Here is a 55281-nt window from a genome sequence, read left to right as displayed (position 1 = left end):
TGGCTTTGTCATATGGTCGGCCCTGGTTGATCAGAAGGAGCCGCCCGCGCCGCAATATCTGGACAGGCCCGATGTCGCCCTCTTGTGGCGTCAGGGCGAACAGTGCCGTATCAGGACTATCGACGATGCCGAATTGCAGGCGCTGCTCAAACTGCGTTGCGGCATGACATTCGGCGCATTGTGCCGCGACGTCGCTCTGTTGCTCGGAGAAGAGGCAGGCATGACGCTTGTTGGACGGTGGCTGGGCTCATGGCTTTCCGACCATATGGTCGTCGCCATAGACGATCGCGTGCAAGCTGCAGCACGGTGCTCATCGCATCTTCAGCTTTGAAGACCGCTTTTTGAAAGATGCCGTCGTTGCGGCTTCCTTTGAGGAACTGCAAAAATTGGTCGACACCTGAAGGAATAGCGGACCGTCTGCACCTGGGAAGCAAGAATGGGAGGCTGGGCGTCTCATAAGGGTCGAAATAGGTAGGCGGCACTTGGGACATTAGACGCATTCGTATTTCAGGGACCGCCAGAGCCGCTCGATGAAGACATTGTCCATCCAGCGTCCCCGGCCATCCATGCTGATCTTGATCTCGGCCGCCCGCAGAACGCCGGTGAAGGCGTTGCTGGTGAACTGACTGCCCTGATCCGAAGATCTCTGGCTTGCCAAAGCGGGCGAGCGCCTCCTCCAGTGCCTCGACGCAAAATCCCGCATCCATCGTGTTCGACAGCCGCCAGGCCAGCACCTTGCGGCTCGCCCAGTCCATGATGGCGACCAGATAGAGGAAGCCCTGGCGCATCGGAATGTAGGTCACGTCCGCGCACCACACATGATTGGGGCGCTCGATTGCCAGCTTGCGCAGCAGATAGGGATAGACCCGGTGCTGTGGGTGCGGATCGCTCGTTCGGGGCCGTTGGTAGATCGGCGTCAGACCCATCTTCGCCATCAACCGCCGAGTCCGACGGCGACCCACCGCACGGCCGAGGCGCTGCAGATGCCGCGCCATCTGGGGGCTGCCATACCAGGGGCAGTCCATGAACACGGTGTCGATCACCGCCATCAGCGCCAGCGTCTCGTCCGTTTCCGGAACCGGGGCGTAATAATAGGACGAACAACTGATCTGCAGCAGGCGGCATTGCGTCGAGATCGACAGGCAGTGGTGAGCAGGTTCGACCATCGCCCGCCTCCGATCCACGCTCATCGACCAAAGGCGTTCGCTAAAAAATCCCGCTCCACCATCAGTTGCCCGATCTTGGCGTGCAGCTTTTCCACCTCGCCCTCGCTGACTGCCTTGGCCGCATCGCTCGCCCCGGAGAACGTGCCCGCCATCCCGTCGATGGCCTGCCGCTTCCAGGCCGCGATCATCGTGTGATGGACCCCATGCTTGGCAGCCAGTTCTGTCAGCGTCAGGTCCCCACGGATCGCTTCCAGCGTCACCTTGGCTTTGAAATCGGCGCTGCAGCGCTTTCGTCTTCATTCCCGTACCAATCCATCAGGTCGGGATTAGGACGGATCGACATTCAGATGATGACGAGCCGAAAATGGTGATTGTTCGTGACCCGGCGCGCAGCGTACTTTCAGTATGTGAGCACCGGAAGCACGGAAAACCGCGATTTGCAGGCCGTCGGGGCTGGATGTCGATCCGTCCTAGCCGGCATGACCCAAGGCCTGGGTCAAATCTGCAAGGATGTCGTCGATATGCTCCAGCCCGATCGAGAGGCGCACATAGCCTTCCGATACACCGGCGGTGGCGCGCTCTTTCTCTGAAAGCTGGGAATGGGTGGTTGACGCGGGATGTATCGCCAGACTGCGCGCATCCCCGATATTGGCGACATGGTAAAACAACTGGAGCGCGTCGATGAACCGGCGACCCGCTTCGCGACCGCCGGCAAGCTCAAAGCCGAGCAATCCACCATAACCTCCGGTCAGAATCCGGGCGGCTCTCTCGGCCTGCTGTCCGGTCTGCAGCGAGGGATGAATGACGTTCAGTACATCCGCCCGCGCGTTCAGGAAGGCTGCAACCTTGACGGCATTCTCACAATGCCGGGGCATGCGCAGGGGGAGGGTTTCCAGGCCCTGCAGTATCTGGAATGCGTTGAAAGGGGACAATGCCGACCCAAGGTCACGCAGCAATACCGTCCTTACGCGCAAGGCATAGGCGATCGGGCCCAGGGGCCTGGCCGCTTCGCTCCACACCGCTCCATGATAGCTTGGATCAGGTGTGTTGAGCAGGGGCTGTCGATCGGGAAATGCGCTCCAGTCGAAGTTGCCGCTATCCACGATCATGCCACCCACGGAAGTGCCATGCCCGCCGATATATTTGGTGGTCGAATAGACGATGATTGCCGCACCATGGTCGAACGGACGGGCAATCAGCGGGGCGGCCGTGTTATCCATGATGAGCGGAATGCCCATCGGCCTACCGAGTGCGGCGATCTCCGCAATCGGACATACAACGAGCTTGGGATTAGGCAGAGTTTCGGCGTACCAGGCCCGCGTGCGATCGTCGCTGGCGCGAACGAAGGCGTCTGGATCGGCGGGATCCACAAAGCGAACCTCGATGCCCATGTTCTTCAGCGTATTTGCAAACAGGTTCCAGGTGCCGCCATACAGGTCCGTCCCGCTGACAATATTGTCGCCTGACTTCGCAAGATTCTGGATCGCAAAGGCCGAAGCGGATTGTCCCGACGCCACCGCGACCGCAGCGGCACCCCCTTCGAGCGCGGCAATGCGCTGTTCGAGGATGTCGGTCGTGGGATTGCCGAGGCGTGTGTAGATGTTGCCCAGTTCCTTCAGGGCGAACAAGTCAGCGGCATGATCGGCATCGCGAAACTGATAGGAGGTGGTTTGATAGATTGGCGGCGCGACCGATCCGGTCGCGGGATCTGCCCGCCACCCAACGTGAAGGACCATTGTTTCAGGGTGCAGGCTGTGGTCCGTCATCATGATCCTCTCTTCGTTGATGCCTTTGATAGGAAGATTGCTGAAATCATTCCCCGAAATTGGCACATCGCGATGCTAATTCTTAACGTTGCGCATTATGCATGTGAAGGAGGAATGGCTTTGCTGCCGCTCGTCCACCTAGCGCTGTCAAAGCAAATGCACGTGATGTCAGGAGGGGGGTTCCGCCTGCCCTTCCCACCCGAAATGCATCCGGTGGAGACGAGTTCGCATTGGACTGACAGCACCGTTCCCAGTCTATTTTCAGCCACATCAGCCGCCGGGTTCACTCGCTCCCTATGCGTGCCAGATAATAGGGGATCATTGCCCGCACCGCCCGTTCCGCATCGTGCCGGCGATAGCCGAGGCGCCGGACGCTCTCAGGTTCGGGTTCATAGGCGACAATTGTGTTACGCCCGGAATAAAGGGTGGCGTCGGGCATCGAAGGATGTTCGGCGTCGCGCACCGGCAGGGGCTGCGGTCGGCCCAAGGCGTCGAGGATCAGTTCATAATAATGAGCGAACAGCCAATTCTCGTCGCCTACGAGATAGGCTTTCCCGTTCTCGCCCCGTTCGAGCGCGCCGGAGACAGCTTCGGCAAAGGACTGGATCGACATGAAATTGCCGCCACCTGGAATCATCCAGAGCGGTTGGCTGTCCATCTGGCCGAGCAGGTAACGGATCGACCATTCCAGTGAAATCGCACCCACGCCCTCCACATGACCCATGATAAAAGGGGCTTCCAGGCTACAGACGTGGAAGCTGTCGCTAGCCATGGCGCGCACAGCGTCGTCCGCCGCTTTGCGTGAAGCGACATAGCCGCTCGCTTCGATGCGGTAGCGCGGAAGAACGGCAGTATAATAGCTGCCTACATAGACAGCCCGGCCGATTCCGGCAGCGCGCGCCCGGGCGAAGAAGGCAGGCACGGCAATGCTGTTCGCCTGGTGGAAATAGGCTGCTTCGTTGGCGTTCGGCGGCAATTGCCGCACATCATTGGCTGCGGCGAAAACCAGGGCGTCGAAGCGCGACAGGAAGGCGACATCGAAATCGTCGGTCTGGTAGCTGCCCTGCGCGAAGGCGAGGCGATCGAGCGCACCGGGTGCAGGCGGATTGCGCCCTGCGATCGTCACGTCGTGACCCTGCTCGGCAAGGTGCAGCGCTGCGCCCGCGCCTATCAACCCGGTGCCGCCCACCACCAATATCCTGGCCATAGCCTCTCCTGCTGTAGCGCATGGCTCCGACCTCTGGGATCGGTTCAACGCGCGAGAAGAGTATCGAACCGGTAGCCGAGGCCAATTTTATTCTGCTGAATGGCGCATCCAGCACGGACGTGATCAGCTCCGCTACAGATTGTGGTCCAAATTGGCCGATGATAGCCTTCCGTACCGATAAAATTGGGAATGGAGAGCCGCTGTGGCAACGGTCCTGAAGGACGTCGAAGCACCTGCGCACGTGCCCGTCGATCTGATCTTTGATGTCGATATCTACAATTTGCCAGGGCTGGAACATGGGCAGACGCTCGACGTCCATGCGCTGTGGAAAGATGTTCAGGACCGGCATCCGCGTGTGTTCTGGACGCCGCGTTATGGCGGTCACTGGATAGTCAGTCGCTACGCTGACATAGAGAAGATACTGCTGGACCACGGCACATTTTCGAATGCGGAGCCCTTCATTCCCAAGGGCGTCATTCCGTTTCAGACGCCCGTGCAACTCGATCCACCCGAACATGGCCCATATCGCAAGCTGTTGATGCCAGCGTTCATGCCAGCGTCGCTAGCGCGCGCGACTGACCGCGCCCGCGCCGCAGCGGCATCGATCATCGAGGAGTTGCAGCCCCGCGGACGGTGCGAATTCGTCAAGGATTTCGCCGGCGTCATGCCGATTATGGCATTCCTGACCCTGATTGACCTTCCGGTCGAGGATTTCGCTTATCTGCGCAGCGTGGCGGTTGAAATGAGTGACCCAACCAATCCCAATGCGGCGCAAGCCTGGACGGACATGTCCAATTACGTGCTGCGCCAGATACAACTGCGCCGGGATGAACCGCGCGACGATTTCATCACGTCGATCCTGTCGGGACAGGTGGCAGGGAGGCCGCTGACCGATGATGAGATTTTCAGTATGTGCCTGCTGATTGTCGGGGGCGGACTGGACACGGTCGTGTCGATGACAAGCCTGGCCGCAAGTTACCTGGCGCAGCATCCTGAGCTCCGGCGCATGATCGCAGCACGGCCTGAGCTGTTGGATAATGCTGTGGAAGAGATTGCGCGGCGTTTCGGCACCAGCAACCTCGGTCGATTGGTGCGCCAGGACACCGAAATCGCGGGCGCGAAAATGAAGGCGGGCGACATCGTGCTATGCCTGTTCCCCCTTGCAGGATTGGACGAGACGGTAAACGACGATCCGATGACGCTGAATTTTGAGCGCAAGCGTCCGAAACACCTGGCGTTTGGCACCGGCCCCCATACCTGCATCGGCAATCGTCTGGCCAAGCGGGAAATTCGCATATTTCTCGAAGAATGGTTCAAGCGGATTCCCGATTTTCGCTTGGTCGAAGGGTGTATGCCCCGAGTGCGCACGGGCATAGTCAATTCGGTCGAACGGCTCGATCTGGAATGGGACGTATAACGCGGCAGGATAAATTTGCCGACCAATTCGCGTGCCGTCTGCTTTGCTGAGATCGCACATGGCGGTACTGTCAAAGCAAACGGCCCCGCAGTAACGGTTGGCATGAACAAGCCTGTTGCCAGTCCATTCCGGTGCTTCAACTCCTCCCCGAAAGTAATCCGCCTCGTGGTGCTGATGTATGTCCGCTATCCGCTGTCACTGCGGAACGTGGAGGACCTGCTCTTCGAGCGTGGCATCGACATCTGTCATGAGACGGTGCGCCTCTGGTGGAACAGGTTCAGTCCACCGTTTGCGGACGACATCCGCCGGCAGCGGATCAGCCGCATGAAGGACTTCCGCCACTGGCGATGGCACCTTGACGAGATGTACGTCAAGATCAACGGAGTTTCGCATTTTTGTACATGGACCACATGAAGGCCATCATTATGACTGCCATTGTGCCACCCATGACCATAGCCATCCATGTCCGGGTCTGGCTGAATTCCACATGGCCGAGCGCGTAGCTATTAACGTACATTAGACCAAACATGATGACAGTCGATGTCGCGATCATGGCTGCGAAGCGACCGTAACTCATCGACATATCCATCTTTTTATTCCGGTCATGTTGCTCATATTCCATTGCCAATCTCCTTTTGCGGTCCCCTCCTTTTCATTCCGAATAGCGTGTGGTTGATCGCAACGTTCCCGCGATCGCTACACTCTCTAGGATGATTTTCGCGGCAGTCGACATCTACGCTGGACTCAGAACCGGAAGCGCAGCCCAGTAACCGGCGGACTTACAAAGAGAGACGCTCGGCCGCCTTGCCCAGTAGCGGCTTCTCTTCAACGGAATCCTCGCGCTTTTTGACCGAAAACATCATGTGGAGAGTGGTTTGCCTTTGTCTGACAGCACCGGTCTTAGCAATCTGTTTACTATGACGGCATAGAAGCGACAGATGTGGGAGAGGCTGTCGCTTGCTCAAGGCATTACAGATCGGATACAAGCCTCGTGAGGCACGTCACCCGGTGTTGATACCGGCGCGGATGCACATAGGCGCATCCTGGATCGAAGTTGTCATTCACAATCTGTCCTCCGGTGGTGCGCTTGTCGCATCTGACGAAGCCCCAGATCGCGGCACATATGTGGAAATTCGGCGAGGGCGACAGACCATCATTGGGCGGGTCGTCTGGCGAAAGGATCGCTTTTTCGGAATCCAGGCGCAGGGCAGGCTCGACGTCGCTGCCATAATCGACGAACCGCGCCTGGCTTCCCGCCCCCGGTCGGCGAATGACCCCGGATCTACCTTTGAGCGCCGAGCACAGCCGAGAATGGATGCTGATGCCAGGATCGCACGCCAATTGGAGAACAGCCGGCGTTGGTCAGCGGTATTCCAATTTGGTGTGTTTATCGCCCTGGCTCTCATTGCTGCTGGCTTCGCCGCCAGTCAAATATACGATGTCCTCTCGCCATCGTTTTCCGAAATAGAAAGTCACCTTTAACTTTACGTCCTTTGGGCCCGCAAATTTCGCACTCGGGCCATCGCCGTTCAGCAAAAATATTTCATGGACAAACGTGCGATATTGGATGCCATCGTGGCAGGCGGTGCATTGCCAGATCGACCGGGCTATTTCATTGCTCCGACCACCGTGCGGGGCATAGAGGATGGAAAACGGGGCGGCTTGGGTCAACAAACATCTGGATATGGGACCAAGCATTCCCTTCACCGGCACCCAGGCTTCGGGCGTGGGCGTCGAGAATGGCGGCGACAGCCTGCACGAATTCGCACAATTGCATGTCATCAATATTGCGAAGTAGCAAGAGCACAGCGCGCACCTGCGCAAGAGAGGATCGTTCATGAAAGCGGCGGTACTGCGGGAAATCGGCAAACCATTGACCATTGAGGACGTTACGATCGGCGACGTGGGTCCGCGAGAGGTGAGAGTGGCTGTGAAGGCGGTCGGAGTGTGTCATTCGGACCTGCACTTCGCCGAAGGGCACGTGCCTTTTCCGCTGCCCACCATATTGGGCCATGAAGCGGCGGGAATCGTGATCGAGGTCGGCAGCGATGTACGCTCGGTCAAGCGTGGAGACCATGTCGTAGGCTGCCTCTCCGCCTTTTGCGGCCACTGCGCGTCGTGCGTTTCCGGCAGGCTGGTCCTGTGCAGCACGGGCGAGACGCGGCGGGACGCGGCAATGCCACCGCGGCTTTCCATCGGCGGCGAGGCCGTTCACCAGTTCGTCAACCTGTCGGCGTTTGCCGAGGAGGTGCTTGTCCATGAAAATGCCCTTGTGGCGATTTCGCGCGACATGCCCTCCGACAAGGCAGCCGTGCTGGGATGTGCGGTGCTGACGGGGGTTGGCGCCTCCATCCACACGGCAGGGATCCGGCCCGGCCAGACTGTTGCGGTCATCGGTTGTGGGGGCGTAGGATTGTCGGCGATCAATGGTGCTCTTCTGGCGGGTGCTGGCAGGATCATCGCGGTTGACCGCGCCCCCGCCAAGCTCGAACTGGCGCGGCGCTTCGGCGCTACCGATGTCATTGAGGCAGGCGAAGACTTGGTCCATCAAATATTGGAGATGACCAGAGGCGGCGTCGATCATGCCATAGAAGCGATCGGTCTCAAATCCACCGTCGAAGCGGCTTTCGCCATGCTCCGCCCTGGCGGAATCGCGACGGTCGCCGGCATGATGCCCGTGGGAGTCAAGATCGAACTTGAGGGCTTCGCCCTGCTCGGTGAACGCCGGCTTCAGGGTTCGAACATGGGCTCGAACCATTTTCCGGTCGACATACCGCGCCTGGTAGATTTCTACATGCAAGGTCGCCTGAATCTTGATGACCTCGTGGCCGCGCATATCCGCTTGGATGAGATCGGCTCGGCCTTCGACGCCCTGCGAAACGGCGAGACAGCAAGGTCTGTCATCATGTTCTGACCATAAGAAGGCGGTCTGCGTCGTTCGCTACGTGATTCCTGCTGATCTTAAAGCGGTTCCGAGATGCTGCAGGAGCTGCAAATGCATGATCGAGCGGATCGCACGCAGATGGCGCGAACAGCCCGATGTCAGCTATTCCGACTCATGCGCAATCGGGTTGCAAGTGCGCAAACTGCCGGAAAATAGGCTTACCGTACTGTTGATGACGTGCAACAGTTCGACGACGACCGAGAACGCCAGCGTCTTCCAGCTTTGACAGCATATCGTCCAGCCGAAGGCCGCGCCGGATTTGGCCGGGGTCTCCAAGTCCGCCATCAGGCCGTCGGCCTCCGGTGCTCGTCGGGCTCAACGCGAGCGCGAGAACAAATCTCCATGTCGCCAGTTACACTCATGACGGCATGGAGGTTGCAATGGATCTGAGCCACGAGATGCGTATGGGATGGGGTCGGTTCGCGGCGATGATCGCGGTATCCACCATCATCATGTTTTTTCTGATGTACCAACTGGTTTACAGTTGGGACCACGTCCTGTTCAGCCTGACGCGACTTGTCTCATCGTTCGTCATGGGCTGTGTAATGATAGCGGTAATGCTCGCCTTCATGTGGAAGATGTATCAGCCGCAAGCCGCAAAACTCCTGGTGCTCGCGGCGTCGGTCTTATGCGTCATCGCGCTTTTGGCGATCAACCGAAATCAGACGCTGGTTGGCGATACCGGCTTCATGAAAGCAATGATCCCGCATCATTCCATTGCAATCAACAACGCCCGGAAGGCGGACATTCGCGATCCACGCGTGCGCTACCTTGCGGATCGGATCACGCGCGATCAGGTCAAGGAGATCGCAGAGATGAAAATGCTGATACAGGATATCGAGCGACATGGCAGGCGGGCCGATCATCCGCTGCCCGCTGGTCCGACCAGGTTGGAACCCGATGGTCTGGCCGAGGCCCGCGACGTGCTGAGCGGCAAATTGCTGTCGGACAAGCCGCTTTAAGCTTGCATGTGCCCAAGTGACAGAAGGGAGATGGTAGACCTGACCGCCACGGCGCACCGGTCGCGGGTGCATGGGGTAGGATGATTGTAGGTGCCGGTCGGGGCCTTAAGCCTTTTCCAGCGTGCACTGGAGCGGGTGCTGGTTCTGGCGGGCGAAGTCCATGACCTGGTTCACCTTGGTCTCCGCCACTTCATAGCTGAAGATGCCGCAGATGCCGACGCCGCGCTGGTGGACGTGCAGCATCACCCGCGTCGCCTCCTCCATGTCCATGCGGAAGAATTGCTGGAGGACGTGCACGACGAATTCCATCGGCGTGTAATCGTCATTCAGCATCAGCACCTTGTATAGGGAGGGCTTTTTCGTCCGGGCGCGGGTGCGCGTCGCGATGCCGACATTGGGACCGCCCGAGCCTTCGCCCTGGTCGTCCTGATCTCTGTCCGTCATCATCACGGAATATGCCATGGTCGAGAAGCTGTTCATGATGGGCAAGGATATGGCGATTTGCGCTTGCATGGCAAGGGGGACGAGAGCGCGTAAACCATCCTTCCCGTCCGGAAGGGCCCTGGGGGAACGTGTGAGGGGCGGTTTACCGTCGGCGTGCGCCGCGGCCTGAAGGGACGGGCGCGCTCATCCTCCATGGGTCGATAGTCGATCGGCGCCCTGGCGGAAAAGGAAAACGGCCCCGATGTCGGGGCCGTTCCTTGTTCCAGAACCCGAAGGCAAGATCAGGCGGCGAGCGCCTTCACCTTGTCGGTCACCACGGTCACGCGGGCGGTGAGCGGCGAGGTCACCTCGCTGGCCAGCTTGATCAGCGCTTCGCTGCTCTTGGCCGCTTCCTTGGTGAATTCATCGAAGCTGCTGGAGAGCAGCTGGCTCTGCAGCTGGAAGAATTCGGTCGGCGTCTTCACGGTCGAGAAGCTCTTGAACGACGCGGTCGCCTTTTCGAAGCTCTTGCGGCTGTAATCCACGGCTTCCTGGCCGATGGTCTCAAAGCCCTTGGCCGCGATCTTGCCGGATTCGACCAGCGCTTCGACATTGCCCTTGGCGATGTCGCTGAACTCCTCAATCGCCTTGGTCGACTTCTCGACGCTCACCTTGGCCTTCTCGTTGAGGTCGGCGTAAACCGTCTCCAGCTTGGCCTTGGTTTCTTCAGCGAATTTCTTTCCGGTTTCGATCACATCGTTCATCATCTTCGTTCCTTCTGTGGCGGGCAGCAACATGGGCTCTAGCGGCCCGGCCTTGGACGACAGGCTCTTCGATAGGTCCGGTTGAGCCGGCTTGGGCTCCACGACCAGCTTTGACTGCGGCTTTTCCACCTCTGGCGCCGCAGCGATGGGGGCCGGTTGCGCCGCCGCTTCCTTCACCAGTTCCGGTTCGGGCGCGGCATCGACTGCCGTGGTCGCCGCGATCACCGCCACCGGATCAGCCTTCGCCACGGGTGCCGGCTTGGCGGCCGGTGCGGCAGGCTTGGCCAGTGCGGCAGGCTTGGGCGGTGCCGGCTTGCTGGCCGCAGGCTTTGCCGCCACCTTGGCCGGAACCTTGGCCGGAACCTTGGCCGGAACCTTGGCCGGAACCTTGGCCGGAACCTTGAGTGCCGCTTCGGCAGCCTTGAGCGCCTCGCTGGCGGACAGGGTCGACGACGCTTTTTTGGCGACGGGCTTTTTACGAACTGGCTTTGGGGTAACGGCCATGGACCAACCTCCATTTGTTGCACTGCACAATATAGGCATCGCATCGCCATTGCAAGCGTTTTTGTGCAGTGCAACAAATTTGCCATATACGGCCCGTCGCCCCGGCAAGGCGGGCTGCCGCAAAAACCGTTCAACAGGAAGGAACTAGCGGCTTTTCACATAGCGGCCGGGCGCGTCCTCGATCGCCTTGAGTCGGCCCTTGCCGGGGCGGCGGGCACCCTTCACCGGCACCGTGGCGGGGGTCTGTCCGCGAATCCATTCGATCCAGTCGGGCCACCAACTGCCCCTGGTCTCCCTCGCCTGCGCGAGAAACGCCTCCAGGGTCGGCTGCGATTCGTCGCAGCTCCAATATTGATATTTGCCGGCCGCGGGCGGGTTCACCACGCCCGCAATATGGCCCGAACCCGCGAGGAGGAAGCGGATCGGTCCGGAGAAATGCTCGGTCAGCTTCCACACGCTTTCCAGCGGGGCGATATGGTCTTCACGTCCGGCCTGGACATAAGCGGGCGTCCTGACCTGGCGCAGGTCGATGGGCGTGCCCGCGACGCTGATCGCGCCGGGCTGCACCAGCAGATTGTCGCGGTAGAGCTGCGTCAGATAATCCTTGTGCCAGCGCGCGGGCAGGTTGGTGGTGTCGCCATTCCAGTAGAGCAGGTCGAAGGGCGGATAATCCTGCCCCAGCAGGTAGTTGTTGACCACATAGTTCCAGATGAGGTCGCGCCCACGCAGCAGGTTGAAGGTCGCGGCCATGTAGCGTCCGTCGAGGAAGCCGCCGGAGGAAAGCTGCTCCACCATTTTCATCTGCTCGTCATCGACGAACAGGGCGAGGTCGCCGGCCTTGCTGAAATCGACCTGGGCGGTGAAGAAGGTGGCGCTCGCGACCTTGTCCGCCTCCCCCCGCGCCGCCAGCAGCGCCAGCGTGGCGGCGAGCGTGGTGCCCGCGACGCAATAGCCGATGGTGTGGACGCTGGGCACGTCCAGCAGGTCGCGCACCGTGTCGATCGCATCGAGCTGGCCGTTCAGGATATAATCGTCCCAGACCAGGTCCTTCATCGAGCCGTCAGCCGATTTCCACGACACCAGGAAGACGCTGAGCCCCTGATCCACGGCCCATTTGACGAAACTCTTTTCCGGCGACAGGTCGAGAATGTAGAAGCGGTTGATCCAGGGCGGGAAGATCAGCAGCGGCGTTTCCATCACCGTTCCCGTCGTCGGCGCATAATGGATAAGCTGGTAGAGCGGGGTTTCCTTGATCACCTTGCCCGGCGTGGAGGCGATGTTGCGTCCCACCTCGAACGCCGTGCCGTCGGTATGGCTGAGTTGGCCCTTTTCCAGATCGGCCAGCATGTGCTTGAGGCCCTTGACCAGATTTTCGCCGCCGCTCTGGATCGTCCTCTGCACGACCATGGGGTTGGTCAGCGGGAAATTGCTGGGCGCGATCGCGTCCAGCAGGCCGGTGGTCGCGAAGCGCAGCTTGGCCTTTTGCCGGGGATCGACGCCGTCCACCGCATCGGCCATGCGCATCAGATAGTCGGAAAGCAGCAGATAGCTCTGCCGGATGAGGTCGTAAAAGGGATGCTCCGTCCAGGCCGGGTCGGCAAAGCGCCGGTCGCGGGCCGCCGCGGGACTGCCCGAAGGCGGCGGCTCCGGCTGGTCACGCAGCAGCCCGCCCGACGTCAGGAAACGCTGCCACAGGGCAAGCCCCTCATCGGCGAAGCTGGTCTGGATGCGCGCCACCGCTTCCGGATCGAAGGGCAGCGTACGCCCGGTCGCGCCGGCCGCCTGCTCCAGTAGCAATTGCTGAGCGCGGCCCAGCACCTGGGTCCATTGCTGCATGTCCTGAAGCGTTGGGAGATGGGGTTCCATGACATCCTGTTCCTTCATGGCCACCTTCCTCCTCCTGGCATGGTCCGGTCTGCCGCTTTCTCTGGCGTGTCACGGGCTGGCGGGTTATAGCCGGATGGTGACGCGACGAATGCGCGTCACGCACTATTCCTCACAGCGAGCTTTCAGGAAAGCCCCAAATGTCCGAAGAATTCTACCGCATGAAGCGCCTGCCGCCCTATGTCATCGCTGAAGTGAACGCGATGCGGGCCGCCGCGCGCGCCGCGGGGGAGGACATTATCGACCTGGGCATGGGCAATCCCGACCTGCCGCCGCCCGACCATGTCATCGCCAAGCTGTGCGAGGTCGCGCAGAAACCGAGCGCACACGGCTATTCCCAGTCGATGGGGATTCCGGGGCTGCGGAAAGCGCAGGCCAATTATTACGGCCGCCGCTTCGGCGTCGATCTGGACCCGGAGACGGAAGTCGTCGTGACCATGGGGTCGAAGGAGGGGCTGGCCAGCCTGGCCACAGCGATCACCGCGCCGGGGGACGTCGTGCTGGCGCCCAATCCCAGCTACCCGATCCACATGTTCGGCTTCATCATCGCGGGGGCGACGATCCGGTCCGTGCCGACAACGCCGGACGAGCATTATTGGCAGTCGCTGGAGCGGGCCATGGCCTTCACCGTGCCGCGCCCGTCCATCCTGGTCGTCGGCTATCCCAGCAACCCGACGGCAGAGACGGTCGACCTTGCCTTTTACGAGCGGCTGGTCGCCTGGGCGAAGGAGAACAAGGTCTGGGTGCTGTCCGACCTTGCCTATTCCGAACTTTATTATGACGGCAATCCGACGCCCTCCATCCTGCAGGTGCCGGGCGCGAAGGACGTCGCGGTCGAGTTCACCTCGCTCAGCAAGACCTATTCCATGGCGGGCTGGCGCATCGGCTTTGCCGTGGGCAACCGGCAATTGATCGCGGCGCTGAAGCGGGTGAAATCCTATCTGGATTATGGCGCGTTCACGCCGATCCAGGCGGCCGCCTGCGCGGCATTGAACGGGCCGCAGGACATCGTGCAGAAGAATCGCGAGCTCTATCACAAGCGCCGTGACGTGATGGTGGAGGCCTTTGGCCGGGCAGGATGGGACATTCCCGCCCCCCGCGCATCGATGTTCGCCTGGGCGCCACTGCCGCCTGCATTGAAGGATATGGGCAGTCTGGAATTTTCCAAGCAGCTGCTGACCCATGCCAAGGTCGCGGTCGCGCCGGGCGTCGGCTATGGCGAGGATGGCGAGGGATATGTGCGCATCGCCATGGTCGAGAATGAGCAGCGGTTGCGCCAGGCGGCGCGCAATATCCGGCAATATCTGAAGTCGATGGGGGTCAACACCCCCGCCAAGGGCGCAGCCTGAGGGAGTATGGATGAGGCCGCACTCCTGCGAAGGCAGGAGTCCGGCTCCCTCCGTCCGGCTGCGCCTCCAGCGTTCGAACTGGATTCCTGCCGTCGCAGGCGCATGATTTCCTCATGCCTTGATGGCGTGCGCCCCATGCCATCATTTCGCCTCTTGCCATTTTCCTTGCTCTGCGCTGCTTTGACACGATGATCGCACTCCCCCAGGTTTCCCAGGTCGCCCAGACCATCCAGCTTGCCCTGGCCCCGGTCTTTCTGCTGACAGGCATCGGCGCGTTCCTGAACGTCTGCGTCGGGCGGCTTGCGCGCATCATCGACCGGGCGCGGGTGGTGGAGGAAAAGATCCTCGGCTCCCGCGGCAAGGAACATGACCGGATGGTCAGCGAAATCCGCGTGCTGGACCGGCGGATGAGCGTGGTGAACGGCGCGATCTTCCTGTCGGTGGCGTCGGCCTGCGCCGTCTGTCTGGTCGTCATCCTGCTGTTCGCCGCCAATCTGCTGGGTTCGCATCTGGGCACGCCGATCGCGATCCTGTTCAGCCTGGCAATGGTGTTGCAGGCGGCCGCGTTCGGCACCTTCATCCAGGAAATCCGGCTTGCCTCGCGGACCATCCACATCCGCAACGAAGTCCTCTATCACCAGGTCGAGGAAGAGGGCATGGAATGACGAAGTTCACCGTCAACGACCGGCCCGTCCAATATCGCATGGACCCGGCCACGCCGCTGCTCTGGGCGCTGCGCGACGCGTCCAACCTGACCGGCACGAAATATGGTTGCGGCACCGGCGATTGCGGCGCCTGCACGGTCGACATAGATGGCGAAGCCGTCCGGTCCTGCCAGGTGACGATCGCCGCGACCGAGGGGAAGTTCGTCACCACCATAGAGGGACTGTCACCTGATCGCGGCCATCCACTCCAACAGGTGTTCGCGGCGGACAATGTCTCGCAATGCGGATACTGCATTCCCGGGGTCATCATGGCAGCTTCGGTGCTGCTGCGGCGGTCGGGCGATCCGAGCGATGAGGAAATCGACGCGGCGATCACCAATATCTGCCGGTGCGGCATCTATCCCCGGTTGCGCGGCGCGATCCAGCGTGCCGGCAGGGTGATGCGCGGCGAGGAAGTGGTGGACGCCGTGCCGCCATCGGGCATCACGCCGGAGGAGGCGGCGAAAGCGGTTCCGGCGCTACAGAATCAGCCGAAGCGATAGCCTGAAACGGCCCAGCCCAGCACGGTGCTGGCATGGTCGCGCACGGCCGCATCCCTGCCCCCCGCGCCCAGGGCGACCATCAGCGGCAGGAGATGTTCCTCACGCGGATGGGCGAAGTGGGCATGGGGCAGGTCGGTCCAGGCGGCGATGCGTCGCGCCCGGCTGGCGGGATCGGGGTTCAGGACGGCGTCGGTCAGGGCGTCGTCCCAAAGCTTCGCCGCCCCGGTCGCCTGCGCGCCGCGCACCCGCAGATTGTGGAAGCTGAGGCCCGAACCGACGATCAGGACGCCCTCGTCGCGCAGGGGTTCCAGCGCCCGGCCGGCGGCGATATGCGCTTCGGGGTCAAGGCCGTGGTGAAGCGAAAGCTGGGCGACGGGAATGTCGGCCTGCGGCAACGCCACCTTCATCGGGATGAAGACGCCATGGTCCCAGCCGCGCGCTTCCTCCGTGCCGGTCTGGAAACCCGCCTGTTCCAGCAGATCGGCTGCGCGGCGGGCCAATGCGGGCGCGCCCGGCGCATCCCAGTGGAGCGTATAGGTGTGCGGCGGGAAGCCGTAATAGTCGAACAGCAGGCCGGGCCTTTCCCCGTCATGGACCGTGAAGCGGCTTTCCTCCCAATGGCCGGAGACCAGCAGGATCGCGCGAGGACGTTCCGGCAGGTTGGCGATGATGCCCGCCAGATAATCCTGCATCGGCTGCCACATCGGGTCGCAATGCGGCGTTTCAGGGTCGGCGGGATCCATGAAGAAGCAGGGGCCGCCGCCATGGGGAATGAAAAATGTCGGTTGTCTCATTCCCGATAGATCGGATGGACGCAGCCGCGACGCAAGCGGAACCGGGGAAACGCATTGTTTCGGGCGGATGCCAGGGCAGCCTCTGTACGAAACGGTTAAAGGACGGGGGCGATGGCCTGGGCCAGGGTCGCGCCGGAATAGGGCTTTTTGAGCAGCGTCACGTCGTCGAAGCGATCGGGCAGCTCCAGCCCATCGCCATAGCCGGTGGCGAAGAGGAAGGAGATGCCCTTTTCCGCCAGCAGTTCCGCCACGGGAAGGCTGGTTTCATTGCCCAGGTTGAAGTCCAGCACGGCCAGGTCGACCTCATGGTTCGCGATCGCCTCCCGCGCGCGGCTCACGCTGGCGGCGGTGATCACCTCGGCCCCCAGGTCGCGCAACGCATCCTCGCCGTCCATGGCGATGATCATATTGTCTTCGACGAGCAGCACATTGCGGCCCTTGAGCAGGGTCGGCGCGGGCGCGTGAACAATGCCGGCGCGTTCGGCGCCGATGACGTCGGGCAGGACCGAGGCGACATGGGCGGAGGGGATGCAGAAGTGCGCCTCCAGCCCGGAAAGGCGGTAATGCACCTCCACCCGGCCATCGAGATCATAGGGGATGGACCGTTCGATCACGGTCGATCCGAAACCCCGGCGCGTGGGCGCGAGCACGGCGGGCCCGCCGCTTTCCCGCCAATCGAGCAGCAGGCTGCCATCGGCATCGACGGTCCAGTCGATGGTGACGCTGCCATTGTCGGACAGCGCGCCATATTTGGCGGCGTTGGTCAGCAATTCGTGAATCACCAGCGCCAGCACCGTGAAGGCGGCAGGCGTCAGCAGGACGTTAGGGCCGGTCAGCGTCACCCGGTCGCGCCGCGCACCCAGATAGGCTGCCGATTCCACCTCGATAAGATCGTAGAGCCGGGCGGGCGCCCAGCGGTCCGCAGTGATCTGGTCGTGCGCCCGGGCCAGGGCATGGACGCGGCTTTCCAACGTGTCGATGAACTGGTCGATCGACTGGGCGCTGTCGCGGGTCTGGGACAAGAGGCCCCGAATCAGCGAGAGGATGTTGCGCACGCGATGGTTGAGTTCCGCGATCAGCAATTCCTGCTTTTCATGCGCCTTCCGCCGATCCTCATGCGCGGAATCGGACAGGCGCAATATGACCTCCAGCAGCGCGGTACGCAGAGCCTCCGCGACGCGCAGTTCGGCGGCGGTGAAGGGCGTCGCCGTGCCGCGCACCAGTTCCGACCACTCCTCGAAGCTCTTGCGCGGCGTCAGGCGCGGGCCGTTGGGGCCATATTCGACATGCTTTTCAGGACTGCCCGCCCAGCGTACCGAGCGAAGCTGTTCCGCCCGGAAAAGCACCACATAGTCGCGCGGGCGGCGCGAAAGCGGGATGGCGAGCAGGCCGGCCGCACGATCGGCATGGGCAGCCGCTTCAGGCAACAGGCGCGACAGATTTTCGGTGGCGAAGACCTGACCAGCCGCCGCCCGGTTCAGCATGGCGACGATGGCGGCGAAGCTCCGCTGGTCGGGGGCAAGGCCGGAAAAGGCCATCTGGCCGTCGATATATACGCCCACGCCGTCCGCCGGGATGGTGTCGAAGATCACGTCGCCCAACCAGCGGGCGTTGGAGAGCAGGTCATGGTCCTGCGCCACCGCCGACATCAGCCTGTCAGCGACCTGCCGCGCCTTGCCCTCATAGGCGGCGGTTTCGCTCCGTTCCCGATTTTCGAGCATCATCGAGAAAATCTGGCCGAACAATTCGGCCGCGCTGCGCTGCGCGAAACTAGGCAGGCGGGGACCATAATGGTGGCAGGCGAAAAGGCCCCAGAGCCGCCCTTCGACGACGATCGAGATGGAGAGCGAGGCCCCCACCCCCATATTGCCGAGATATTCGATATGAATCGGCGAAACCGCCCGCGTCAGGCAGAGCGACATGTCCAGCGCCGCGCCCGACGGATCGAGCTGCGGCACGATGGGAACCGGCTTTGCCCGGACGTCCGCGATCACCCGGAAGATGTTGCGCAGGTAGAGCGCCCGCGCCTGCGCCGGTATGTCGGACGCGGGATAATGCAGGCCGAAAAAGCTCTCGACGCCCGGACGCAGAGCTTCGGCGACCACTTCCCCATCGCCACCGTCCGCGAAGCGATAGACCATGACCCGGTCGAAGCCGGTTAGCGCCCGCACCTGGCGCGCGCCGTCCCGCAGGAAGGCCGCCATGCCCTGCGTCTGGCCAAGCCGCGACACCATGGAGCGGACCGTGCTGCTCGCCTCCATCTCGTCGCGGGACGCTGGTTCCGCCTCGATCACGACCAGCGAGCCGGAGAAATGGACGGCCACGTCGAAGGGCGCGATGCCGTCTATCAGCGTGAGCGAGAAGATGCGCTCGACCGCGTCGGGACCGCGCAACAGGGTGATTCGGTTGCGCAGGGAGTGGACCGCCTCCCCGCTGAAGATCGCGCTGATCGGCTGGCCCAGCATCTGCTCTGGCGAAAGGCCGATATGGTCGGCGCTGTTGGCGGATACGCGCGACACCAGCCAGTCGGCGGTCAGCGCGATCAGGAAACCGAAGGGCTGGACCTTACCGAGCACATGGATCGGTTCCCGGTCGCAATTGTCGAGGTCGACGGCGAAATCCTGAGCCAGAATATCGCCATCAGCCATGAAGCGGCGCCATTTCGAGGGCCGCCGCCGCGAACAGATCGAATGCCGCACTGGCACCGCGAATCGCCTCGTCGATCCATGTCCTGCCGCCCTTGGCAGCGGCGGCGTCCAGCCGGCGCTGGAAGGCCGCCCAGCCGCCCTTTTCATGCGCCGCGCTCAGATAGGCGCGGGGCAGGCCGGAACCGACGCGGCGGGCGAGCATGGCCCCGCCCAGCCGTGATCCTTCCAGCGTATAGCGGACGCCCCAGCGATAGGCATCGGTAGGGGGTGTCGGCGCAGCAAGCGGCGCGGGCAGCGTTTCGTTCAGAGTCGCAAGATCCTGCGCCAGTTGCGGCAGGCGCGGCGCGTCCGGCCGGATCATGGCCTCCAGCGGGGCCAGCGCGCGGGCATGCGCCCTCAAAAAAGCGGCATAGCCGGGCCGGTCGTCCAGCGAAAAGCGCGAGAACAGATCATCGACTCGCTGATGGCTTTCCATCGTCGCTTGACGCAGGGCCTGTCGAGCGCTGCCGGCAGTGGGCGTTATCGTCACCCCGCATCCCTAAGGGGGTTTATCGAGCACCGCACTGATCTGGATCAGCTTTCCTTATAACATTGGTTATATTTCCCGGCAGTTCGGCGCAGAGTGCGTCCCGCCGCAGGCTGCGGATTCTTTCAGATCGCTGACAGTCAAGTTCAGCATCACGACATCGCCCCCCGTTTAAAAGCGGATTATGAGGGGCGAATGGCCCCGCAAGATGAAGGCGAACGGCATGTTGAGGAAAATGATGCTGGCGGGCTTGATGACCGCGACGGTTCTGGGCGGGATCGCCCCGGCCTATGCCCAACGGGGCGATGATGGCGGCTGGCGCGGCCGCGGCGGCGAACGGGCGGGACGCCCGGAAGGCGGCCGTGGCGGATCCGGCAATGGACAGGCGCAGCGCCAGTGGCAAGGTGGCGGCGAGATGCGGCAGCAGCGCTGGCAGCAACAGCAGGCGCCGGCCGCCCCGTCGCCGGCACCGGCCGCGCAGCCGCAATGGCGTGGCAACAATGCGCGGCCGAACGCGCAAGGGCCGGCCACGGTCACCCGCTGGAACCGCGACCAGCAGCGGTTCGAGACATCCCCGCGCGGCGACGACAGGAACGGCCGCGACTGGAACGACCGCGATCGGCGCAACGGGCAGGACGGTCGGCGGGATTGGGACCGGAATGATCGGGACCGGAATGATCGGGACCGGCGCGACGACCGGCGCTGGAACAATGGCGACCGGCGTTGGAACGGCGGCAACCCGGGCTGGAACAGCGGGGCGCGCTTTGACGACCGTACACGGTGGCAGGGGCAGAGGCGCTGGGACAATGGCTGGCGCAACAACCGCCGCTATGACTGGTACAGCTATCGCTCCCGCTATGGCGACCGTTACCGGATCGGCCGCTATTATGCGCCAAGCGGCTGGGGCTATGGCTATTCGCGCTTTTCGATCGGGATCTACCTGAACAGCCTGCTCTATTCGAACAGCTACTGGATCGACGATCCCTATTATTACCGCCTGCCGCCTGCCTACGGCTCGCTGCGCTGGGTCCGCTATTATGACGATGCGCTGCTGGTCGACATACGCGACGGCTATGTGGTCGACGTGATCCACGATTTCTTCTGGTAACGCCGGAAGACAGGCGCTCCTGAACTGGCCTTCAGGAAACACTGGGTCCGGAGCCGGGAGGTTCCGGGCCCTTTTCATTTGCGCCGAACGCCCGCACGGTGGCAGGAGAGCGGCATGAGCGAGATTGTTGACGATGGCGGGGTCGCCTCCGCAGCACGGGCGCGGATCGGAGAGATGGTGCGGGCGCGGCTGGACCGTAATCCGATGGTCAGCCGGATCGATACGCCAAGACTCGAAATCTATGGACGGCAGGAATTTCTGAGCGCGGAGGAATGCGACGGCCTGCGGGAACTGATCGATGCGGGCGCGCAGCCCTCCACCCTGTTTTCAGGCAGCGCCAATGCCGATTACCGCACCAGCGCAAGCTGCCATCTCAGCCCCTGGAGCCCGCTGGTCAGCGGGATCAGCGACCGGATCTGCGCGCTGATGGGCCTGGCCGGAGAGCATGGCGAAACCCTGCAGGGGCAGCGCTATCAGCCCGGACAGGAATATAAGGCGCATTGCGACTATTTCCCGGTGACCGCCAGTTACTGGCCGGCCATGATGAAATCCGGCGGGCAGCGCAGCTGGACGGCGATGATCTACCTGTCGCCGGTGGAGGCGGGCGGGGAAACGCATTTCCCCCATTGCGAATTCATGGTCCCGCCTGTCGAGGGCATGCTGCTGATGTGGAACAATATGGAGCGGGATGGATCGCCCAACCTCCTCAGCCTGCACGCCGCGCGTCCGGTGGAGCGGGGCGTCAAATATGTCGCCACCAAATGGTTTCGCGAGCGTCCCTGGAAGCCCTGAGTGCCACGGATGCTGATACAAAGTGCGACATAAATGACTGATTCCTGACCGTTTCATTCCCGACATGTTCAGGTGACCGGGTGCATATCTGTCTTCGTGGTCGGCGGAACCGGCGGGGCGCGGGAAAGTTACCCTCTCCCCACCGGACTTCAGCCACCAGGCAATGGGAGAAGACCTATGCGTAAATTCATTATCTTGGGCCTGATGGCCGTAACAGTGATGCCGGGCGCCGCCATGGCCCAGTCTCGCGCCGAGGTGCGCGACAGCGCCCGTGATCTGCGCCACGAACAGCGCGACCTGCGCGATGCCGAGCGCTATGGCAGCCGGCACGACGTGCGGGAAGAGCGGCGCGACGTGCGCGAGGCGCGGCAGGAATTGCGGGAGGATTGGCGCGATTACCGCCGTTCGCACCGTGACGTCTATCGCGGCGGCAACTGGCGCGCCCCGTTCCGCTACAACCGCTGGGAGGTCGGCGCGCGGCTTCGGCCGACCTATTACAGCTCGCGCTACTATATCGCCGATCCCTATCGCTATCGCCTGCCGCGCCCCGGCGTGAACCTGCGGTGGGTGAGGCATTATAACGACGTGCTGCTGGTCAATGTGCGGACCGGCCGGGTGATGGAAGTGCATCGCGGCTTCTTCTGGTAAGCAGCAGAGCGGTTTCCAGGCACGCGCAACTGGTCGCTGATCAGAAACCGCGGAAAGCAGGGAAGCTGGAGCGGCGATCTGGATCGATCAGATCGCCGCTCCAAAGCTCAATCCGAGCCTGCCCAATCCAAGCCTCAATGACGAAACGGCCCCCGACGAATGTCGAGAGGCCGTTTCCTTTGGCGCCAAGGCGCCGATGGTCCAGCCTGCACCCCTTGGCCGCGCCGCTCGTTTCCGGGCGGGCGCGGCCGATGGCACGCGCCAGGCGCGCCATCAGTCCGAAAGGGGGTGGACCATATGCCGAAACGCCCGGCGCCCCGTTATGTTCCGCCGTCCCCCGTTCAGGCGGCCAGTGCTTCCCCGATCAGCCGGCGGCTGTTTTCCACGCCGTAAAGCGCGATGAAGCTGCCCATGCGCGGCCCCTGGTCGGCACCCAGCAGTGTCTGGTATAGCGCCTTGAACCAGTCGCGCAGCTCGGCAAAGCCATAGGCTTCGTCCTTGCCGATAGCATAGACGATATTCTGGATATCCTCCGCCGTGGCGCCTTCGGGCAGGGCGGCGAGTTCCGCGTCCAGCTTGCGCAGGGCGGCGGCTTCGCTCTGGGTGGGCGCGCGGCGCTTGAGCGTCGGGGCGACGAAATCCCGGTGATAGGCCAGCGCGTGGCCGATCAGCGCGTCCAGCTCCGGATAGCTTTCGGCATTGGCATCCGCGACATAATTCTGGAGATAGCCCCAGACCTGTTCGCGGCTGGCGTCGCCCATCACGCCGACCAGGTTCAGCAGCAGGCCGAAGGTCACCGGCAGGCGTCCCTGCGGCAGCTTGCCATCATGGATATGGTGGACCGGATTGCCGAGCTGCTGCTCCACCGGCTGGCCCGGATAATTGCCGCGGAACTGCCAATATTCGTCGACCGCGCGGGGAATGACGCCCATGTGGAGCTGCTTCGCCTTCTTCGGCTCGCGATAGGCGTAGAAGGCCAGGCTCTCCTGCGGGCCATAGGTCAGCCATTGCTCGAGGCTGAGGCCGTTGCCCTTGGACTTGGAGATTTTCTCGCCCTTTTCGTCGAGGAACATCTCGTAATTGAAGCCTTCGGGCGGGCGGGCACCCAGGGCGCGGCAGATCTTCGAGCTTTGCGTGACGGAATCGATCAGATCCTTGCCCGCCATCTCATAATCGACGCCCAGTGCGACCCAGCGCATCGCCCAGTCGACCTTCCATTGCAGCTTGGCGGCGCCGGACAGGATCGACTGCTCGATCACCTCGCCCCCCGGAACAGAGTTGTCCTCGAAGCGGACCAAGCCCTTGTCGGCATCGATCACCTCGACCGGCACCTGAAGCACGATGCCGCTGCTGGGCGAGATCGGCAGGACCGGCGAATAGGTCGCCTGCCGTTCCTTGCGCAGCGTCGGCAGCATGATGTCCATGATATCCTGATAATGGCGCAGGACATTCTTCAGTGCGTCGTCAAAAACCCCGGACCTGTAGCGCTCCGTCGCGGAGACGAATTCATAGTCGAAGCCGAAGCGGTCGAGAAATTCCCGCAACATCGCATTGTTGTGATGCGCGAAGCTTTCATATTTCCCGAACGGATCGGGCACCTGCGTCAGCGGCTTGCCCAGATGCTGCGCCAGCATCGCCTGGTTGGGCACATTGTCCGGAACCTTGCGCAGGCCGTCCATATCGTCGCTGAACGCAATCAGGCGGGTCGGCACGTCCGACAGCGCATGAAAGGCGTTGCGCACCATGGTGGTGCGCAGCACTTCGTTGAACGTGCCGATATGCGGCAGGCCCGAGGGGCCATACCCCGTTTCGAACAGCACATGGCCTTTTTCAGGCGCGCCGTTCTGATAGCGCTTCAGGAGCTTGCGGGCTTCCTCATAGGGCCAGGCCTTGGACGCCTGCGCGGCGGTGCGGATGTTTTCGGACACGGTCATGATGCGTCCCCCTAAGCATTTTCGCGGCCGTTGGAAACATCTGACGAATCGGAAAACAACATGATGGAAAGCGGATCGGCAAAGCCGGCGTTAACGTCGATCAATGTCCAGACCGGATGCAAGGCAGCGGTTCCAGGTGCCGAAATGGAGATGAACGGCGCTTTTCGAGACCCGATGTTTAACTTTGATTAACCCTGATGACCTATATTTATCGGGAGCTTAGAGCTGGTGTGACCATGACGCGGTTGCGGAACGGCAAGGCTTGTCGGGTACTGGCCAGGTCGCGACAGACCGCCCGACCGATCCGCCTCATGGTCAGGCCAGCCCTTCACACAGCTCAGGAGGGACCATGCAGCCGCGCAGCCGTCAAAGAATAGCCGTCGATATACCCGTCGTCGTGACGACCGTGCTCGACAGCCTTGAAGGAACCATCGTCGACCTGAGCGAAGGCGGCGCCCAGATTGCGGGCTGCGGCTTGCCGGTGCGCAGCCAGTGCCAGATCGACTATGACGGCCATATCGTTTTCGCCACGGTGCAGTGGTCCGAAGAGGATCGCATGGGCATCCGCTTTCCCTATGAGCTGACGGACGGACCGCTATTCGACCGGCTGGAGATTGCACGGGCGGCGCAGCTTGCCCCGACGGCCTTTGCGCCGCGGTCGCCGGCACCGCGACCGGCGGGCGGTTTTGGCCGTCGCTTCAGCTGAATTCCGCGCTTTTCAGGTTTCCCTTTTGTTCCCGTTGTCCTAAGCGGGACGGGTGATCGATCCCGCCGCCCTGCCCGCCCTGCATGCCAGCCATGGCGGCATCTGGATCAGGGAGGGGGATCGGACCGCGGCCGTTCCCAAGGGCACGGCCATTGCGCGGACGGCCGAGACGCCGACGCTGCTGCTGAACGCGCCGCTGACCGGACAACGGCTGGGTTATCCCGATCTCAATGGCCTGGACCTGCTGGAACTATGGGCCTTCATCCATCCCGCGCGCTTTCTTGTGCCGACGCCCAAGGGGCTGGCGGAAGCGTTGAACCTGCCTCGTCCGGCCAGTGAATCGGATATTCCCGCATTGTTGCAGGCGGCGACCGGCGCGCTGCTGGCGATGCTGGAATCCCCTGCATGGATCGAGCGCGAGGGCGGCTGGACGGCGGCGCAATCGCTGCACCGGCTGCGCTGGCCCTGGGCGCCGCTGGTGGCGCCGCGCATTGCCCGGCCGAAGGAAGCGGAGCGCTGGCTCTTTTCCAAGCTGCCCGAATGGGAGGAAAACCCGCCCCGCCCCGCCCCGCGCACCATATCGCTGCAATCCGATGCAGTGGTGGCGCGGTTGCAGCAATTGACCGGCACTGGCGCCGAAGCGCGGCCGGGGCAACAGGCCTATGCCGCCGCAGCGGCGGAGGTGTTCCACCCCAGGGCGCATCGCGACCAGCCCAACATGCTGCTGGCGGAAGCCGGAACGGGGATCGGCAAGACGCTGGGCTATCTCGCCCCTGCATCGCTCTGGGCCGGGGAAGCACAGGGCACGGTGTGGATTTCGACCTATACCAAGGCTTTGCAGCGGCAACTGGACCGGGAAAGCCTGCGCCTGTTCCCCGATCCCGCCGTGGCGGCGAAGCGGGTGGTGGTGCGCAAGGGGCGGGAAAATTATCTTTGCCTGCTGAACCTGGAGGATGCGCTGCAGGGCGGCTTTGCGGGGCGAGCGGCGATATTGGCGCATCTGGTCGCGCGCTGGGCGGCGTTCACCAAGGATGGCGACATGATCGGCGGCGACCTGCCGGGATGGTTGCCGACGCTGTTCCGGCGCAACGGATCGACGGCGCTGACCGACCGGCGCGGCGAGTGCATCTATGCGGGCTGCCCCCATTATCGGAAATGCTTCATCGAGCGATCGACGCGGGCATCGGCGGATGCCGACATCGTGATCGCCAATCATGCGCTGGTGATGATCAATGCGGCGCGAGGGCGCGAGACCGGACAGGCGCCGCAGCGCATCGTGTTCGACGAGGGCCATCATCTGTTCGATGCGGCTGATTCGACCTTCTCCGTCGCGCTTTCCGGGCAGGAGGCGATCGAACTGCGCCGCTGGGTCATGGGGCCGGAGGGTAATTCGCGCGGGCGGCGGCGCGGACTGGCGGCGCGCCTGTCCGACCTTGCCAGCTATGACGAACAGGGCGGCGAGGCGATCAGGGCGGCGGCGGACGCGGCACGGGCGCTCCCGGCCGATGAATGGCTGAAGCGGGTCGTCGCCGGGGAACCCTTCGGGCCGGTCGAGGCGCTGCTCGCTGCGGTGCGCGGCACTGTCTATGCGCGGGCGGCCGACGGCGGCGAGGCGGATGCCGGCTATGGGCTGGAGACGGAACTGGCCGAACCGGACGGGACGCTGGTCGAGGCAGCACAGGAGGCGGCTCAGGCGCTCGACAGTCTGCTGCGCCCCCTGACCCATCTGGGCAAGCGGATGGAGGCGGTGATCGAGGAAGCGCCCGACTGGCTGGACGGCGCGGCGCGGGCGCGGGTCGAGGGGGCGATCGCCTCGCTTGGCTGGCGGCGCGATCTGGTGACGGCCTGGCTGGCGCTGCTGGCGCGGATCGGTGGACCGGCGGACGCGGATTATGTCGACTGGCTGGCCGTGGAGCGGATCGAGGGGCGAGAATATGACATCGGCATCCATCGCCACTGGCTGGACCCGACCCGCCCGCTGGCGCAGGCGGTGCTGAAGCCGGCGCAAGGCGTGCTGATCACCTCCGCCACGCTGAAGGGCGGCGGCGACTGGGACAATGCGATGAGCCGGAGCGGCGCCAACCACCTGCCGCGGGGGGCCGGGCGGTTCGAGGCGAACAGCCCCTTCGATTATCCGGGCCGGTCGGAAGTGCTGATCGTCACCGATATCAAGCGCGGCGACATTGCGGCGCTGTCCGGCGCCTATGCCCGGCTGATCGAGGCGGCGGGCGGCGGAACGCTTGGCCTGTTCACCGCGATCCGGCGGCTGCGCGCCGTGCATGCGCGGATCGCAGACCGGCTGGCGCGGGCGGGGTTGCCGCTTTACGCGCAGCATGTGGACCCGATGGATACGGGCACGCTGATCGACATTTTCCGCGACGATCCCCGCGCCTCCCTGCTTGGTACCGACGCGCTGCGCGACGGCGTGGATGTGCCCGGCCATTCGCTGCGGCTGGTGGTGATGGAGGGGGTGCCCTGGTCCAAGCCGACCGTCCTGCATGCCGCGCGCAAGCTGGCGGCCAGCAATCAGGGCGGCGGCGGCAGCGCCTATGACGATCGGCTGATCCGGGCGCGAATGGCGCAGGCCTTCGGCCGGCTGATCCGGCGGGCGGAGGACCGGGGAAGCTTCGTCATCCTGTCCGCGGCCATGCCCAGCCGATTGTTGAGCGCCTTCCCCCCCGGCACGCCGATCCGCCGCCTGACGCTGGACGAGGCCATCATATCCGTCAGCGGCCAATCCCGCGCTGGTCTTAACGGGAATGCAACGCTAGGGCTTCAGGGACTCGACGCCGGCACCCACGACCTGGAGCAAAAATGAAGCGGTTGATCCTGTTCCGTCACGCCAAGTCCGATTGGGACGATCCGGTTGCGCGGGATTTCGACCGTCCGCTGAACAGCCGGGGGGAAAAGGCGGCCCTGGTGATGGGCGAATTCGCCAGGGCGCAGAATATCCGTTTCGACATGGTGGTCGCTTCCCCGGCGGTGCGGGTGGTGGAAACGCTCAATGTCTTCTTCACCGGCTATGGCGAGGTGATCGATCCGCATTGGGACCGGCGCATCTATCTTGCCTCCACCCCCACCCTGTTCGACGTGATCCGCGACCTGCCGGACGATGTCGACAGCGTGCTGATGTCGGGGCATAATCCGGGGCTGGAGGAACTGGTCCTCGACCTTGTCCCCGATGATGGTGCCAGCCCGCTGCGCGAGGATGTGGAGGTGAAGTTCCCGACCGCCTCCATCGCCGTCATGGACCTGCCCATCACGCATTGGAGCGAGGCAAAGCCCAACATCGCCACCCTGGCCCGCTTCACGCGGCCGCGCGACCTGGACCCGGCACTGGGGCCGGGGTCGCGCTGAGTAGCGCCGATGACGCCGATCCACTGGCGACGGGCGGAGCCGCGCGATGCCGCGGCACTGTCGCTGCTGGGCGGCGCAACCTTCCTCGCCAGCTTTGCCTATGATCATCCGGGCGACGCCCTGATTGCCCATGTCCGGACCGCCCATGGGGAGGATTTCTATGCCGCGGCGCTGGCCGATGTGGACCAGGTGGTGCTGATTGGGGAAACCCCGCTGGGCGCGCCGGTGGGCTATGCGCTGCTGGCGCCGCCCAGGCTGCCGGTCGAAACGCGGCAGGACGATCTCGAACTCAAGCGCATCTATCTCCTCTCCGGCTGGCAGGGCGGCGGCAATGGCGATGCTCTTCTGGCACGGGTGATGGAGGAAGCGCGGCAACGCGGCGCAAGGCGCATGTTGCTCGCGGTCTATACCGACAATGCGCGGGCGCAGCGCTTCTATGCCCGGCATGGATTCGTGGAGATAGGCGAGACCGTCTTCATGGTCGGCAACGTGCCGTTTCGCGACCTGATCTACGCAGCGCCGGTGGTCTGATCGCCACCGGCATAGAGCTATTCGCCTATCGCCCTGGCCAGCGTTGCGCGGATGGCCTCCAGCCGGGGAAGCAGATCGGCGCCCCGGGTCGATTCGGCATGGCCTGCCCGGGGCGGCGCGGATGATGTCCGCACCGGATCGCCGCCGCCTTCGCCCAGCGCCTTTTGCGCGCCCTTCACGGTGAAGCCCTCGACATTCAGCAGATGGTTGATGCGCCGCACCAAGGCCACGTCGGCGGGCCGGTAATAGCGGCGATTGCCCGATCGCTGGAGCGGGCGCAACTGAGTGAAGCGGGTTTCCCAATAGCGCAATATATGCTGCGGCAGATCAAGTTCGCTTGCCAGCTCGCTGATCGTCAGAAATGCGCCCTCTGCCTTTTCCATGGTCATGATGTTGCACCCTTAGCGGCGCAAAGGTCAACCTTCGGGAAAATAGCCGTTTTGGCGGGCCGTTTTCAGGCCGAGGCGACGCGGTCCCGCATCGTCTGGCTGGCGCGGAAGGTCAGCACCCGGCGCGGTTCGATCGGCACTTCGACACCCGTCTTCGGGTTGCGGCCCATGCGTTGCGTCTTGTCGCGCAGGACAAAGGTGCCGAAGCTGGAAATCTTCACATTTTCCCCGCGTTCCAGCGCGGCGGACATATGCTCCAAAATGGATTCGATCAGGGTTGCCGCTTCTGCCCGCGAAAGGCCAATATGACGGTTCACGCTCTCCGCGAGATCCGCGCGCGTCAGAGTTCCGTTACCGCTCATCCTATGTCCCCACCATGACACCCGTCGAGCCTAAACGCGGGTGATCACTCGATAATGTGCGCGATTCCTAATGATTCGGCAAGATGATCGATCGCCGAAATCCTTAAAAAACCGTGAAAAATCGACATGGTAACGGTCCCAAAAGGGAGCTTGGCGGAATGGGGGACGCAGATGCGGTCCATCGGGGGCAGAATCAGGCATGTGGCGGTCGTTGCGGGAGTGATCGGCAGGTGGATCGGGACAAAGGAACGAAGCTTTTCCACCCCCTTATCCGCGACATGGCAACGCGGTGCCCGGCGGCCCTTTACACCCGCAGGACGCAGGCGCCCCAGGTGAAGCCGCCGCCCATCGCCTCCAGCACCAGCAGCTGGCCGGGCTGGATGCGGCCATCGCGCATGGCAAGGTCCAGCGCCAGGGGTACCGACGCGGCGGAGGTGTTCGCATGGCGGTCGACCGTCATCACCACCCTTTCCGGCGAGAGCTTCAGCTTGCGCGCAGTCGCGTCAAGGATGCGGGCATTGGCCTGATGCGGCACCAGCCAGTCGATCTCCGACGTTGCAAGGCCAGCGGCCTCCATCACTTCGGTCAGGACAGAGGCGAGATTGGTGACGGCGTGGCGGAACACCTCCTGCCCCTTCATCCGCAGCTTGCCGACGGTCTGCGTCGTCGAGGGGCCGCCATCGACATAGAGAAGCTGGTTGTGCCGGCCGTCGGCATGGAGTTTCGAGGCTAGGATGCCGCGCTTGCCTTCGGCGCTTTCCTCCGCGCCCAGCACCACCGCCCCCGCTCCGTCGCCGAAGAGCACGCAAGTTGTGCGATCTTCCCAGTCCAGGATGCGACTGAAGGTTTCCGAGCCGATGACGATCGCGTTCCGGGCCGCGCCCGACCGGATCATGCTGTCCGCGACGGTGATGGCATAGAGGAAGCCGGAGCAGACCGCCGCCACGTCGAAGGCGACGCAGTCATCGATGCCGAGCGCCGCCTGCACGATGGTGGCCGTAGCCGGGAAGGTCTGATCGGGCGTGGCCGTCGCCAGGATGATGAGATCGATGTCCTGCGCCGACAGGCGGGCAGCCTCCAGCGCCGCCTTCGCCGCATCGGTGGCAAGGCTGGCGGTGGTTTCGCCCTCTCCCGCGATGTAGCGCGTGCGGATGCCGGTGCGCTCCACGATCCATTCGTCGCTCGTGTCCACGGTCCTGGCCAGTTCGGTATTGCTGACGGAGCGGACCGGCAGGGCGGAACCCGTGCCCAGGAGAACGGATCGGCGGATCACTTTGCGGGCAGCTCCATCCTGGATGCGGGGGCAGTCAACCCCTCGATCCCGTGCATGTCGGCGGCGATGCGCCGGGTGATGTCTTCCTCCAGCAGTCGGGCGGCGACATGGACGGCATTGGCGACGCCCTTGTCATTGGCGCTGCCATGGCTTTTCACGACCACGCCATTGAGACCGAGGAAAACCGCGCCATTATGGTTGTTCGGGTCGAGATGATGGCGCAGCAGGTGCATTGCGGGCTTGGATATCAGGAAGCCGAGCTTCGAGCGAATCGAACTGGTGAAGGCCGTGCGCAGCAGGTCGGTGACGAAACGGGCGGTGCCCTCCGCCGTCTTGAGCGCCACATTGCCGGAAAAGCCGTCCGACACGATGACGTCGACATCGCCCCGGCCGATCTTGTCGCCTTCGGTGAAGCCCTCGAATGACAGCGGCAGGCTGGTCGCGGCGCGCAGGATCGCGGCGGCGTCGCGGATCTCCTCCGTGCCCTTCATCTCTTCCGTGCCGATGTTCATCAGGCGAACGCGAGGACGCTCAAGGTCGAGGGCTATGCGGGCGTAGGCGGCGCCCATCACCGCGAACTGGACGAGATTGCGGGCGTCGCATTCGGTGTTGGCGCCCAGGTCCAGCATGACCACGTCATTGTCGCCCAGCGTCGGCAGCATGGCGGCCAGCGCAGGCCGGTCCACGCCCTTCATGGTACGGAGCGCCAGCTTCGCCATCGCCATCAGCGCGCCGGTATTGCCCGAAGAGACGGCCGCGCCGCAGGTTCCCGCCTTCACCGCCGCGATCGCCATGCTCATGGAGCTGGTCTTCTTGCGGATGGCGACGCTGGGCTTGTCCCCTGCATCCACGACATCAGGCGCGTGGACGATTTCCGACGCGGCGCGCAGATTGGGATGACTGTCAAGCGCGGACTTGATCCGCACCTCGTCTCCGAAAAGGGTGAAGCGCAGCCCTTCGTGACGGCGACGGGCGAGCGCCACGCCCGCCATCATCACGCGCACGCCTTCATCCCCGCCCATCGCGTCTATTGCGATTCGCGGTTGGCTGGACAAGTTAACGCACCCTTTTCAGGAGAAATGCTTGAGCGTCAGGCCCCGACCGCGACAACTTCACGGCCGTTATAATGGCCGCAGGCGTCGCAGAGATTGTGCGGGCGCTTGAGTTCGCCGCAGTTCGAGCATTCCTGATAGGCCTCGACGCGCAGCGAGTCATGGCTGCGGCGCATGCCGCGGCGGGACGGGGACGTTTTCCTCTTGGGGACAGCCATGTCGGCACCTTATTCCATAAATTGATCTGTTAGTGCGACTGGCCGTATCCGATGGATGTCGACGCCAACGGCGCCGCAGACCCATGCGGCCCGGATGATCGCGAAGCCCTGCGCCTATAGCGTTTTTTGGCCCATGCGCAAGTCCTTCTTGCCCCGGCGGGCCGCCGCCCTATTCTTGCGGGCGTCTCGACAAAAGGGGGTAAATCCGATGTTGCTGCCGATAACGCTGACGCTGGCCGCGGCCTGCGCGCTGCTCAACATGTGGCTGGGCGTGCGCTGCGCGCGAATCCGGATTTCCGACCGGGTGATGCATGGCGACGGCGGCAGTGCGCTGCTGGCCAAGCGGATGCGGGCGCATGCCAATTTCATCGAATATGTGCCGGTGACACTGATCCTCTTCGGCCTGGTGGAACTGGCGGTCGGGGCGTCGATCTGGCTTTGGATCGCGGCGCTGGTGCTGGTGCTGGCGCGAATCGCCCATGGATTTGGGATGGATGCGGACAAGCCCACCGTCTGGCGTGCGGGCGGGGCGCTGCTGACCTGGGCGGTGATGGTCGGCATGGCGGTGACGGCACTCTATGTCGCCTATGGCGCGACCCGCGCAATGCCGGCGCCGCCCGCCATGGCGATGATCCGGTAGGGATCAGGCCAGCACGGCATCCCCGACAAAGGGGTTGGTGCGCCGTTCATGGGCGAAGTTGCTCATCGGCCCATGTCCGGGGACGAAAGCCGTGTCGTTGCCCAGCGGCCATAGCTTGCCCGTGATCGCGTCGATCAGATCCTGATGATTGCCCATCGGAAAGTCCGTGCGGCCGATAGAACCCTGGAACAGCACGTCGCCGACGATGGCGAGCTTACTGGGGGCGTGGTGGAAGACGACGTGCCCCGGCGTATGGCCGGGACAGTGATAGACGTCGAGCGTGAGATTGCCGACCGTGACGCGGTCGCCATCCTTCAGCCAGCGATCAGGTTCGAAACTCTCGCCATTGATGCCATATTTGCGACCGTCCTCATCGAGCCGGTCGATCCAGAAACGGTCGGCCTCATGCGGACCTTCGATCGGCACGCCCAGGTCGCGAGCCAGCATGCCCGCCTGACCGCAATGGTCGATATGGCCATGGGTGACGAGGATCTTCTCTATGGTGACACCTTGCTGCTCGGCCGCCCTCTTGAGCACCGGCAGGTCGCCGCCAGGATCGACGAAGGCGCCGCGATTGGTCGCCGTGCACCAAAACAGCGTGCAATTCTGCTGGAGCGGAGTGACCGGGATCAGGGTGGCTTTGAGGGGTGGAGTCGTCATGGCGTTGATGTGGCGAAGCTGCGCGTCCGGCGCAAGGCTTTGGGCAGGAGCCCGGCATTCGCATCCGGCGGGAGGAACGGAAATGGCTCGGATCGAGCCTCTTACCCCATTTCCTCCGTCGCGAAGGGTTCGGCCAGGCTGATGCTGTCCAGCACCTTGGCGGTCTCGTCGCGTACGCGAAGCATCACGCGGTGCAGGGGGCATTCCGATTCGGGCAGGCAGTTGGTGCAGGTTTCATGCGCGAAGCGGCTGGCGCAGGGCGTGAGCGCGAGCGACCCGCGCGTCAGCCGGACGATGTCGCCATAGCTGATGTCGACCGGGGCCAGCGCCAGCCAGTAGCCGCCATCGCGCCCCCGCTGCGTGGCGACCAACCCTTCGCGCGACAGTTCCGACAGGATCACGGTCAGGAATTTGGAGGGGATATTCTGGCGTGTGGCAATCTCACCCAAGGGCACCGGACCCTGGCGATAGCGGTCTGCGAGATGTTGGAGAGCGCGGATAGCGTAACGGGTCTTCTGCGAAAGCATAAGGCTGTTATTCGCTTCCGCCGCAGGTTTGACAAGTCATCAGCGAGAATGAACCATCAGAGCGCGGGCTTCAGCGCCTCGCGCGCCTGCCTGGGAAAATCGCTGAACATGCCGTCGACGCCCGTGCCGGCGACTGCCCTTGCATAGCCGGCAAAATCGCCCCGGCCCTGCGGATCGTCGGGACGCTGGAAGGCCGTGGGCAGGAAGCTGTTTTCCATGCGCAGCGTCCACACATGGACCTGCAGCCCGACCTGATGGGCGCGATCGACAAGGCCGGTCGGCCCCTCCGGCGCCAGCACCATGGCTGTCGGCGGGCCGATGCCGTCGGCATAGTCGGCGATCTGCTCCAGCCCCCTGGTCGTCATCATGTCGGCATAGGTCGTGCCCGGCGCATCGGCCGGACCGCCCTCCCCATCCACGAGCTGGATCAGGCGCAGGCGGGTCACTGCGCGCAGGGCCTTGAGGTTCCCGACCTCGAAGGACTGGATGAAGACCGGATCGGCCTCCGTCTGATAGCCATATTGGCTGAGCAGAGCGAGCAAGGGCGCCTGATGGGGCAGGCCGATGCCGGCGAAATAGCTCGGATGCTTGGTTTCGGGATAGACGCCGATGCGGCGGCCGGTCTCCGCCTCCTTGGCTCGCACCAGCTTCAATATCTCCTCGAAGGTCGGTATCGGATAGAGGTCATTGAAGCGGCTGTTGGCGGGACGGAGCGCGGCCAGGCGCTCGCGAGCGCGCAGCGTGCGCAATTCCGCCAGCGTGAAATCCTCGGTGAACCAGCCGGTCACCTGTTGCCCGTCGATCGTCCTGGTGGCCTTGCGGGCGGCGAATTCCGGATGGTCCGCGACGTCGGTCGTGCCGCCTATCTCATTTTCATGCCGGGCGACGAGGACGCCATCCCGCGTCAGCACCAGGTCCGGCTCGATATAGTCGGCGCCCTGATCGATCGCGCGCTCATAGGCGGCGAGCGTATGTTCGGGCCGCTCGCCGCTGGCGCCGCGATGGGCGATGATGAGGGGTTCTGCCCCGGTCTCTGCCATCACAGGCGCCGCCATCAACAGGGTGAGGAGGAGGATGGCGGTCCGATGGATGACCGGCCGCAGCATCCTCCCCAGGATCATGCCTTCACGCCCTCCAGCGCATCCTCATAGGTGGTCGCCTTGAAGCCGACGATGGTGCGGTCGCCCAGGTCCAGGATCGGTCGCTTGATCATCGAGGGGTTGCTCATCATCAGCAGCACCGCCTTTTCCGCGTCGATATGCGCCTTGTCACCCGCATCCAGCGCCTTGAAGGTGGTGCCGGAACGGTTGAGGATGGTTTCCCATCCATGCTCCATCACCCATTCCTCCAGCTTTGTCTTGTCGACGCCCGACACCTTGTAGTCGTGGAAGCCGTAGGCCTTGCCGCTATTGTCGAGGAAATTGCGCGCCTTCTTGATCGTGTCGCAATTCTTGATGCCGTACATGGTCAGCATGGCCATTATCCCCCAAATTACCCGCGATATGCGGTGACTTCGATCTCGATCTTCATCTCCGGCTTGATGAGGCCGGTGACGATGCAGCTCGCGGCGGGGCGGAGGTCGCCGAAGACCGGCGCGGTCGCCTCCCCCAGCACGTCCCAATAGGCCGGGTCCGTGATGTAATAGGTGACGCGTACCACGTCCGCGAAGGAAAAGCCCGCTTCCTCCAGCGCCCGGCCGATGACCTTCAGCGCGTTCCGGCCCTGGTCGACGACGGATTCGGGCATGGCCCTGGTTTCGGGATCGGTGCCGGTAGTGCCGGCGACGAAGCACCAGTCGCCCTGTACGACGGCGCGCGAATAGCCGACCTGCGCCTCGAAAGGCGAGCCGGAGGAAATGAGCTGGCGGGGCATGGAAGTTCCTTGTGCAGAACGAGGCGAAAAGGATCGTGGCGGCTCTTGCCCCGTTCGCAGGATGCTGTCCAGCGCCTTTTGCCGGGCGGGAACGGGGCGGGCCGCCGGCCGTTGGAGCGGGGAAGGAGACAGAGCATGAACCGATCCGACAACAGCCCCTTCCCCGATACGGGCGAGGAGAATGGCGAACAGGACGAAGCGGGTTCGCAGGCGCAGGACGTGGCCGATGAGGCGCGGGCGCGATCGACGGATCTGGCCGAGGACAGCGAGCGCGGCGGCCGGCCCAATCCGGCCCAGATCCTGCCCGACGACACGCCCGATCTGGTCGAGAGGATGGAGGAGATGAACCAATCCGGCCGGATCGACAATGACGCCTTCGCCGGCGAACCGCAGATGGACGATGAGGAGGATATATTGGGGCCAACCGAAGACGAGGATTAGGGTTCGGTTCGGGATGCGGCATAGGCGGGGTCAGCAAGGGTCCTGCTGATCAGGCCAACGGTTTGCGCGAATGATCTTTGATCCCGGTCGGATCGGACGATTTTCGCACGAGACGGGAAGCGCGCTCCCCGTTATGGGCGCGTCATGGGTAAAAGGTCGGGGAAGGCGAGCGGGGAGCGAATCTGGCTGGCGGAGGCTGGCCGCGCTGGTCGAGGGCGCCTGCGACCCAGGAAGCGGGGATATCCGTCCATTGCCGTCCTGGTCGTCGGCGGGGTGCTGGTCGGCGCGGCGCTGGGCTGGTTCGGGCCGGATCTGCTGCAACGCGTCCAGCAGCATTGGCATGAACCCGCCTCGCCTGCCTCAAGGGACAGCCTGTCGGCGCAATTCGGTTTCTGCCATGTCGGCGGCGGCGTCAATTGCGTTGTCGATGGGGACACCTTCTGGTTCCATGGCGAAAAGGTGCGGGTCATGGACATCGATGCGCCGGAAACGCACGGGCCGCGCTGTGCCGAGGAAGCCGCGCTAGGTGTGCGGGCAACGCAGAGACTGCAACAGTTGATGAATGCCGGCCCTTTTTCTCTGGAGAGTGGAGACCGGGAGACCGACCGCTATGGGCGCGCATTGCGGGTAGTGACGCGGGGCGGTCAATCGATCGGCGAGGTGCTGGTGGCCGAAGGGCTGGCGCGCGAATGGGACGGTGCGCGGCATCCATGGTGTTGAGGGCCTGATGTTGACGGCCTGATTTCGGGCGGTTCGTTGAGGGAGGGCCTTCGCCCTCCCCCGCGGTTTAGCGGCAGTTCAGATTGCCGCGATCGACTTCCCGACCCAGCAGCGCGCCAGCGCCTGCACCGATCAGGATGCCTGCCGTGTTCGAACGGCCGCGGTCGAGCTGACCACCAAGCAGGCCGCCCAGCGCCGCGCCGACGATCAGGCCGGTGGTGCCGTCCGAACGGCGGCAATAATAGCGGTCGTCATAGCCGCGATAGATGCGGGTGGAACGGGTCACGCGGATCGGCTCATAGCCGTCGCGATAATAGCGATCGGGCCGATAATAGCGGCCATAGCGCGGGTCCGGCCGGTTCCAGTCATAGCTGTAGATCACGCCGCCAGGACGGCGCCAGCCTTCGTGACGGCCATTGTCGTGACGCCCTCCATGCTTCCAGTCGTCGCGGCCATGACCGCGCTCCCCACCGCGACCATGCCCCGCCCATGGCGGCGGATCAGCGGCTGCCGGAGCAGCGCTCAAGGTTACCGCGCCAAGCGACAGGGCGGCGAAAGCGGCTTTCAGGTTGAATCTCATCTCTGGTTCCCACGGTCCAATTATCGATGGGAGCACAACAAACCAAGGCGGATAAATGTTTCATGAACGGAACAAAACGCAGCGTTCATATAGGGGTCAGTTTGCCGGCCGGCGGCTGTCAGGAAAGCATTTCCCTTGGTCGAAGGGCGACACCGCTGTCGCGGCGCCGCCTTTCCCGTTTCGCGATTACTCCGCCGCGATCCCCGCCGCCTTGAACATGTCCGGATCGCCCGCCTCGTCAGCATTGGCGGCGGTGCCGCCCTTGAGCTTGGTGCGGCGGTCGAAGGCATCCCATACGTCGTTCCACTGGCCGCGGGTCGCCGCCTTCGAATATTCCGTCGCGCGGGTTTCGAAGAAATTGGCATGCTCCACGCCGTTAAGCAGCGGAGTCAGCCAGGGGAGCGGGTGCTCGTCGATCATGTAGATGGGCTTGAGGCCCAGCTGCCCCAGCCGCCAATCCGCGATGTAGCGGACATATTTCTTGATGTCCTTGGGCGTCATGCCGGGGACCGGGCCCATTTCGAAGACCAGGTCGACGAAGGCGTCCTCGATGCGGACGGTCTTCTGGCACATGTCCATGATGTCGTCCTTGACCGACGCGGTCAGGCAGTCGCGTTCCTTCACGAAGGCATGGAAGAGGCGGACAATGCCCTCGCAATGCAGAGTCTCGTCCCGGACGGACCAGCTTACGATCTGGCCCATGCCCTTCATCTTGTTGAAGCGCGGGAAGTTCATCAGCATCGCGAAGGAGGCGAAGAGCTGGAGCCCCTCTGTAAAGCCGCCGAACATGGCCAGCGTCTTGGCGATATCCTCGTCCGTGTCGACGCCGAACTGCTGGAGATAGTCGTGTTTGTCCTTCATCTCCTTATACTGCATGAAGGCGCTATATTCGCTTTCGGGCATGCCGATGGTGTCGAGCAGGTGCGAATAGGCGGCGATGTGGACCGTTTCCATGTTGCTGAAGGCGGTCAGCATCATCTTGACTTCGGTCGGCTTGAAAACGCGGCCATATTTTTCGTGGTAACAGTCCTGCACCTCCACGTCGGCCTGGGTGAAGAAGCGGAAGATCTGCGTCAGCAGATTGCGCTCATGGTCGGAAAGCTTCTGCGCCCAATCACGGCAATCCTCGCCCAGCGGCACTTCCTCCGGCAGCCAGTGAAGCTGCTGCTGGCGCTTCCAGAACTCATAGGCCCAGGGATATTCGAAGGGCTTGTAGACCTTGCTGGCTTGAAGAAGAGGCATGGTGGTTACTCCGGGCGATCAGGTGAGCGCAGCGGCAAGGCCAATCAGCGCAATAATAAATCCAATTACGGTCAGAAGCCACGCATGAACGCGGTTCATGATCCGACCAAACGCGGTCAATGGAAGCGGCTCGGTTCCGGCCGCTTTGAGGATCGCAGCTTCAGCCAATGAAACGCTTTCATCAGGCTTCCGTCGCAAACTGGAAATGCCCAGGAGAAGCATTCCCATCCCTATGGCAGCCATGACGGCCAACTGCGTCACCACGATCCTCCTGCTCGGTCAAAGTACCACTTTGACCGAAAATCATCACTGGCAGGCGAGGCACTCGTCATAGTCGGTGGTCTCGCCAATTTCGAATTTCGGGGCGTCGATGGTGTTGTCGGCCTCCACGCCGCCTGCGAAGCCAGCGCGTTGGACCGACTTGGAGCGCAGATAATAAAGCGACTTGATGCCCAGTTCCCACGCCCGGTAGTGGAGCATGAGGAGGTCCCATTTTTCCACGTCCGCCGGGATGAACAGGTTCAGCGACTGGGCCTGGTCGATATAGGGCGTGCGGTCGGCAGCCAGTTCGAGCAGCCAGCGCTGGTCGATCTCGAAGCTGGTCTTGAACGTGTCCTTTTCTTCCTGGCTAAGGAAGTCGAGATGCTGGACGCTGCCGCCCTTTTCCAGGATCGAATTCCAGACGGCGGTCGAATCCTTCGCCTTTTCGACCAGCAGTTTTTCCAGATAGGGATTCTTGACCGAGAAGCTGCCGGACAGCGTCTTGTGCGTGTAGATGTTCGCCGGAATAGGCTCGATACAGGCGGACACGCCGCCGCAGATGATGCTGATCGACGCCGTGGGCGCGATCGCCATCTTGCAGCTGAACCGCTCCATCACGCCCATGTCGGCGGCGTCCGGGCACGGGCCGCGCTCGACCGCGAGCTGCATCGAGGCCTCGTTCACCTTCTCGTTGATATGCTTGAAGATGCGCAGGTTCCAGCTTTTCGCCATGGCGCCTTCAAAGGGAAGCCCCCGGGCCTGGAGGAAGGAGTGGAACCCCATCACCCCCAGGCCCACTGACCGTTCACGGCTCGCACTATATTTCGCCCGCGCCATTTCCGGCGGCGCGCGGTCAATATAGTCCTGCAGCACATTGTCGAGGAAGCGCATGACATCCTCGACAAAGCGCCCGTCGTCCTTCCACTCATCCCATGTTTCGAGATTGAGCGAGGAGAGACAGCAGACAGCCGTGCGGTCATTGCCGATATGGTCGCGACCCGTCGGCAAAGTGATTTCGGAACACAGGTTCGATGTCGACACCTTGAGGCCCAGATCGCGATGATGCTTGGGCATCGTGCGATTCACGGTGTCGTTGAAGACGATATAGGGTTCGCCGGTGGCGAGGCGGACCTCCACCAGTTTCTGGAACAGCGCGCGGGCGTTGACGCTGCCACGCACCGACTGGTCCTTCGGGCTGCGCAGGGCGAAATCCTTGCCGTCGCGCACCGCTTCCATGAACTCGTCGGTCAGGAGGACGCCGTGGTGCAGGTTCAGCGCCTTGCGGTTGAAGTCGCCGCTGGTCTTGCGGATTTCCAGGAACTCCTCGATCTCCGGATGGGAGATGTCGAGGTAGCAGGCGGCCGAACCGCGGCGCAGGCTGCCCTGGCTGATGGCGAGGGTGAGCGAGTCCATCACCCGGACGAAGGGAATGATGCCGCTGGTCTTGCCGTTGAGGCCGACCGGCTCGCCAATGCCGCGCACATTGCCCCAATAGGTACCGATGCCGCCGCCGCGCGAGGCGAGCCAGACATTTTCGTTCCAGGTGTTGACGATACCTTCCAGGCTGTCGTCGACGCTGTTCAGATAGCAACTGATGGGCAGGCCGCGGCCGGTGCCGCCGTTGGAGAGGACAGGCGTGGCGGGCATGAACCAGAGGCGCGAGATATAGTCGTAGACGCGCTGGGCATGGTCGGCATCGTCGGCATAGGCGGCCGCGACGCGGGCGAACAGATCCTGATAGGACTCGCCGGGCAGCAGATAGCGGTCCTGCAGCGTATCCTTGCCGAATTCAGTCAGCAGAGCGTCGCGGCCAGCATCGGTCACGACATGGAAACGCCGCTCCAGCACGGTGGACGAGCCGGGCGTGGGATCGGCCTTGGGCGCCGGCGCCTGATCCACCGGTGCCTGTTCCGAAGGAACTGGGGCCTTCTTCTTGTCCGCCACGGTTTCGACCACTTCGTCAATCACGGTTGCCACGTCGCCTGCACTCACCTGTTCGCTGTCTCGAAAATCCATGACCAACTCCCCCGAATGTTCCTGTTTCGTTCGATTCGGTCAAACCGGTGCCGGCCGGGCCGAACGAATGTAGCATTATCGACCCGGTCAGGCACGGAGATGGGGCCAGCAGAGCGGATCGCAAGGCAAAAACAGCCTCCCTCCGGGAAGGAGCCCGGCCGGTGCAATCACAATCTGTTGGGTAACCCCCGTTAACCCGATACAAGGGATAGTGCCACAGCTTCATTTCCTTTCAAGGGGGTAAATGACAGTTCGGGGACTCAGCTCATCGACGCCGGGAGTCATCTCGTCGACGGTTCGGCACGTCGCAGCGCAGCGACGCGCCGACTTTCCTCGGCTTTGCAAAAGACAAGAGGGACAATTGGGGGACGAAAATAAATTTGGCTTGCCACGCAATTGCGCGGGCCGGCCGATTCTGCCCATGGCGCTTCATGACGGACGCATGACAGGTTATGGCGGAGGGGGCGGCAAAAGCATTGCGACATGAGAGGAGCCGACATGATTCTCTACTATCACCCCCTCTCCTCCTGCAGCTGGAAGGTGCTGATAGCGCTTTACGAAAACGGCACGGCCTTCGAACCGCGCGCACTCGACGATGCGGCGGCGGCGCAGTCCTGGCTGGCGCTGTGGCCGCTTGGCAAGTTCCCCGTGCTGCGCGACGAGGCGCGGGACAGGACGATCGCCGAAACCAGCATCATCGTCGAATATCTGGGGCAGCATCATCCAGGGCCGTTCCACCCGATCCCGCAGGAAGGCGATGCGGCGCTGGAGGTGCGGCTGATGGACCGGCTGTTCGACATCTATGTCATGACGCCGATGCAGGCGATCGTCGCGGACAAGATCCGGCCGGAGGGCGTCGCCCATGACACCCACGGCGTCGGGGAAGCGCGGCGGATGCTGGGCAAGGCCTATGCCCTGCTGGAGGACAGGATGGCGGGGCGGCGATGGGCGGCGGGGGACGACTTCACCCTCGCCGACTGCGCGGCGGCGCCTGCGCTCTTCTATGCGGACAGGATCGAGCCCATGCGGGGCGGCTTTCCCCGACTGCGCGCCTATCTGGAACGGCTGGAGGCGCGGGAGAGCTTTGCGCGGGTGCTGCGCGAAAAGGAACCATGGTGGCATATGTTCCCCTTTGCCGATTAGGGATTGCCAGGCGACCGGAACCGATCGCTGGTCAGGAAGTCGCGGAAAGCAGGGAATCCAGCGCATCGGCGCCGTCAGTCCTCGCCTGCCCAGGCCTTGAGCGGCCGCTCATAGCGCCTGGCGGCCGGCAGTCAGCGCCGGATCGGTCACGACCTCCACTGCGCCGCAGGCGAAGAAACCGGCATCGGCGCCCCACGCCTTCAGGGCGGCCGCCCGTTCCCTGCCGCTACTGGACTCGGGCGCGATTCCCTACTAGCCGCTCCCCTGCATGGACCCGCCGTGCAGGGTGGGCCTTAGACTAGGGACCAGGGTAGATGACCGTCATCAAGACCGCCGATCTGATCGAGAGCGTTGCCGACGCGCTTCAGTTCATCAGTTACTATCATCCGATGGATTATATCCGCGCGCTGGGCAAAGCCTATGAAGCGGAGGCCAATCCGGCGGCCAAGGACGCCATCGCCCAGATCCTTACCAACAGCCGCATGTGCGCCGAAGGCCATCGCCCGATCTGCCAAGACACCGGCATCGTCAATGTCTTCATCAAATGGGGCATGGACTGCCGACTGGACGACAATAGCCGATCCATGCAGGACGTGGTCGATGAAGGCGTGCGCCGCGCCTATCTCAATCCTGAAAACCGCCTGCGCGCCTCGATCCTGAAGGATCCCGCCTTCAGCCGCGTCAACACGAAGGACAATACGCCCTGCGTGCTGAACGTCGAGATGGTGCCCGGCGACAAGGTGATCGTCGATGTCGCGGCCAAGGGCGGCGGGTCGGAGAACAAGACCAAGTTCAAGATGATGAACCCCAGCGATTCGATCGTCGACTGGGTACTGGAAATGGTGCCGCAGATGGGCGCGGGCTGGTGCCCGCCCGGCATGCTGGGCATCGGCATCGGCGGCACCGCGGAAAAGGCGGTGGCGTTGGCCAAGGAATCGCTGATGGACCCCATCGACATGGGCGAATTGAAGGCGCGCGGACCACAGAACGAGATCGAGAAGCTGCGCATCGAGATTTTCGACAAGGTCAATGCACTGGGCATCGGCGCGCAGGGCCTGGGCGGCTTGGCGACCGTGCTGGACGTCAAGATCTACGACTATCCCTGCCATGCGGCGGGCAAGCCGGTGGCGATGATCCCGAACTGCGCGGCCACCCGGCATGCGCATTTCACGCTGGACGGTTCAGGCCCGGCCTATCTGGAAGCGCCGAAGATCAGCGAATGGCCGCAGGTCGACTGGAAACCGAGCAAGGAAGCGATCCGCGTCGATCTGGATAGGCTGACGCCGGAAGTGGTGCAGAGCTGGAAGCATGGCGACCGCCTGCTGCTCAACGGCAAGATGCTGACCGGACGCGACGCGGCGCACAAGCGCATCCAGGACATGTTGAGCCGTGGCGAGGAGCTGCCGGTCGATTTCAAGGGCCGCGTCATCTATTATGTCGGTCCGGTCGATCCGGTGCGCGACGAGGTGGTTGGCCCCGCTGGCCCTACGACCGCGACCCGCATGGACAAATTCATGGACATGATGCTGGAACAGGGCCTCGCCGCCTGCGTCGGCAAGGCCGAGCGTGGTCCCGCCGCGACGGACTCGATCGCCAGGCACAAGAGCGCCTATCTGATGGCGGTCGGCGGCGCCGCCTATCTGGTCGCCCGCGCGATCAAGGCGGCCAAGGTGGTCGGCTTTGAGGATCTGGGCATGGAGGCGATCTACGAGTTCGAGGTGCAGGACATGCCCGTCACGGTCGCCGTCGACAGCGAAGGCCAGAATGTCCACCGCCTCGCTCCGCTGGTGTGGCAGGAGAAGATCAGGAAGGAAGGCCTTCTCGAAGGGGCATGAGCTTCGCCTTGTCCTCCCCGTCGCAGGACGGGAACGGGGGGAAGGATAGATGATCTGGCTTCCGGCGACATTGCTGGCGGGCGCGATCCAGGCGTGGCGGACCGCGGTGCAGCGCCGCGTGAGCAGGGAGATGTCCGTCAACGCGGCGGGACTGGTGCGCTATCTCTATGGCCTGCCGTTCACGATGCTGCTGCTGGCGGGTCATCGGCTGATCTTTTCCGGTCCCCTCCCCTCGCCCGATCCGTCCTTCCTGCTGTTCTGCCTGGGCGGCGGGCTGGCGCAGATCATCGCGACCAATCTGCTGATCATGGCCTTTGCCCATCGCAATTTCGTCGTCGGCACCGCTTATTCCAAAACGGAGGCGGTGCAGGGGGCCATCCTGTCCTTCCTGCTGATGGGGGAGCGCCTGCCTCCCCTGGCCTGGGTGGGGATAGGCTGCGGCGTGGCGGGCATCATGCTGTTGTCGATCGGAGGTGAAAGACCCGGCTTCATCAGCGCCCTGGGACAGCCGGCGGCCCTGTGCGGGATCGCATCCGGCTTCTTCTTCGCCCTGACCGCGATCGCCATCCGGCGGGCGACGCAGGAGGTGGGGGGCGGCGCGGACGCGGACCCGATCCTGGCCGCGCTGATCGTGCTGGTCGTCACCGTGGCGATGCAGACGATGATGCAGGGCGGCTTCCTGCTGCTGCGCGAACCTGGCGAAATGCGCAAGGTGCTGCGCGGCTGGCGCATTTCCGGACAGGTGGGGCTGTTGTCCGCGCTGGGTTCGGCCTGCTGGTTCACCGGCTTCGCCACGGCGCCGGTCGCGCTGGTGCGGATCGTCGGGCAGGTGGAGGTCGCCTTCACGCTGGGCTTCGGCCATTTCTATCTGGGCGAGCGGATGAAGCGCAGCGAGGCGATGGGACTGATCCTGGTGGCCACCGGCGTCGTGCTGGCGCTGGCGGGCGCACTGTAACGGCCCGCCGCATCGCTAACGGATATTTTACCAACGTCCGATAGCTCGGCCGGCGTGGAAAACCAGGCAAGAAACCGGAATATCGAGCAGGCGGTGATGAAGGTGGCCAGGCTGTCGGGCGACCTGGGCATCCGTACGCTCGACCTGCAGGCAGACATCAGCGAACTGGCGGAGCGCGTCACCAACCAGGCGCGCACCATAGAGGCGATCAGCGGCGCGGCGGCGCAGCTTTCCCGCGACGGCGAAAGCGTGTCGTTGGCAGGGCAGGATGCGCGCGAAAAGGCCGTGGCCGCGCGCAGCATCATCCAGGATTCCGGACGCCAATTGTCGGACGCCAACGGCAATTTCGTCGACCTGATCGAGCGGGTGAGCAGCGTTCATGCCCAGCTGGACGGTTTTCGCGAGGCGCTGAAGACCGTCGCCCATGTCACCAGCGTGATCAGCGGCATTGCCAGCCAGACCAATTTGCTGGCGCTGAACGCCACCATAGAAGCGGCGCGCGCGGGCGACGCCGGGCGCGGCTTTGCCGTGGTGGCGGCGGAGGTCAAGAAACTGGCGCAGGAAACCGCGACCGCCACCCAGACGATCGATCGGTCGATCGGCGCGTTGACCGGCGAGGCGGGCAAGATGCTGGAAGGCATTGTCCACAGCGCGGAAACGGCGCGTACCGCTCTCAACGACACCAAGAATATCGAACTGCTGGTCGAACGGCTCGGCGCGTTGATGCAGGATCTTTCCAGCAACAGCGAGACCGTGGCCGAACGCATCACCTCCATCGTCGCGTCGGCAGGCGAGATTCGCGGCGGGCTGGCGGCGCTGGCAAGCACATCGACCGACAATGCGGGCGGCCTGCAGAGGCTGTCCTCCCGTATCTCGATCGCCAGCGAGGACACCAACCAACTGCTGCAACTAATGGCGGAAAGCGGGGTCGAGATTGCCGACACGCCCTATATCGACTTCTGCCTGGGCGCGGCGCAGGCGGTAAGCGACGCGCTGGAACTGGCCATTGTGGAAGGCCACCTGACGGAAGGCGAACTGTTCAGCGAAACCTATATGCCCATCCCCGAAACGCAGCCGGTGCAATATAGCCATCCGGTGCAGCCGGTGCTGATCCCTGCGGCACGGGCGCAGCAGGAACGGGCGCGCGCCTTTCCGAGGCTGTTCGGCATGACCTTCACCGACCGCAACAGCTTCGGCGCGGTCGCCATGCCGGAACGATCGCATCCGCAGCGGTCGGGCGACGACAATTGGAATTTCGAATATTCGCGCCAGGGGCTGATCTTCGACTTTCCCGACACGCGCGAACAGTGCCGGATCACACAACCCTTCTGCATCAAGGCCTATCGGCGGCTGAACGCGGCGGGCGAGGTCATCTTGCTGAAGCAGGTCATCGCTTCCATCCACGTGCGCGGACGGCATTGGGGGATTTTGCAGATGGCCTACCAGGACCAGGACAGGTGAGATTCCCCGGCTGAGGCATGGGCATGCCCGACTGGAAAACGCTTCAGGACATCAGCCGCTGTTCCTCAGCGCCGTCGCAATCGCGTTGATCGACAATTCTATGCCCTCCTTGATGCGCGGGTCGTCCTCACCGCTGCGGTGGCGCTTCATCAGTTCGACCTGCAGCAGGTTCAGCGGCTCGATATAGGGCAGGCGCAGGCGGATCGACGTGTCCAGCTTGGCATTCTTCTCCAGCAGGCGGGTCTGGCCAGTGGCGGCGAGCAGGCCGTCATGCGCCTTGTCCCAGCCGTCGCGGATGCGGCCGAAAATCTCCACGCCTCGCACCTGATCCTCCACCAGCGGCAGATAATGGGCGGCGATGCCGAGATCGGACTTGGCAAGCACCATTTCCAGATTGGCGAGCGCCGATTGCAGGAACGACCAGTGCTGCGCCATGTCCGCCAGCAACGCCTTGTCCTCGAAGGCGGCAAGCGCGTGGCCGACACCGTACCAGCCCGGCAACATCACCCGCGCCTGGGCCCAGCTGAACACCCAGGGAATGGCTCGCAGATCCTCGATCCGCGTACTCTTTGTACGACTGGCGGGCCGGGAACCGATCTTGAGGCCGGAGATTTCCTGGATAGGGGTCAACTGCCGGAAGAATTCCTTGAAGCCGTCGGTGCCATAGACAAGGTCGCGATAGGCGGCGAAGGCGGTCTTCGACAGTTCGTCCATGGCCGCGGCAAAGCGGGCCGCGTCACGATCCGACAGGATTTCGGGTTCCAGGCTGGCGAGCAGGGTCGCGCTGGTCATCGCCTCCAAATTGGTCATGGCGACGTCGCGGGTGCCGAATTTGGCGGCGATCACCTCACCCTGTTCAGTGATGCGGATGCGGCCCTGGACCGTGCCCTTGGGCTGCGCCTGGATCGCCGCGAAGGAGGAACCGCCGCCGCGGCCGACCGCGCCGCCGCGGCCGTGGAAAAGCTGCATCGCCGTGCCCGCCTCGGCAAAGACGGGGGCCAATGCCTTGCTCGCCTGGAACAACCCCCAGGTGGAGGTGATGTAGCCGCCATCCTTGTTGCTGTCGGAATAGCCGATCATCACTTCCTGATGACCCCGCGCCCGGACCACGCCGCCTATTTCGGGCAGGCCGAAATAGGCGCCCATGATCTTGGGCGCGGCCTCCAGGTCAGCGATGGTTTCGAACAGGGGAACGGCCATGATCGCCGCCTGCGGCGGGGCACCATCGGTCCCCGCGCGCCAGAGGCCCGCTTCCTTGAGGATGATGTTGACTTCGAGCAGGTCGGAAACGCTCTCCGCCTTGGAGATGATATAGTGGGTGATGCATTGCGGGCCGTAGATGCGGTGCGCCTCCGCCGCGGCCTGCACGATGGCGAGTTCGGACGCGGTCCTTTCCGAATATTCGAAAAAAGGCGTGCCGAGCGGCCGGTTGTTCGCCAGTTCCCGCCGGAGCAGCGCGATGCGGGCATATTCGTCGAGGCTGGCGTAATCCGCCTCGACGCCCGCGACCTTCAGCAGTTCGGCCACCACGCCTTCATGAACATCGCTGTTCTGCCGCATGTCGAGCGTGGCAAGGTGGAAGCCGAAGGTTTCCAGCGCCCGGATCAGGCGACCGAGCGCGCCGCCGGTCGCCAGCGCGCCATTGCCCTCGCTCGCCAGGCCCTGCGCCACCGTCACCAGATCGCGGCGCAGGTCCGAAGGGCTGGCATAGGGTTCGCCCTTGAGTGCCGAGGGGCGCGCTGGCGCCTTGCCCACCAGCGACCGGTGCGTTGCGGCCAGGCGGGCATAGATGCCGGAAAGCGCCCGGCGATAGGGTTCGTCTTGACGGCTGGGGGACATGTCGCCGCTGGCGTCGGCCAGGTCGAGCACCGCCTGAGACACATGGGCCAGTTCGGTGGACAGCGACAGTTCCGCGCCCAGCGCGTGGAGCGCGTCCATATAGAAGCCCAGCGCAGCCTCACAGCCCTTGACCAGCGCCAGTCGGAGCTGGGGCGCCTGGACGAACGGATTGCCGTCGCGATCACCGCCGATCCAGTTGCCCACGCGCAGGAAACTCTGGGGACGCGCGCCCAGCACCCGTTCCCACCGGGCATAGAGCGCGGGCAAGACAGGGAGGAACACGTCGCGGAAATAAGCGAGGACATTTTCGATCTCGTCCGCGACGAACAGCTTTTCGCGGCGCAGCGGCCGCGTCTGCCACAATAGCGCGATCTGGCGGAAGATCGCCTCGTCCAGATTCTCGCCCTCATCGGTTTCCGTCCGCCCCGCATCCTTGAGCGCCATCAGGTCGGCGATGCGGTTCTTGTGGTCGATCATGCTCTTGCGCCGCACCTCGGTCGGGTGGGCAGTCAGCACCGGCACGATCAGGGCGTGGGACAGAAGGTCGAGCACGGCTTCGCGTTCTATGCCGTGCGACTCCAGCTTCGCGACCACCGATGCGACGTCGGCCCCCGGTTCGGCGGCAACGCCCTGGCGATCTTCGGCGAGGTTGGCGAGCATCGAGAACAGCATGAAGCCACGCACGAAGCTGAGCGTATCGTCGAGGCTCAGCGCGTCGAGGCCGGTATCGACCACGTCGGCGCCATGCAGGCCGCGCGCCCGGTCGACCGAGGCAGAGCGGATATATTCGGTCTGTTTGTAGATCTTCTCCCCGCCATAGGCGCGGATCACATCGCCCAGCAGACGGCCGAGATAGCGGATGTCGGGATTCTGCGTGATCGCAGGAGCGGAGGAGGATGCAGGAGTCGCCATGGAGGAACGATGCTGCATCGCAACAATGCAATGGTCAAGCGCTTCCCCCGATCCGCAGTGCCCGATCGCGCAACCAGAAGCATGCCGGAGGTCGTCGTGCGGGGTTGCGCAAGGGCCACCGGCTGGGCCAAAGGACATGCGTGACCGCCAGCATCAGCATAGGAACCGACAGCAACGGCAACGCCGTTCTGGTCGATGTCGAGGAATTGCTTGCCACCCGGCTGCTCGTCCAGGGCAATTCGGGATCGGGCAAGTCGCATCTGCTGCGCCGGTTGCTGGAGGAAAGCGCCGCGCTGGTTCAGCAGGTGGTGATCGATCCGGAAGGCGATTTCGTCACGCTGGCGGATGAATATGGCCATGTGGTGATCGACGCGGGCGACTATAATGAGCGCGAGATCGTCAAGATGGCGATGCGCATCCGCGAACACCGCGCATCCGTGGTGCTGAGCCTCGAATCGCTGGAACTGGAGGCGCAGATGAAATGCGCCGCATCCTTCCTGTCGACGCTGTTCGATGCGCCCCGCGACCATTGGTATCCGGCGCTGGTCGTGGTGGACGAGGCGCAGATGTTCGCGCCCGTCGCGGCAGGGGACGTGTCGGATGAGGCGCGCCGCCTCAGCCTGGCGGCGATGACGAACCTGATGTGCCGGGGACGCAAGCGCGGCCTTGCCGGGGTGATCGCGACGCAGCGCCTGGCGAAGCTCGCCAAGAATGTCGCGGCCGAGGCGTCGAATTTCCTGATGGGGCGCACATTCCTGGACATCGATATGGCGCGGGCGGCGGATCTGTTGGGCATGGAGCGGCGGCAGGCGGAGCAGATCCGCGATCTGGAGCGCGGGCGCTTCCTGGCTTTGGGGCCGGCCATCTGCCGACGGCCGGTGGCGGTGAAGATCGGATCGGTCAAGACCAGCACCCGTGGCGGCACGCACAAGCTGATGCCGCCGCCGGTCGCGGCGACGGAGGATTTGCAGGAATTGCTGTTCGCGGGCGCGGGCGAGGAAGAGGTCATGCCCCCGCCGCCGCCGCGTGCCGAACCACCGCCCCTGCCCGCCGAGGAACTGATGCGCGCCCTCGCCGCCGCGCCGTCGGCCAAGCCGGCCGCGCCCGAGCTGGATTTCGGACAGAATGAGCCGATCGTGATCGCCGTGCTGGAGGAGATCGTCGCCGATCTGGGGGAAGCGCAGCCGAGCGTATCGACGCTCTACCAGGATTTCGGCGTCCGGTGCCGGATGAAGGGATTGCGCCAGCCGCCGCTCGACCTGCCGGCCTTTCGCAAACGCTTCGCCATGGCGCAGGCCGGGATGTTCGACGCCGGTGATCCGCGCTGGACCGATGCGATGAAGGCGGCGGAAGCCTTGCCGGAGGACATGCTCGCGCCCTTCCTCCTCATCGCGCGCGCGGCGATGCAGGGACTGCCCTGCCCCGACGATGTGGCGTTGGCGCGCGCCTATGGCACCAGTTCGCCGGGGCGCGTGCGGCGGCTGATCGACTATATGGAGAAGCTGGGCGTGATCGTGGCGCGCACCGATTTCGGCGGACGGCGGTCGATCGGCGTGCCACATCTCGGGCTCAGCACGGCAGCGGCGGAAGGATGAGCGCTTCGGTCCTGTTCGTGTGCCTGGGGAATATCTGCCGCTCGCCGCTGGCGGAGGCGGCGCTTCGGGCGGAGGCGCAGCGGGCCGGCCTTCCGCTGACGGTGGATTCGGCCGGGACCGGCGACTGGCATGTCGGATCGCCGCCCGACCGGCGGGCGCAGGCCGTGGCGCTGCAACATGGGATCGACATTTCCGGCTATCGCGGGCGGCAGGTGACGGCGGCGGATTTCCGGCGGTTCGATCATGTCTTCGCGCTGGACGCGGAGAACCTTCGCAACCTCAGGCGGATTCGGCCGTCAGACGGGACGGCGGAACTGCGGCTGCTGATGGACATGGTGCCAGGACGCGAGGGGAGCGGCGTGACCGATCCCTATTTCGGCGACGATGCGGGCTTCGACGTGACCTGGGATGATGTCACGCGGGCCGCGCGGGCGATTGTGGAGCGGTTGCGACCCTGAACTGTTGCACCTCAGCTTGCGAAGCGGAAACCGATCCACAGGGTCCGCGGCGTGCCGAGGTCGATGGATCCCGCAGCATTGCGGGTGACCACCTCCTCATCGAAGAGATTCTCGCCCCGCGCGACCAGGGTCACGCCATGGCCCAGCGGGAGGCGCGCCACCGCGTCGACGGTCAGCGCATGGGGCAACACGTCCTTCTGGAGGTCATCCTCATATTGCTTGCTGACATAACGGAGCGTGGCGGAGAGCGCCGGTCCCTCCTTCGGCTCCCACGCCAGCGTGGCGCTCGCCGCATGGCGGGGGCTTTGCGCCGGTGTCAGGCCGTCAAAGCCCATGCCCGGCGCATGCACCATGCTGTGGCTGTAGGCGTAGGATGCCGAAAGCAGGAAATCGCTCACGCGGCCGATGGCGGTCAGTTCGACGCCCTTGGCGGTGATATGGTCGACATTCTGCCGCTCCCGCGTGTTGGCGACATTGGTGAGGGTGACATTGGCGATGGCGTCGTCCAGCCGGTTGATGAATCCGGTGACGGAAAGGGTGAGGCCCTGAACGGGGGTGACGTCGACACCCGCCTCTGCGCCCTTCAGCTTTTCAGGCGTCAGCGCGGCATTGGCACGGGTCGTGATCGGGAAGACCACGAACGGCCGGTAGAGTTCGTTGAGTGTCGGCAGGCGGAAACCGCTATAGGCCGCGCCACGCAGGGCGACCGCATCGCTGATCCGGTAGAGCGCGCCAGCCCTTCCGGAAAACTGCCAATCGGAGCGGTCGGCAAAGCTGTTGTTCGCCGCGCCGGCGCCAGTGGCGCGATAGAAACCGTTGCTGATCGTCCAGCGATCGGCACGCACGCCGCCCGTCAGGACCAGCCGGCCCAGCGTCCAGTCATCCTCGGCGAAGAGCCCGGTCGTCATCTGCTCGCCACCCGCATGACGCCGGGAGGTCACGGGGTTGGCCGCGATATTGGCGTTATAGGCGTCCTCGAACATATCGCCGGTGGCGAAGCGGGTATCCGCGCCGACGCGCAGCACATGGTCGGGGCCGACCGGCGGGCGCAGCTCGATCTTGCCGCCGATGCCGGTGGAGGGCGTGTTCCGCTGGTCCAGCGACTTGCGGAAGGTGGACGCCGAAATCACGATGTTGGAGAAGTTGCGCGCCTGGATATAGGCGAGCGCATCAACCTGCCACGCGCCGCGGGAGATGAAGCGGATGCTGGCGTCCTGCCCTTCGCTCATGCTGTCGGCGCCCTTGAAGCGCAACGTCCGTTCGTCGTGGAAGATGGTGCCGCGAAACTGGATTTCCGACGTCGCGGAAAGCGGCGCGACGGCGCGCAAATTGGTCGACCAGCCGTCATAGGCGGCGGGCGCGGTAGCGGCGACGCGCTGGTCCTTCGGCGTGGTCTGGAAGCCGTCGCCCCGGTCCCAGCGACCCGACAGCGAGACATAGCCGCCGCCCAGGTCGGGCGTCAGGCTGGCGGTCAGTTCGGTCGCGTCCTTGCTGCCGTAGAAGGCGCTCGCGGCCAAGGTCGGCAGCTGGTCACGGGTGGCGCTGGCGAGTTCGATGGTCCCGGCGACCGCGCCCGCGCCGAAGGCCCCTATACCACCGCCGCGCGTGACCCGCACCACCGACAGGCGGTCCGGCACCAGCGCGCTGAACGGAATATAGCCGAAAAAGGGATCCGCCATCGGCACGCCATCGAGCAGCACCAATGTCCGGCTGGAGGCATTGCCGCCCAGGGCGCGCAGCGTCGCCCCCTGCGCCGAGGGATTGGCCGAGCGGCTGTCGGAGCGGCGGAATTGCTGGAACCCCGCCACGTCGCCCAGCACGCTTTCGATCCGCCCGGAGGCGCTGTTGGTCAGGCGGTCCCGGTCGATGATCACCGATCCATAAGCGGGCGTGCCCGGCGGCAGGGACAGCCCCTCTCCCGTCACGACGATACGGTCGGGATCAGGAGCCTCCCCCGCCGTCGCGATCGTCGGAATTGCGGCCAGAACCAGCGACAGCGTAAGATATTTCATGGGCGCCCCTTTCCTCTCTTTGGGACAGGGACTAGGGGCGCCGCGTAGGAAGTTCAAGCGACCCTATTTCCGGTTGACGCCGCGAGAATCCTGTCAATCGTCAGTGGATAGTCGCGCAGGCGAACCCCCGTGGCATTGTAGATCGCATTGGCGACCGCGGCCCCTGCCCCGCAAATGCCCAGCTCTCCGACACCCTTGGCCTTCATCGGGGAACTCTTGTCGTCCAGTTCCTCGACGAACAGCACATCCTGATGCGGGATGTCTGCATGCACGGGCACCAGATATTCGGCCATGTCATGGTTGACGAAAAAGCCGAACCGCGTGTCGACGCTGAGCTCCTCCATGAGGGCGGCACCCACGCCCATGGTCATCGCGCCGATCACCTGGCTGCGCGCCGATTTGGGGTTGAGGATACGCCCGGCGGCAAAGGCCCCGCCCATGCGGCGGATGCGCACCTCGGCCGTGTCGATGTCGACGCCCACTTCGCAGAAATGCGCCCCGAACGTCGCCTGCGCATAGCGCTTTGTAAGGTCGCCATAATCCATGCTGTCCTCGGCCCAGAGGCCCTGGCCTCCCGCCAGCGTTCCGAGCGGCTGGGACTGGTTGCCCAGCCGCACCAGACCATCCTCGAACAGCGCCTTTTCCGCGGGAAAGCCCGCCTTTTCCGCCAGCATGGCGCGCAGAGCCATGGCGGCGGCATAGACCCCCGCCGTGGCGCTGTTGGCGCCCCATTGCCCGCCCGACCCGGCCGAGGCGGGAAAGCGGCTGTCGCCCAGCCGCACCGTCACGGACTCCAGCGGCACGCCCAGCATTTCCGCCGCCGTCTGGCCGATGATGGTGTAGCTGCCGGTGCCGATGTCGGTCATGTCGGTTTCGACCGTCACATGCCCCTTGGCATCGACGCCGATACGCGCGCCCGACTTGACCACCAGATTGTTGCGGAAAGCGGAGGCGACACCCATGCCGACCAGCCAGCGGCCGTCGCGCACCTGCGCCGGCTTGGGTTTGCGGCGGTTCCAGCCGAAACGGGCAGCCCCCTCACGCAGGCATTCGACCAGTTTCCGGCTGGAAAAGGGACGCTGCGGCCCAGCTTCGGGATCATATTGCACATCGTTTCGGATGCGCAGTTCCACCGGATCGACACCGCAGGCTTCCGCCAGTTCGTCCATCGCGACCTCCAGCGCCAGAAGGCCGACGGCCTCGCCCGGCGCCCGCATGGCATTGCCCTCCGGCAGGTCGAGGGTGGCCAGGTGATGCGCCGTCATCCGGTTGGCGCCGCGATAGAGCAGGCGCGTCTGCTGCGCAGCCATTTCCGGCTCGCCGCCCGGCAGGTCGCCCGACCACACCTCATGGGCGATGGCGTCGATCACCCCCTGCCGGTCGGCGCCGATGCGGATGCGCTGGATGGTGGCGGGCCGATGGGTGGTGTTGTTGGGGATTTGCGGCCGCGCGATCGCCACCTTGACCGGCCGCCCGACCAGGCGCGCGCCCAGCGACGCCAGCAATGCATCGGCGCGCAGAAACAGCTTCGCACCGAAGCCGCCACCGATATAGGGCGAGACAAGGCGGATATTCTCCTTGGGAATCTTCAGCGTCTTTGCCAGATCTCCCACGCTCCACGCGATCATCTGGTTCGATGTCCAGAGCGTCAGCCGGTCGCCGTTCCAGGCGGCGATCGTCGCATGCGGTTCCATCATCGCGTGACTCTGGTCGGGCGTGGTGTAGTGCTGGTCGATCTTCACCGCAGCCTTGGCAAAGCCGGCCTCGAAATCGCCCGTCCTGGTATCGGAAGTTCCGTCGCCGTCCTGCGGGGCTGAGCCCTTGTCCCGTTCCACCGCCAGATCGAAACGCCCCTGTTCCGGCGCATAGTCGATGCGGACGAGCCGCGCGGCGTCGCGCGCATTTTCCAGCGTGTCGGCGATCACCAGCGCCACCGCCTGTTCATAATGTTCGATCTGCGGACCGCCGAGCAGATGGGCCGTGTTATGATTGCCCTTGCCAAGCGGTCCGGCATTCTGGTGCGTGACGATGCCCAGCACCCCGGGCGCGGCTTCGGCGGCGCGCAGGTCCATGGCGCTGATCCGCCCCTTGGCGATGGCCGATCCGACCATCCAGCCATAGGCGGCATTGGGCGCGGCATCATGCCGCTCATAGGCATAGGGTGCGGTTCCGGTGACCTTG

Annotated in this window: 53 protein-coding genes and 2 pseudogenes (2 of these 55 running past the window's edge); 27 read left to right on the top strand and 28 right to left on the bottom strand. The window is 64.0% G+C overall.

Translation table 11 applies throughout. The features are described from left to right. On the top strand, nt 1-331 hold the end of the coding sequence (locus ACN9MX_RS13870) for a putative DNA-binding domain-containing protein (protein WP_426387115.1). Its footprint begins 461 nt before the window's first position; only the last 331 of its 792 coding nucleotides appear in the window; its start codon lies beyond the left edge, outside the window; it ends in the stop codon at nt 329-331. A gap of 162 nt (nt 332-493) precedes the next feature. On the opposite strand, the pseudogene ACN9MX_RS13865 reads toward ACN9MX_RS13870, so the two are convergent. The 3 genes and pseudogenes from ACN9MX_RS13865 to ACN9MX_RS13855 all read right to left on the bottom strand — a co-directional run. After that, nucleotides 494-1459: pseudogene (locus ACN9MX_RS13865) on the bottom strand (IS3 family transposase); the annotation flags it as partial. A gap of 177 nt (nt 1460-1636) precedes the next feature. After that, nucleotides 1637-2932: an O-acetylhomoserine aminocarboxypropyltransferase/cysteine synthase family protein gene (locus ACN9MX_RS13860; RefSeq protein WP_363738965.1), complete on the bottom strand. Its 1296-nt coding sequence runs from the start codon at nt 2930-2932 to the stop codon at nt 1637-1639. Between the two features lie 283 nt (nt 2933-3215). After that, nucleotides 3216-4139, bottom strand: coding sequence for an NAD-dependent epimerase/dehydratase family protein (locus tag ACN9MX_RS13855; protein WP_426387114.1), 924 nt, complete (start codon nt 4137-4139; stop codon nt 3216-3218). Between the two features lie 202 nt (nt 4140-4341). Between ACN9MX_RS13855 and ACN9MX_RS13850 the strand changes: the two genes are divergently transcribed. Both ACN9MX_RS13850 and ACN9MX_RS13845 read left to right on the top strand, forming a co-directional pair. Continuing rightward, complete coding sequence (locus tag ACN9MX_RS13850; RefSeq protein WP_363738762.1) at nt 4342-5556, top strand: cytochrome P450; 1215 nt, start codon at nt 4342-4344, stop codon at nt 5554-5556. A gap of 102 nt (nt 5557-5658) precedes the next feature. Continuing rightward, nucleotides 5659-5952 (top strand): annotated as a pseudogene (locus ACN9MX_RS13845) (IS6 family transposase); the annotation flags it as partial. Here the strand turns inward: ACN9MX_RS13845 and ACN9MX_RS13840 are convergent. Then, the gene (locus ACN9MX_RS13840; protein ID WP_426387113.1) at nt 5933-6178 is read right to left on the bottom strand and encodes a hypothetical protein; all 246 of its coding nucleotides are present in this window, start codon (nt 6176-6178) and stop codon (nt 5933-5935) included. The pseudogene ACN9MX_RS13845 and the gene ACN9MX_RS13840 overlap by 20 nt on opposite strands. 335 nt (nt 6179-6513) lie before the next feature. Here ACN9MX_RS13840 and ACN9MX_RS13835 point away from each other — a divergent pair, with 335 nt between their 5' ends. The 5 genes from ACN9MX_RS13835 (at nt 6514) to ACN9MX_RS13815 (ending at nt 9462) form a co-directional block, all read left to right on the top strand. After that, complete coding sequence (locus ACN9MX_RS13835) at nt 6514-7038, top strand: PilZ domain-containing protein (RefSeq protein ID WP_426387112.1); 525 nt, start codon at nt 6514-6516, stop codon at nt 7036-7038. A gap of 163 nt (nt 7039-7201) precedes the next feature. Continuing rightward, complete coding sequence (locus ACN9MX_RS13830; protein WP_426387111.1) at nt 7202-7354, top strand: aldehyde dehydrogenase family protein; 153 nt, start codon at nt 7202-7204, stop codon at nt 7352-7354. 39 nt (nt 7355-7393) lie between these two features. Further along, nucleotides 7394-8470, top strand: coding sequence for a Zn-dependent alcohol dehydrogenase (locus ACN9MX_RS13825; RefSeq protein ID WP_426387110.1), 1077 nt, complete (start codon nt 7394-7396; stop codon nt 8468-8470). An 85-nt stretch (nt 8471-8555) separates the two neighbouring features. After that, nucleotides 8556-8726, top strand: coding sequence for a hypothetical protein (locus ACN9MX_RS13820; protein ID WP_426387109.1), 171 nt, complete (start codon nt 8556-8558; stop codon nt 8724-8726). Nucleotides 8727-8880: 154 nt separating this feature from the next. Further along, nucleotides 8881-9462 (top strand): DUF305 domain-containing protein, encoded by a 582-nt coding sequence (locus ACN9MX_RS13815; protein WP_426387108.1) that lies wholly within the window; start codon nt 8881-8883, stop codon nt 9460-9462. Between the two features lie 105 nt (nt 9463-9567). Here ACN9MX_RS13815 and clpS read toward each other — a convergent pair whose 3' ends face one another. The 3 genes from clpS to ACN9MX_RS13800 form a co-directional block, all read right to left on the bottom strand. After that, on the bottom strand, nt 9568-9924 hold the full coding sequence (gene clpS, locus ACN9MX_RS13810) for an ATP-dependent Clp protease adapter ClpS (RefSeq protein ID WP_414714658.1): 357 nt from the start codon (nt 9922-9924) through the stop codon (nt 9568-9570). A 263-nt stretch (nt 9925-10187) separates the two neighbouring features. Further along, on the bottom strand, nt 10188-11153 hold the full coding sequence (locus ACN9MX_RS13805) for a phasin family protein (protein WP_426387107.1): 966 nt from the start codon (nt 11151-11153) through the stop codon (nt 10188-10190). Nucleotides 11154-11297: 144 nt separating this feature from the next. Next, nucleotides 11298-13037, bottom strand: coding sequence for a PHA/PHB synthase family protein (locus ACN9MX_RS13800; protein ID WP_426387106.1), 1740 nt, complete (start codon nt 13035-13037; stop codon nt 11298-11300). A gap of 140 nt (nt 13038-13177) precedes the next feature. On the opposite strand from ACN9MX_RS13800, the gene ACN9MX_RS13795 reads away from it, so the two are divergent. From ACN9MX_RS13795 to ACN9MX_RS13785, 3 genes are all read left to right on the top strand, one after another. After that, nucleotides 13178-14386, top strand: a complete 1209-nt coding sequence (locus ACN9MX_RS13795; protein WP_133653531.1) for an LL-diaminopimelate aminotransferase — start codon at nt 13178-13180, stop codon at nt 14384-14386. 188 nt (nt 14387-14574) lie between these two features. Further along, a complete protein-coding gene (locus ACN9MX_RS13790; protein ID WP_363738743.1) occupies nt 14575-15051 on the top strand; it encodes a DUF2721 domain-containing protein in 477 nt (158 codons plus the stop codon). Beyond that, nucleotides 15048-15593 (top strand): (2Fe-2S)-binding protein, encoded by a 546-nt coding sequence (locus tag ACN9MX_RS13785; protein ID WP_133653533.1) that lies wholly within the window; start codon nt 15048-15050, stop codon nt 15591-15593. The genes ACN9MX_RS13790 and ACN9MX_RS13785 overlap by 4 nt, the downstream gene beginning before the upstream one ends. On the opposite strand, the gene ACN9MX_RS13780 is transcribed toward ACN9MX_RS13785, so the two are convergent. From ACN9MX_RS13780 to ACN9MX_RS13770, 3 genes are all read right to left on the bottom strand, one after another. Continuing rightward, the gene (locus ACN9MX_RS13780) at nt 15578-16387 is read right to left on the bottom strand and encodes a DODA-type extradiol aromatic ring-opening family dioxygenase (protein WP_426387105.1); all 810 of its coding nucleotides are present in this window, start codon (nt 16385-16387) and stop codon (nt 15578-15580) included. The genes ACN9MX_RS13785 and ACN9MX_RS13780 overlap by 16 nt on opposite strands. A gap of 95 nt (nt 16388-16482) precedes the next feature. Then, nucleotides 16483-19035, bottom strand: coding sequence for an HWE histidine kinase domain-containing protein (locus tag ACN9MX_RS13775; RefSeq protein ID WP_426387104.1), 2553 nt, complete (start codon nt 19033-19035; stop codon nt 16483-16485). After that, nucleotides 19028-19558: a biliverdin-producing heme oxygenase gene (locus ACN9MX_RS13770; RefSeq protein ID WP_426387516.1), complete on the bottom strand. Its 531-nt coding sequence runs from the start codon at nt 19556-19558 to the stop codon at nt 19028-19030. The genes ACN9MX_RS13775 and ACN9MX_RS13770 overlap by 8 nt, the downstream gene beginning before the upstream one ends. A gap of 241 nt (nt 19559-19799) precedes the next feature. On the opposite strand from ACN9MX_RS13770, the gene ACN9MX_RS13765 reads away from it, so the two are divergent. From ACN9MX_RS13765 to ACN9MX_RS13755, 3 genes are all read left to right on the top strand, one after another. Further along, complete coding sequence (locus ACN9MX_RS13765) at nt 19800-20669, top strand: RcnB family protein (RefSeq protein WP_426387515.1); 870 nt, start codon at nt 19800-19802, stop codon at nt 20667-20669. A gap of 114 nt (nt 20670-20783) precedes the next feature. Beyond that, nucleotides 20784-21461 carry a prolyl hydroxylase family protein gene (locus ACN9MX_RS13760; protein WP_363755601.1) on the top strand — a complete coding sequence of 226 codons (678 nt, stop codon included), beginning with the start codon at nt 20784-20786 and terminating at the stop codon, nt 21459-21461. A gap of 177 nt (nt 21462-21638) precedes the next feature. Next, a complete protein-coding gene (locus tag ACN9MX_RS13755; RefSeq protein WP_363830741.1) occupies nt 21639-22109 on the top strand; it encodes an RcnB family protein in 471 nt (156 codons plus the stop codon). Nucleotides 22110-22450: 341 nt separating this feature from the next. Here ACN9MX_RS13755 and ACN9MX_RS13750 read toward each other — a convergent pair whose 3' ends face one another. After that, entirely contained in the window at nt 22451-24043 is a 1593-nt protein-coding gene (locus ACN9MX_RS13750; RefSeq protein ID WP_363738729.1) for a lysine--tRNA ligase, read from the bottom strand. A gap of 349 nt (nt 24044-24392) precedes the next feature. Between ACN9MX_RS13750 and ACN9MX_RS13745 the strand changes: the two genes are divergently transcribed. From ACN9MX_RS13745 to ACN9MX_RS13730, 4 genes are read left to right on the top strand one after another with little or no spacing between them, the layout of a single operon-like run. Continuing rightward, on the top strand, nt 24393-24749 hold the full coding sequence (locus tag ACN9MX_RS13745; protein ID WP_363830738.1) for a PilZ domain-containing protein: 357 nt from the start codon (nt 24393-24395) through the stop codon (nt 24747-24749). 52 nt (nt 24750-24801) lie between these two features. Continuing rightward, a complete protein-coding gene (locus ACN9MX_RS13740) occupies nt 24802-27567 on the top strand; it encodes an ATP-dependent DNA helicase (RefSeq protein ID WP_363830735.1) in 2766 nt (921 codons plus the stop codon). After that, a complete protein-coding gene (locus tag ACN9MX_RS13735) occupies nt 27564-28106 on the top strand; it encodes a SixA phosphatase family protein (RefSeq protein ID WP_363830733.1) in 543 nt (180 codons plus the stop codon). The genes ACN9MX_RS13740 and ACN9MX_RS13735 overlap by 4 nt, the downstream gene beginning before the upstream one ends. A 9-nt stretch (nt 28107-28115) precedes the next feature. Then, on the top strand, nt 28116-28637 hold the full coding sequence (locus ACN9MX_RS13730; protein ID WP_363830730.1) for a GNAT family N-acetyltransferase: 522 nt from the start codon (nt 28116-28118) through the stop codon (nt 28635-28637). 17 nt (nt 28638-28654) lie between these two features. Here the strand turns inward: ACN9MX_RS13730 and ACN9MX_RS13725 are convergent, their stop codons facing one another. The 5 genes from ACN9MX_RS13725 to rpmF all read right to left on the bottom strand — a co-directional run bounded on the left by ACN9MX_RS13725 (nt 28655) and on the right by rpmF (nt 31931). After that, on the bottom strand, nt 28655-29020 hold the full coding sequence (locus ACN9MX_RS13725) for a MerR family transcriptional regulator (protein WP_363830841.1): 366 nt from the start codon (nt 29018-29020) through the stop codon (nt 28655-28657). Between the two features lie 71 nt (nt 29021-29091). Next, on the bottom strand, nt 29092-29388 hold the full coding sequence (gene ihfA / locus ACN9MX_RS13720; RefSeq protein WP_007687990.1) for an integration host factor subunit alpha: 297 nt from the start codon (nt 29386-29388) through the stop codon (nt 29092-29094). Nucleotides 29389-29692: 304 nt separating this feature from the next. Then, the gene (locus ACN9MX_RS13715; RefSeq protein ID WP_363830724.1) at nt 29693-30661 is read right to left on the bottom strand and encodes a beta-ketoacyl-ACP synthase III; all 969 of its coding nucleotides are present in this window, start codon (nt 30659-30661) and stop codon (nt 29693-29695) included. Beyond that, nucleotides 30658-31683, bottom strand: coding sequence for a phosphate acyltransferase PlsX (gene plsX, locus ACN9MX_RS13710; RefSeq protein ID WP_363738961.1), 1026 nt, complete (start codon nt 31681-31683; stop codon nt 30658-30660). Before plsX ends, ACN9MX_RS13715 begins: the two co-directional genes overlap by 4 nt. A gap of 68 nt (nt 31684-31751) precedes the next feature. Next, nucleotides 31752-31931 carry a 50S ribosomal protein L32 gene (gene rpmF, locus ACN9MX_RS13705; protein WP_013848214.1) on the bottom strand — a complete coding sequence of 60 codons (180 nt, stop codon included), beginning with the start codon at nt 31929-31931 and terminating at the stop codon, nt 31752-31754. 208 nt (nt 31932-32139) lie between these two features. Here rpmF and ACN9MX_RS13700 point away from each other — a divergent pair, with 208 nt between their 5' ends. Further along, complete coding sequence (locus ACN9MX_RS13700; protein ID WP_363755597.1) at nt 32140-32571, top strand: MAPEG family protein; 432 nt, start codon at nt 32140-32142, stop codon at nt 32569-32571. 3 nt (nt 32572-32574) lie between these two features. Here the strand turns inward: ACN9MX_RS13700 and ACN9MX_RS13695 are convergent, their stop codons facing one another. From ACN9MX_RS13695 to ACN9MX_RS13675, 5 genes are all read right to left on the bottom strand, one after another. Then, nucleotides 32575-33231 (bottom strand): MBL fold metallo-hydrolase, encoded by a 657-nt coding sequence (locus ACN9MX_RS13695; protein ID WP_363738715.1) that lies wholly within the window; start codon nt 33229-33231, stop codon nt 32575-32577. 101 nt (nt 33232-33332) lie between these two features. Beyond that, nucleotides 33333-33758 (bottom strand): RrF2 family transcriptional regulator, encoded by a 426-nt coding sequence (locus ACN9MX_RS13690; RefSeq protein ID WP_426387103.1) that lies wholly within the window; start codon nt 33756-33758, stop codon nt 33333-33335. Nucleotides 33759-33814: 56 nt separating this feature from the next. Beyond that, on the bottom strand, nt 33815-34879 hold the full coding sequence (locus ACN9MX_RS13685) for a glycerophosphodiester phosphodiesterase (protein ID WP_363830723.1): 1065 nt from the start codon (nt 34877-34879) through the stop codon (nt 33815-33817). Continuing rightward, the gene (locus ACN9MX_RS13680) at nt 34876-35232 is read right to left on the bottom strand and encodes an ArsC family reductase (RefSeq protein ID WP_363830720.1); all 357 of its coding nucleotides are present in this window, start codon (nt 35230-35232) and stop codon (nt 34876-34878) included. The genes ACN9MX_RS13685 and ACN9MX_RS13680 overlap by 4 nt, the downstream gene beginning before the upstream one ends. Nucleotides 35233-35249: 17 nt before the next feature. Beyond that, nucleotides 35250-35630 (bottom strand): RidA family protein, encoded by a 381-nt coding sequence (locus ACN9MX_RS13675; RefSeq protein ID WP_133653550.1) that lies wholly within the window; start codon nt 35628-35630, stop codon nt 35250-35252. Between the two features lie 135 nt (nt 35631-35765). Between ACN9MX_RS13675 and ACN9MX_RS13670 the strand changes: the two genes are divergently transcribed. Next, nucleotides 35766-36071: a hypothetical protein gene (locus tag ACN9MX_RS13670; protein WP_363830717.1), complete on the top strand. Its 306-nt coding sequence runs from the start codon at nt 35766-35768 to the stop codon at nt 36069-36071. Nucleotides 36072-36215: 144 nt separating this feature from the next. Further along, the gene (locus tag ACN9MX_RS13665) at nt 36216-36791 is read left to right on the top strand and encodes a thermonuclease family protein (protein ID WP_363830714.1); all 576 of its coding nucleotides are present in this window, start codon (nt 36216-36218) and stop codon (nt 36789-36791) included. Between the two features lie 67 nt (nt 36792-36858). Here the strand turns inward: ACN9MX_RS13665 and ACN9MX_RS13660 are convergent, their stop codons facing one another. From ACN9MX_RS13660 to ACN9MX_RS13645, 4 genes are all read right to left on the bottom strand, one after another. Next, nucleotides 36859-37371 (bottom strand): glycine zipper 2TM domain-containing protein, encoded by a 513-nt coding sequence (locus tag ACN9MX_RS13660; RefSeq protein WP_363738704.1) that lies wholly within the window; start codon nt 37369-37371, stop codon nt 36859-36861. A gap of 186 nt (nt 37372-37557) precedes the next feature. After that, nucleotides 37558-38613, bottom strand: a complete 1056-nt coding sequence (locus ACN9MX_RS13655; RefSeq protein WP_363738702.1) for a ribonucleotide-diphosphate reductase subunit beta — start codon at nt 38611-38613, stop codon at nt 37558-37560. 18 nt (nt 38614-38631) lie between these two features. Then, the gene (locus ACN9MX_RS13650) at nt 38632-38874 is read right to left on the bottom strand and encodes a hypothetical protein (protein ID WP_363830711.1); all 243 of its coding nucleotides are present in this window, start codon (nt 38872-38874) and stop codon (nt 38632-38634) included. A 45-nt stretch (nt 38875-38919) separates the two neighbouring features. Next, the gene (locus tag ACN9MX_RS13645) at nt 38920-40890 is read right to left on the bottom strand and encodes a ribonucleoside-diphosphate reductase subunit alpha (RefSeq protein ID WP_363738698.1); all 1971 of its coding nucleotides are present in this window, start codon (nt 40888-40890) and stop codon (nt 38920-38922) included. A gap of 498 nt (nt 40891-41388) precedes the next feature. Here ACN9MX_RS13645 and ACN9MX_RS13640 point away from each other — a divergent pair, with 498 nt between their 5' ends. The 4 genes from ACN9MX_RS13640 to ACN9MX_RS13625 all read left to right on the top strand — a co-directional run bounded on the left by ACN9MX_RS13640 (nt 41389) and on the right by ACN9MX_RS13625 (nt 46284). Further along, nucleotides 41389-42033: a glutathione S-transferase family protein gene (locus tag ACN9MX_RS13640; protein ID WP_363830708.1), complete on the top strand. Its 645-nt coding sequence runs from the start codon at nt 41389-41391 to the stop codon at nt 42031-42033. Nucleotides 42034-42347: 314 nt separating this feature from the next. Then, nucleotides 42348-43868 carry a fumarate hydratase gene (locus tag ACN9MX_RS13635; protein ID WP_363755587.1) on the top strand — a complete coding sequence of 507 codons (1521 nt, stop codon included), beginning with the start codon at nt 42348-42350 and terminating at the stop codon, nt 43866-43868. Nucleotides 43869-43917: 49 nt separating this feature from the next. After that, nucleotides 43918-44823, top strand: a complete 906-nt coding sequence (locus tag ACN9MX_RS13630) for a DMT family transporter (protein ID WP_363755585.1) — start codon at nt 43918-43920, stop codon at nt 44821-44823. A 96-nt stretch (nt 44824-44919) separates the two neighbouring features. Further along, on the top strand, nt 44920-46284 hold the full coding sequence (locus ACN9MX_RS13625) for a methyl-accepting chemotaxis protein (protein ID WP_426387102.1): 1365 nt from the start codon (nt 44920-44922) through the stop codon (nt 46282-46284). Nucleotides 46285-46335: 51 nt separating this feature from the next. Here the strand turns inward: ACN9MX_RS13625 and ppc are convergent, their stop codons facing one another. Then, nucleotides 46336-49035, bottom strand: a complete 2700-nt coding sequence (ppc, locus tag ACN9MX_RS13620; protein WP_363738687.1) for a phosphoenolpyruvate carboxylase — start codon at nt 49033-49035, stop codon at nt 46336-46338. A 140-nt stretch (nt 49036-49175) separates the two neighbouring features. On the opposite strand from ppc, the gene ACN9MX_RS13615 reads away from it, so the two are divergent. Together ACN9MX_RS13615 and ACN9MX_RS13610 are read left to right on the top strand one after the other, a co-directional pair. After that, nucleotides 49176-50630 (top strand): ATP-binding protein, encoded by a 1455-nt coding sequence (locus ACN9MX_RS13615; protein ID WP_363738685.1) that lies wholly within the window; start codon nt 49176-49178, stop codon nt 50628-50630. Next, nucleotides 50627-51088 carry a low molecular weight protein-tyrosine-phosphatase gene (locus tag ACN9MX_RS13610; protein WP_363738683.1) on the top strand — a complete coding sequence of 154 codons (462 nt, stop codon included), beginning with the start codon at nt 50627-50629 and terminating at the stop codon, nt 51086-51088. The genes ACN9MX_RS13615 and ACN9MX_RS13610 overlap by 4 nt, the downstream gene beginning before the upstream one ends. A gap of 11 nt (nt 51089-51099) precedes the next feature. On the opposite strand, the gene ACN9MX_RS13605 is transcribed toward ACN9MX_RS13610, so the two are convergent. Together ACN9MX_RS13605 and paoC are read right to left on the bottom strand one after the other, a co-directional pair. Next, nucleotides 51100-53100, bottom strand: coding sequence for a TonB-dependent receptor plug domain-containing protein (locus ACN9MX_RS13605; protein WP_363830703.1), 2001 nt, complete (start codon nt 53098-53100; stop codon nt 51100-51102). Nucleotides 53101-53153: 53 nt separating this feature from the next. Then, nucleotides 53154-55281 carry the 3' portion of an aldehyde oxidoreductase molybdenum-binding subunit PaoC gene (gene paoC / locus ACN9MX_RS13600; RefSeq protein WP_363830700.1) on the bottom strand. Its footprint extends 86 nt past the window's final position, so only the last 2128 of its 2214 coding nucleotides appear in the window; the start codon falls outside the window, past its right edge; its stop codon occupies nt 53154-53156.

This window comes from Sphingobium sp. R-21 (genome assembly GCF_049913335.1).
Lineage (GTDB): Bacteria > Pseudomonadota > Alphaproteobacteria > Sphingomonadales > Sphingomonadaceae > Sphingobium.
This window is presented reverse-complemented; position numbering and strand designations above follow the sequence as displayed.

Bases quoted from the DNA above. Each gene is read 5' to 3' on its own strand.
- ACN9MX_RS13860 (WP_363738965.1), bottom strand. From the start codon at position 2,932: ATGACGGACCACAGCCTGCACCCTGAAACAATGGTCCTTCACGTTGGG.
- ACN9MX_RS13855 (WP_426387114.1), bottom strand. From the start codon at position 4,139: ATGGCCAGGATATTGGTGGTGGGCGGCACCGGGTTGATAGGCGCGGGC.
- ACN9MX_RS13840 (WP_426387113.1), bottom strand. From the start codon at position 6,178: ATGGAATATGAGCAACATGACCGGAATAAAAAGATGGATATGTCGATG.
- ACN9MX_RS13830 (WP_426387111.1), top strand. From the start codon at position 7,202: ATGGAAAACGGGGCGGCTTGGGTCAACAAACATCTGGATATGGGACCA.
- ACN9MX_RS13825 (WP_426387110.1), top strand. From the start codon at position 7,394: ATGAAAGCGGCGGTACTGCGGGAAATCGGCAAACCATTGACCATTGAG.
- ACN9MX_RS13820 (WP_426387109.1), top strand. From the start codon at position 8,556: ATGATCGAGCGGATCGCACGCAGATGGCGCGAACAGCCCGATGTCAGC.
- ACN9MX_RS13815 (WP_426387108.1), top strand. From the start codon at position 8,881: ATGGATCTGAGCCACGAGATGCGTATGGGATGGGGTCGGTTCGCGGCG.
- clpS (WP_414714658.1), bottom strand. From the start codon at position 9,924: ATGGCATATTCCGTGATGATGACGGACAGAGATCAGGACGACCAGGGC.
- ACN9MX_RS13805 (WP_426387107.1), bottom strand. From the start codon at position 11,153: ATGGCCGTTACCCCAAAGCCAGTTCGTAAAAAGCCCGTCGCCAAAAAA.
- ACN9MX_RS13800 (WP_426387106.1), bottom strand. From the start codon at position 13,037: ATGAAGGAACAGGATGTCATGGAACCCCATCTCCCAACGCTTCAGGAC.
- ACN9MX_RS13795 (WP_133653531.1), top strand. From the start codon at position 13,178: ATGTCCGAAGAATTCTACCGCATGAAGCGCCTGCCGCCCTATGTCATC.
- ACN9MX_RS13790 (WP_363738743.1), top strand. From the start codon at position 14,575: ATGATCGCACTCCCCCAGGTTTCCCAGGTCGCCCAGACCATCCAGCTT.
- ACN9MX_RS13785 (WP_133653533.1), top strand. From the start codon at position 15,048: ATGACGAAGTTCACCGTCAACGACCGGCCCGTCCAATATCGCATGGAC.
- ACN9MX_RS13780 (WP_426387105.1), bottom strand. From the start codon at position 16,387: ATGAGACAACCGACATTTTTCATTCCCCATGGCGGCGGCCCCTGCTTC.
- ACN9MX_RS13775 (WP_426387104.1), bottom strand. From the start codon at position 19,035: ATGGCTGATGGCGATATTCTGGCTCAGGATTTCGCCGTCGACCTCGAC.
- ACN9MX_RS13765 (WP_426387515.1), top strand. From the start codon at position 19,800: ATGCTGGCGGGCTTGATGACCGCGACGGTTCTGGGCGGGATCGCCCCG.
- ACN9MX_RS13760 (WP_363755601.1), top strand. From the start codon at position 20,784: ATGAGCGAGATTGTTGACGATGGCGGGGTCGCCTCCGCAGCACGGGCG.
- ACN9MX_RS13755 (WP_363830741.1), top strand. From the start codon at position 21,639: ATGCGTAAATTCATTATCTTGGGCCTGATGGCCGTAACAGTGATGCCG.
- ACN9MX_RS13750 (WP_363738729.1), bottom strand. From the start codon at position 24,043: ATGACCGTGTCCGAAAACATCCGCACCGCCGCGCAGGCGTCCAAGGCC.
- ACN9MX_RS13745 (WP_363830738.1), top strand. From the start codon at position 24,393: ATGCAGCCGCGCAGCCGTCAAAGAATAGCCGTCGATATACCCGTCGTC.
- ACN9MX_RS13735 (WP_363830733.1), top strand. From the start codon at position 27,564: ATGAAGCGGTTGATCCTGTTCCGTCACGCCAAGTCCGATTGGGACGAT.
- ACN9MX_RS13730 (WP_363830730.1), top strand. From the start codon at position 28,116: ATGACGCCGATCCACTGGCGACGGGCGGAGCCGCGCGATGCCGCGGCA.
- ACN9MX_RS13725 (WP_363830841.1), bottom strand. From the start codon at position 29,020: ATGGAAAAGGCAGAGGGCGCATTTCTGACGATCAGCGAGCTGGCAAGC.
- ihfA (WP_007687990.1), bottom strand. From the start codon at position 29,388: ATGAGCGGTAACGGAACTCTGACGCGCGCGGATCTCGCGGAGAGCGTG.
- plsX (WP_363738961.1), bottom strand. From the start codon at position 31,683: ATGGGCGGGGATGAAGGCGTGCGCGTGATGATGGCGGGCGTGGCGCTC.
- rpmF (WP_013848214.1), bottom strand. From the start codon at position 31,931: ATGGCTGTCCCCAAGAGGAAAACGTCCCCGTCCCGCCGCGGCATGCGC.
- ACN9MX_RS13700 (WP_363755597.1), top strand. From the start codon at position 32,140: ATGTTGCTGCCGATAACGCTGACGCTGGCCGCGGCCTGCGCGCTGCTC.
- ACN9MX_RS13695 (WP_363738715.1), bottom strand. From the start codon at position 33,231: ATGACGACTCCACCCCTCAAAGCCACCCTGATCCCGGTCACTCCGCTC.
- ACN9MX_RS13690 (WP_426387103.1), bottom strand. From the start codon at position 33,758: ATGCTTTCGCAGAAGACCCGTTACGCTATCCGCGCTCTCCAACATCTC.
- ACN9MX_RS13685 (WP_363830723.1), bottom strand. From the start codon at position 34,879: ATGATCCTGGGGAGGATGCTGCGGCCGGTCATCCATCGGACCGCCATC.
- ACN9MX_RS13680 (WP_363830720.1), bottom strand. From the start codon at position 35,232: ATGCTGACCATGTACGGCATCAAGAATTGCGACACGATCAAGAAGGCG.
- ACN9MX_RS13675 (WP_133653550.1), bottom strand. From the start codon at position 35,630: ATGCCCCGCCAGCTCATTTCCTCCGGCTCGCCTTTCGAGGCGCAGGTC.
- ACN9MX_RS13670 (WP_363830717.1), top strand. From the start codon at position 35,766: ATGAACCGATCCGACAACAGCCCCTTCCCCGATACGGGCGAGGAGAAT.
- ACN9MX_RS13665 (WP_363830714.1), top strand. From the start codon at position 36,216: ATGGGTAAAAGGTCGGGGAAGGCGAGCGGGGAGCGAATCTGGCTGGCG.
- ACN9MX_RS13660 (WP_363738704.1), bottom strand. From the start codon at position 37,371: ATGAGATTCAACCTGAAAGCCGCTTTCGCCGCCCTGTCGCTTGGCGCG.
- ACN9MX_RS13655 (WP_363738702.1), bottom strand. From the start codon at position 38,613: ATGCCTCTTCTTCAAGCCAGCAAGGTCTACAAGCCCTTCGAATATCCC.
- ACN9MX_RS13645 (WP_363738698.1), bottom strand. From the start codon at position 40,890: ATGGATTTTCGAGACAGCGAACAGGTGAGTGCAGGCGACGTGGCAACC.
- ACN9MX_RS13640 (WP_363830708.1), top strand. From the start codon at position 41,389: ATGATTCTCTACTATCACCCCCTCTCCTCCTGCAGCTGGAAGGTGCTG.
- ACN9MX_RS13635 (WP_363755587.1), top strand. From the start codon at position 42,348: ATGACCGTCATCAAGACCGCCGATCTGATCGAGAGCGTTGCCGACGCG.
- ACN9MX_RS13630 (WP_363755585.1), top strand. From the start codon at position 43,918: ATGATCTGGCTTCCGGCGACATTGCTGGCGGGCGCGATCCAGGCGTGG.
- ACN9MX_RS13625 (WP_426387102.1), top strand. From the start codon at position 44,920: ATGAAGGTGGCCAGGCTGTCGGGCGACCTGGGCATCCGTACGCTCGAC.
- ppc (WP_363738687.1), bottom strand. From the start codon at position 49,035: ATGGCGACTCCTGCATCCTCCTCCGCTCCTGCGATCACGCAGAATCCC.
- ACN9MX_RS13610 (WP_363738683.1), top strand. From the start codon at position 50,627: ATGAGCGCTTCGGTCCTGTTCGTGTGCCTGGGGAATATCTGCCGCTCG.
- ACN9MX_RS13605 (WP_363830703.1), bottom strand. From the start codon at position 53,100: ATGAAATATCTTACGCTGTCGCTGGTTCTGGCCGCAATTCCGACGATC.